Below are 57,671 nucleotides of genomic sequence, written 5' to 3' on the forward strand. Positions count from 1 at the left end.
ATCGACGGAGAGATCGTGGCAGGCGCGGGACTGCAGGGCTTCAGCGCGTTGCAGGATGCGATCAAGGTTGGCGGACCCTTTGGCTATGTCGCCTTCGATCTGCTATCCCTGAACGGTCAGGATCTGCGCAAGCAACCCCTGACCACGCGCCGAAAAAGACTGGAGTCTCTGTTCAGGACCGTGCCGCGGATGGGCGCGTTAGACCTGTCGCCGGTCATCGAAGGCGATCCGAAGGACGCCTTCGCGATGGTCTGCGCGACCCATGGCGAAGGGCTGATCGCAAAACGGCGCGACAGTCCCTATCGCGGCAGGCGCGGCACCGACTGGCTGAAGATCAAATGTCGCAAACGGGCGGAGTTCGTCGTTGTCGGCTGGATGAAAAGTGATGCGGCGGGACGTCCGTTCGCTTCGCTTGCAATGGCCGCGCGAGAAGCCGGCAACCTGCGGTATGTTGGGAAGGTCGGGACGGGTTTCGATGAAGATACCATGACCGAACTGGCCGGCCTGCTGCGCCCGCTGACGCGCCGGAGCGCCCCGGTTGCCGCACCGAAATCCGAGGTTTCCGGCGTCAACTGGGTCTCGCCGGAACTTGTGGCCGAGGTCGAGTACGCGGAACTTACCGCACAAGGCCGCCTGCGCCACGCCACCTATCTGGGCCTGCGCGAGGACAAGCCCGCCCGTGAGGTCCGCATCGAACGAGAGGTTTCCATGAACGATCACGAAACCGTCGCCGGGATCTCGGTCAGCAGCCCTGACCGCATCATCTTCGACAAGCCCCGCCTGACCAAGGCCGATCTTGCCCGATATTACGAAAAGATCGCACCGGCGATGCTGAGCGAGGCGGCCGACCGGCCGCTGTCCCTGCTGCGCCTGCCCGAGGGTATGGAGGGCGAACGGTTCTTTCAGAAACACCCTGGCAAGGGATTTCCCAAGGCGCTGAAGATCGTCGAGATCACCGAAAAGGACGGCGATTCCGAACCCTATGCCTATGTCACCGACGCCTCGGGGCTTGTCGGCGCGGTTCAGATGGGCACGGTCGAGTTCCACATCTGGGGCGCACGGCGCGACCGGCTGGACAGGCCTGATCGGCTGGTCTTCGATCTGGACCCGGATGAGGGGCTCGGCTTCGCCAAGGTGAAAGCCGCGGCCATCGACCTGCGCGAAACCCTCGGCGATCTGGGTCTTGAAAGCTGGGCGATGCTATCCGGCGGCAAGGGGATTCACCTGGTCGTTCCGCTGCGTCGCACCATTGGCTGGGACACTGCCAAGCTGTTCTGCCGCGGTATCGCCACGCTGATGACGCAGCGCGAGCCGAAGCGCTTTACCGCCAGCATGTCCAAATCCCGTCGCGAGGGCCGCATCTTCATCGACTGGCTTCGGAACGAACGCGGCTCGACCGCGATCGCGCCGTTCTCGATCCGGGCGAGGCCGGGCGCACCAGTGGCCATGCCCATCGGGTGGGACGAACTGCCCGGCATCCGAAAAGCCTCGGCCTTCTCGGTGGAAGAGTCGCTGGATCGGCGTTGGAACGGCGTGACCCGCCCGAAGCCGCAGACGATCAGCCGGCCCGTCATCGAGGAACTGGATCAAGCGATGAAGAGGTCAGCGTAAGGGCGATCCCTTGGCTGAAACCTCCAACATGGATATTCAAGCCAAGCCAGCGCGTTTGCCAGCGTAGTGAAGATTTCTTTCTGCGCGTCCGCAGAACCTTTGCAGATTTGCTTTTCTGGCTTTTCGTGATCGAAAGGCTTCTTCCCTTGATGCGGAGCGGTCCTGCGACCGAGGCCCCAATCATTTGCCGGCGCTGTTCCACGTAGATCCGTAGCCAGCACTTAGAACGACATTTGTTCGGCGGGCAGTGGCTGCAGCTTTCTTCCGGCCGCAAATCCGACATGTTCGGGTTGATCTTTTTTATCGGGCGGCAAATCACATTGTCCTGATCGACGATATTGCATAACCAGCGTCCATGCTGGCATGGATCGAGACGCATAGCTCTGCTCTGCAAGTTGTCGTGGGCCTGACGACCGCGCTTGTCTGGGTGATTTATCTGCACATCCTCGTTTCGGGTTTGCGGCGACAGCGCCGCTCCGAGATCCTGATTACCCTTGGCGGCAAACGGGACATGTCAGGACGGGTCATGGTCAGCAATCTCGGCTTCGAACCGATCTATATCCTCGACATCCTGCTGAGATTGAGTGCCGATCATCGGGAAGAGACGGTTTCGGTCGCAGAGCGTGGCAAGCAGGACGAGCGTGGCCAGGATCCCTCGGACAAGTCCACTCTGCAGACGCCCCTGAAGACTGGCGACATGATCGATATCGGAGAAATCGCGACATTGCTGGATCGTGCGCGCGCGGGGTCCTCAGGCTCGCCTGTCGAGGTCACTCTGTCGCGCATCGACATCACCGTCGTCGCCGTCACGGCGGCCACGTCCAGCATTGTCGCGGCCCAACGCAGCTTTGATGTTGAGCAACGCGGAGACGGTCCGGACAGATTGCGTCCGCACTCTCTCTACGCCCGACAGATCCGAAGCCGTCGTGAGCGTCGCAGGATTGAACAGGACATGCAGCGCAGTCTGTAGCGAGGGATGGGCCGATCATCAGCATGGCGGTCGCCTCCAAACTCGTGAAACCATCGTTGCGACCTAGCGGTTAGGTCCTCGCAGCAAAGCAAGGATGGCAAGGAGGTCGAGATGAACAGAGCGCGGGCGGGTCTGCTGATCGCGGTTCTGATCCTCGCAGCCTGCAGGTTTCCCACAGATCCCGATCAGACCGCGCAATCGGTCGAGGGCGGCACGTTGAAGGTCGGTGCGCTGACGCCCTTGGAGAAGACGGATCGAACAGCAGTCGAACACATCGCCGACGCGTTCGATGCCGACCTCCGGATCATCGAAAATGACCCGCACAGGCTTTTTGCGATGCTCGAGGAAGGTACGGTGCAGATTGTCGCGGGCAATATCCCTGATGACACGCCGTTCAAATACTCCGTCGCATTGACCGATCCCATAGGAGAGCTGAGGCTGAGCGGCGACACGAAGCAGCGCGTGCTGGCGGTCAAGCAGGGCGAGAATGCGTTCCTCATCCGCGTGAACCGGGCGCTGGCGAGGTTTGCCCCATGAATGAACTGCCTGACGAAATCCAGAGAAAGCTCGCGAAGGCCGCGCGACTGGAATGGTGGAGCCTTGGGTTCCTGATCAGCATCATCGTCGTCATGTATCTGGTCATGGGGTCGAGCCAGGCGATGAAGACGGCGTGGATCGAAGATACCCTTAGTCTGATACCTCCGGCTCTCTTCCTCATAACACGTCGGCTGGAAACGAAGGCACCGACCCGCCACTACCCCTATGGCTTTCATCGGGTTGGATCACTGGGCTTCTTTCTGTCCGCAACGGCGCTCAGCACGATGGGCGCATTCCTGATCTACAGCTCAGCCACGGCGCTGTTGCTTCGCGAACCCCCCACCATCGGCAACACGCAGATATTCGGCCATGATCTTTGGCTGGGATGGCTGATGATCGTCGCGCTTGCCTATTCGGTGGTCCCGCCTGTCATCCTCGGCCGCAAGAAATTGCCTCTTGCGCGCCAGACCATGGATAAAGTGCTGCATACCGACGCCCAGATGAATGCCGCGGATTGGAAGACCGGGTTGGCCGGAATTGCCGGAATCGTGGGAATCGGAATGGGCTGGTGGTGGGCCGACGCCGCCGCAGCCGGGTTCATCGCCGTCGACATCCTGCGCGACGGATTGCGTGCGATGCGAATCTCCGTCTCGGAGTTGCTGGACGGCGCACCGCGACAATTGGATAGCCCCGACATTCACCCGCTGGTGGACAGAATTGGCCGGAACCTGGAACAACTGGGCTGGGGGTCTGGCGTCAAGGTCCGCGAAACGGGCCGTTATGTCCGCGCCAGTCTCGAGCCAGAGACCGGTCGGGCCATTTCGGTCGATGAGGCTCTCAAGATCGGTGCGGAGAACGATGCCTGGCGGCTGATTGTTGTCAATCGGACAGTCAGGATGAACTCCAGCGCAGGTAGCGATGGGAAAGATCCCCCGCCAGGAGGACCTGATCAGCGAAAATGATCAAGGAGACGCGCGGATGGGCCGGAGAACCAGCGGCGGAACGTGGTCCAATCGTGTGAGCCGCCTCAGATCGGGAAAGTCACGCGGCTGATCAAGCAGGAACCGGCACCCTGCTTCATCAACACGGTCTGGCTGAGTGTAGTCACGTGAGAGCTTTTCGCCCCTGCGTATGTGAGTTGACCTGAACGCGACGCCGTCGGTGGCGAATAAAAGTCCCTTCAAGAGCGCCGGGATCTCGGCACGGGTGCGCGCGGCGCGCTTGCGCGGACTTTCCTCCAGGATGGCGTGGATCCGATCCCATGTCGCGCGGTCTTTGATGGCGTCTTGTTCGACGAGGTAGTGCAACCCGCAACGTGTCGTCTTGCCGCAAGGTCATCGCGTGTGCGACGGCCTCGGCGAACAGGAGCATGAACGTGCCTCGGGTGAAACAGGTTCGTGATCACAAATACAAGGCTGCAAGCCCCAAAGGGGTTCGGCAGGTTTCGGCTAACTTGACCCTGCTCACGAAATTGCGAAAATGCTCGACCGGGCGCCGGAAATCATGTTGCTGTTGCAAGAACCTGCTTCGACGTGAAAGCAGGGCTGACATACAGAATGATCGAGGTGACACCATGAGCAGAACCGCAATTCGGGCCTTGCTGGCCGTTGTTCTTGTCGCAGGTTGCACCGCCGGAACTGGCGGGCGCGTTGTCGTCAAGGGGGCCGGTCCGGACGACCTGCTGAAATTGCGATCAGGTCCCGGACTTGAACACAGGGTGATCGTGGGTCTGCCGGACGGCACCGTACTGAACCGCAGCGACTGCCGGACCGACGCTGGGGAAACCTGGTGCAGGGTCTCTTTGGCCGCGCAGCCCGGGGTAACCGGATATGTCTCGGCTGACTATCTGGCAGTTTTCTAGAACACGACAACGCAGCCACAGCGATCGCCAACGGCGCAGGTTGCACGCCCGACCGCGCGCTTGATCCGACGTCGCGCCACTTCCAAGGCATGGGCGACCCGGTTCTGCGTTTGGGCAGCGTCGGCAGGGCCTGCGTCATTGCGTTGTGAAAGGGCGGTTGTTCGCCCTTTCGCAGCCCGGCACCACCGCTGCGCCAACCGGATCACGGATCTGAGGTCGGCGGGGGCTTGGGTCCAACGACCTACTCGGCCTCCTGAAAGGCGCGGATGCCGTCTCCGGCCTGAGCGATGTTCAGAACACCGTCCAGATGACCGCGGGTGCCCTCGATCTCGACCATCTCGGCCGGCGTTCCGTCGGATTTGATGATGGCCCCTGTCTCTCGCACCGCGTTTCCCGGAAAGACCAGATCCTCGTCTAAGTGAATCAACATCACCGGCACATCTATATCCAGCAGCCCTTGATAAAGTCCTTCCTGGGGGTGGCCCGCGACGACAGCTGATTGGCCCTGGCCAGATATAGGAAATGGTTGTCATCCGAGGTCTTCGCCCTCGCCGCACCGGCGGCATTCAGTGTGTCGACGACGGCAAACTCGTTCGCGAAATCCGTGGCCGGATCACGGTCGGCCTGCGCCCAGTCGCGACCGAAGTTCGGTTCGACCGTTCTGCGGACTAAGCATGCAGGGTGACGATCTTCAGCGCCTGGGTCAAGCCTGCCTCGGGCGCATCCCCGTCATGATAGTCACCGCCGTTCCAGTTCGGGTCCAGGCGGAAGGGCGAGGCCCGGACGTCCAGCCATGCGATCAGGTCGGCATCCGCCCACCCCGAAGATATGACCGGGATCACGCGCGTCTGCCGATCGGGATAGCTTGCAGCCCATTCATAGCTTTGCAAACCGCCCATCAAGGCCCCCATGACCGCGTGCCATGTCTCGACACCCAACTGATCCATCGGGCCCTTTTGCGTGTCGACAAAGTCCCCGATGGTCAGGATCGGAAAATCCATGCCTCACGGCTTTCCGGTGTCAGGGTTCGTGCTGGCCGGTCCCGTCGTGATGACATTGGGGTCGTGGGCCGCCAGATTGAAGGGGCTGACCACCTATACCACAAGCCGTTTGTCTGTATCGATGGGTTTCCCCGAACCGATGATCGCATCCCAGTATCCCGGTGCCGCGTCGTCGCCCGCGTATCTGCCGGCGGCATGGCTGTTGCCGCTGAAGACATGCGGGATCAGGATAGCGTCGTCCCGGTCGTCATTCAGGGTCCCGTATGTTTCATAACCCAGTCGCATCTGCCCGATCACCTCGCCGCCGCGCGTGGTGAAATCGGTCAAGGTGAATTCCTGTTTCTCGACCAGCAGCTCATGGGCAGCCGCGGGACTCGCGCAGCGCGCGGCGATAAGGATGGCGTGACGCATCTTGTTTGCCCCTCGTTCATGAAGGGGTATCGAACATTGCAGCGCGCGCGATCTCCGGCAAGGAAGCCCTCTTCCACAGGCAGGCACGGCATGGCAGCGTGGTGGTGGAAACGGATGGAGGGAACATGCTGCCACGTCGCACGGATTTTCCACAGGATTTCGTCTTCGGCGCCGCAACCGCCGCCTATCAGATCGAAGGTTCCCGGTTCGGGGGTGCGGGTCCGTCGCACTGGGACAGCTTCGCCGCGACGCCGGGAAACATCGAGGACCACAGCAGCGGCGCGACCGCCTGCGATCACTATCACCTTTGGCAAACCGATCTGGATCTGGTCCGCGACGCTGGCTTCGACGCCTATCGCTTTTCGACCTCATGGGCGCGGATCATGCCGGACGGACGGCATCTCAATCCCGAAGGGCTGGATTTCTACGACCGTCTCGTGGACGGCATGCTGGCGCGTGGGCTGCAGCCGTTCCTGACGCTTTATCACTGGGATCTGCCCGCCGCGCTGGCCGACCAGGGCGGCTGGCGGAACCGCGATATCGCGTCGTGGTTTGCGGATTATGCGCGCGCCGTTCACGAGCGGCTTGGTGATCGTGTCGCCAGCACCGCAACCCTGAACGAACCGTGGTGCATCGCATGGCTGTCGCATTTCCTGGGCCATCACGCGCCCGGCCTGCGCGACATCCGCGCAGCCAGCCGCGCAATGCATCATGTGCTGCTGGCCCACGGTACCGCGATGCAGGCTTTGCGCGCCGAGGGCGCGGGCAATCTGGGAATCGTCCTGAACTTCGAGACCGCCCATCCGGTCGATGACAGCCCCAAGGCTGAAGATGCCGCAGCGATACAGGATGCGATCTACAATCAGTGGTTCATTCGCGCCCTCTGCGGTCAGGGTTATCCAAAGGCCGCGCTGAAGGGGATCGAACCGTATCTGCCGGATGGCTGGCAACAGGACATGGACCTGATCGCCACACCGTTGGACTGGCTGGGCGTCAATTACTACACGCGCAAGCTGCACGGCCCGGCGCCTGGGCTTTGGCCGGGCAATGAAGCGGCCGACGGTCCGCTGCCCAAGACCCAGATGGGCTGGGAAATCCGCCCCGAGGGCCTGTCCGAGTTCCTGATCCGGCTGTCGCGCGATCATGTCGTAAATCTGCCGATCCACGTTACCGAAAACGGCATGGCGCTGGCGGCGGGCGCCGACATCACCGAAGACGCAGCCCGGATCGACTTTATCGCCGGGCATCTGCGGGCGGCACGCGCGGCGCTGGACGCAGGGGTCAATCTGCGCAGCTTCTTCTATTGGTCGCTGTTGGACAACTACGAATGGGCCTTTGGCTATGGGCCGCGCTTTGGCCTTGTTCATGTGGATTACGACACGATGAAGCGGACGCCGAAGGCAAGCTGGCACGCAATCCGGGCCATGCTGACAGCCTGATCGGCACAGGCCGATCAGCCGCGCCGCGCGGCGGCCAGGATCAGGTCCGACGCCTTTTCGGCGATCATCGTGACGGGCGCATGGGTGTTGCCCGAGATGATCGACGGCATGATCCCGGCATCCGCGATGCGCAATCCGTCGATCCCGTTGACGCGCAGTTGCGGATCGACCACCGCGCCCGCGTCCTGTCCCATGCGCGTTGTGCCGACAGGGTGGAAGATGGTGGTGCCGACATCGCCCGCAGCATGGGCAAGCTCCGCGTCCGATTGCAGATCTGCGCCGGGCTTCATTTCTTGCGGGTTGAACGACGCCATCCGGCGCGTCTGCATCAGCCGCCGCGCGTGGCGCAGGCTTTCGACGGCCACCCGTCGATCTCCTTCTGTCGAAAGATAGCACGGCGCGATGGCAGGCGCGGCACCCGGATCGGATGAGGTGACGTGACTGTGCCCGGTGCTTTCGGGGCGCAGATTGCACACCGAGATGGTCAGTGCCGGAAAATCATGCAGCGGGTCACCGAATTTTTCCAGCGACAAAGGCTGGACATGATATTCGATATTCGCCGTTTCGAACGCGTCGGAAGATTTCGCGAAGATCCCCAACTGGCTGGGCGCCATCGACATCGGACCCGACCGGCGCAGCGCATATTCCAGCGCAATTCCGGCCTTGCCCCAGATGGTTCTGGCCCTGTCGTTCAGCGTCCGCGCCCCGCTGATGCGGAAGACGGTGCGCAGTTGCAGGTGATCCTGCAGGTTTTCACCGACGCCCGGCACATCCAGGACGGTCGGGATCCCCAGATCGGCAAGGCGCTGCGCCTGACCGATCCCGCTGAGTTCAAGGATCGCGGGCGAATTGATCGCACCGGCAGCCAGCACAATCTCCGAGCCGGTACGCGCGTGCCAGCTTTGTCCGCCTTGCGAGAAGATCACGCCGGTCGCACGCCGTCCCTCGAATGTCAGTCGGCTGACCTGGGCGTTGGTCTGGATACGCAGATTGGCACGGCGTCTGGCCGGATCGAGAAATGCCTTGCGCGCGTTCCAGCGCCAGCCTGCGCGTTGGGTGACCGGAAAATAACCCACGCCTTCGTTGTCACCGCAGTTGAAGTCGGTGCAGGCGGGCAGGCCCAGTTCCTGCGCGGCCTCGGCCACGGCGTCAAGGATCGGCCAGCTCAGCCGCTGTCGTTCAACTCTCAACTCGCCCTGGTCGCCGTGCAGATCGCTGCCGGGTTCGTAGTGCCGTTCCGATTTGCGGAAATAGGGCAACACATCGTGCCAGCCCCATCCTGCATTGCCCATCTGTCGCCAGCGGTCGTAATCCGCCGCCTGCCCGCGCATGTAGATCATGCCGTTGATCGAGGAACAGCCGCCCAGCACCCGCCCGCGCGGATAGTTCAGACGACGCCCGTTCAGGCCGGGCTCGGGCTGGGTCTGGTAACACCAGTCCAGCGTCGGATCGCCCATGGCATAAAGATAGCCGACGGGAACATGCACCCACAGCCGATTGTCGCTGCCGCCGGCTTCCAGCAGCAGGACCCGATTCTTCGGATCGGCCGACAGCCGGTTGGCCAACACGCACCCGGCCGACCCCGCGCCGACAATGATGTAATCATACTCGCCGAAATCGTGCATCCTGCCCCCGAAATCCTGATGGAAAGCTATGGCAGGATGCGGCGGGGCACCAGTGGCGCGCCCCGCTTTTCCGTCATGTCATTCCGCCGCGGCCAGCAGAGAGGCGTTGCCCCCCGATGCCGTCGTGTCGATGCAGAGGTGGCGTTCAAGGATCGCATAGGACGCCAGCTCGGCCGAACAGACCAGCGGGACGATTATTCCGTCGCGCGCGGCCAGCGCCTGCCGATAGTGGCGGGCCTGTTCCTCGGGGCCGTCAAACGCGACCACGGCCATGCCGGACAGCGATTTCAACGCATTGGCGTCCAGATGCCCGCCCACCACGACCGCCGCGCATCCCTGCGACGCGGCAATGGCTGCCTGTTCCTCCGCATTCGGACCAAGACACAGGACGGTGCCGCGGGAATGGGTGGTCAGGCGGTTCGATTCCCCGGTCGGTCCGGGCAGGACGACCGTCTCGCGCGGCGTCGCGGTATCGGTCAGCGCGCCGTCCAGATCTTTCTGGATCCGAACGGGGTCGGCCTCGTCGCCGGCCACGGACGGCTTGCGCGAGATCTGGGCCGCGCGGAAACGCGGGACATAATGCGGCCCGCCGGCCTTGGGTCCGGTCCCCGACAACCCTTCGCCGCCGAAAGGCTGGCTGCCGACGATGGCGCCGATCTGGTTGCGGTTCACATACAGGTTGCCGACATTCAGACGGCTGTCGACATGCTGCACCCGGTCGTCGATCCGCGTGTGCAGCCCGAAGGTCAACCCATAGCCCGAGGCATTGACTGCCCCCAGAACCCGATCCAGGTCGCTTGCGTCGAACCGCGCGACATGCAGAACAGGACCGAAGATTTCCTTTTCGATGTCTTCGACCCCGTTCACACGGATGGTTACAGGCGCGACATAGTGACCGCGTCCCGGCGTCTTCAGCCGGTGCAGGATGCGCCCATCGCTGCGTGCCTTGGCAATGTGATCCTCGATCCCCTGCTTGGCCGCGGACGAAATCACCGGGCCGACATCTGTTTCCAGATGCCACGGATCGCCCATCCGCAATTCATCCATCGCCCCATGCAGCATTTCCAGAATCTTGTCCTCGACATCCTGCTGAACATAGAGGACGCGCAGCGCCGAGCAACGCTGCCCCGCCGACTGGAACGAACTGGCCAGGATGTCGCGCACGGCCTGTTCGGGCAGCGCCGTCGAATCGACGATCATTGCGTTCAGCCCGCCGGTCTCTGCGATCAGCGGCGCATCCGGCGACAGGTTTTCGGCCATCGCCCGGTTGATTGCCTGCGCCGTCGGCAGCGATCCGGTAAAACACACGCCAGACACGCGTGCATCGCTGGACAGTGCGGTGCCGACCACACGCCCCTCGCCCGGCAGCAATTGCAAGGCGTGACGCGGCACCCCTGCGTCGTGCAGCAGTTGCGTGGCCCGCCACGCGATCAGGCTGGTGGTTTCGGCCGGCTTTGCCAGTACGCCGTTGCCCGCAGCCAGAGCCGCGGCGATCTGGCCGGTAAAGATCGCCAAGGGAAAGTTCCAGGGTGAAATGCAGGTAAACACCCCGCGCGGCGCGTCTGCGGTGGCGAAATTCGCGTAATACCGCAGGAAATCCACCGCCTCGCGCAGTTCGGCCACGGCGTCGAACATCGACTTGCCCGCTTCGCGACCGATCAGGGCGAACAATTCGCCATAATGTTCCTCGTAAAGATCGGCGGCGCGGCGCAACACCTCGGCCCGGCGCTCGGGCGCGTCCTGCCAGGGTCCGGCGGCGTCCAGCGCAGCGTCGATATCCTGCGGCGAGGCATAACCCACCTGCCCCACCCGATCGTTCGGGCGCGCAGGGTTTACCTGGTCGATCGTCTCGCGGTCCGCGCCGTCACGGTCCGCAGCCAACAGCGGGCCGCCCTGCCACCGGTGGTCCGCCCATGGCGCACGCGCCTGTTCGATCTGCGCCAGCTCCAGCGGATCGCGCAGATCGAAACCTTTCGAGTTCGCGCGGTCGGGTGCGAACAGCTTTTCCGGGCGAACCACGCCGCGGGCCGGGGTGCCGGCCACAGCCAGCCATTCGGCAAAGGGATCCGGCGCCACATCCTCGGGGCGGATATCCTCATCGACGATGCGGTTCACGAAGCTGGAATTCGCGCCGTTCTCCAACAGGCGGCGAACCAGATAGGCCAGCAGATCCTCGTGCGCGCCGACCGGCGCATAGATGCGGCAGCGGGTCTTGTGGCGCGTCTTGACGATGTCGTGCAGCGCCTCGCCCATGCCATGCAGACGCTGAAATTCGAAGTTCCGGTCATCGCCCGCCAATTCCAGGATCGCGGCGACGGAATGGGCGTTATGGGTGGCGAATTGCGGATAGATGCGCGGGCTGTCCAGCAGTTTCCGCGCACAGCAGATCCAGGCCACGTCGGTCGCGGGCTTGTGGGTCCAGACCGGGAAGCCGGGCAGCCCCTCGACCTGATAACGCTTGACCTCGGTATCCCAATAGGCGCCCTTTACCAGCCGGACCATAAGCTTGCGGTCCAGTCGCTCGGCCAATGCATCAAGCCAGTCGATGGTCGCGCTGGCGCGCTTGCCATAGGCTTGGACGACAACGCCGAAGCCGTCCCATCCGGCCAGGGAAGGATCGGACAGAACCGCCTGAATGACGTCAAGCGAGATGTCCAGCCGGTCCGCTTCTTCTGCGTCGATATTCAGCCCCATCCCGGCATCTTTCGCCATCCGGCACAGGCGCAGCGCCACCGGCACCAGCTCGGCCATCACGCGGTCCCGCTGGGTTTCCTCGTATCGCGGATGCAGCGCCGACAACTTGATCGAGATGCCGGGATTGTCGCGGATATCGCCCTTGTTCGCCTCGCTGGCCAGTGCCTTGATCGCGCCCTCATAAGCGGCCTGATAGGCGCGGGCGTCCTTTTCGGTCCGCGCTGCCTCGCCAAGCATGTCGTAGCTGTAGGTATATCCCTGCTCGACCCGTTCGCGACCCCGCTTGATGGCGGATTTCACCGTCTCGCCCAGTACGAATTGCTGACCCATCTCGCGCATCGCGCGGTGAACGGCGGTGCGGATCACGGGCTCGCCCAGGCGGCGGATCGCATTGCGCAGATGGCCTGCGATCCCCGGCGACTGATCGTCGCGCAGCACCCTGCCCGTCAGCATCAGCGCCCAGGTCGAGGCGTTGACCAGCGACGAGGACGACTTGCCCATGTGCTGCCCCCATTCGGACGGCGCGATCTTGTCCTCGATCAGTTCGTCCATGGTCTCGGCGTCGGGCACGCGCAGCAGGGCCTCGGCCAGACACATCAGCGCCACGCCCTCTTCGGTCGAAAGACCGTATTCGGCCAGAAACACTTCCATCATGCCCGGTTTGCGGTCGGACCTGATCGCGCGGACCAGATCGGCGGCACTGGCAGCGATGCGGATGCGGGCAGATTCATCGGGGGCAAGGTCGCGCATCAATCCGGCGATCAGCTGTTCTTCGTCGCCCAGATGCAATTCGCGGATCGTCTGACGGATGTGGTCAAGTTGGATCATGTCGCCTTCCTCTCAGTACCCTGCCCGCGCAGCACCGCGAATCGCCGGGCGGTTGCGCGCAATTTCCCCACGGTCTATCTGCTGGCAGGAAAGATCAACAGAGGCAGCCATGATCATAATAGCAGCGCTTCTTCTTGGCGCAGTCCTTGGCTGGCGTCGCGCGGGGCAACTGGGCGGCGACATCCGCGACCGGTTGCAATACGCTGCAGGCTTCGCGATGGCCCTTGGTGTCGTGGGCGTCCTGATCACCGTCATCATAGACCGGATGATCTGATGTTCGTGCCGTTCCTCGACGCGCTTCGGCGAAACGGGGTGCCGGTTTCGCTGCGGGAATGGCTGGACCTGATGGCCGGCATGCGCGTCGGTCTAACCGGATGGACGGTCGACGGTTTCTATCACTTCGCCCGTCTGGTTCTGGTGAAGGACGAACGTCATCTGGACCGCTTCGACCGCGCCTTTTCTGAAAGCTTCGCAGGACTTGAAACGATCCCGGTCGAGGCGCTGGTCCATGAACAGGCCATCCCGAGGGAATGGTTGAAAAAATTGGCCGAAAAGCTGCTCAGCGATGACGAGCGCGCGCAGATCGAGGGCAGCGGCAGTTTCGAGAAGCTGATGGAGAAGCTGCGCGAACGTCTGGCCGAACAGCAGGGTCGTCATCAGGGCGGCAACAAGTGGATCGGCACGGCGGGAACCTCGCCCTTCGGGGCCTATGGATACAATCCCGAGGGCGTGCGGATCGGGCAAGACACAAGCCGCCACCGCCGCGCCGTCAAGGTCTGGGACAAACGAGAGTTTCGCGATTTCGACGACAGCGTGGAATTGGGCACCCGCAATATCAAGGTTGCGTTGAAGCGATTGCGGCAATGGGCGCGACACGGCGCCGAGGACGAATTGGACCTGCCCGCAACCATCCGTTCGACCGCCGAACACGGCTATATCGACGTGAAGACCCGGCCGGAACGTCACAACGCCGTCAAGGTGGTGCTGTTTCTGGATGTGGGCGGCAGCATGGACGATCACACGCGGCTGGTGAACGAACTGTTCAGCGCGGCGCGCGCCGAGTTCAAGCACTTGCAGTTCTTCTATTTCCACAACTGTCTCTATGATGGCGTGTGGACCGACAACCGCCGCAGATGGGCCGAGCAGACCCCGACATGGGAGGTGCTGCACCGCTTTGGCAGCGATTACAAATGCATCTTCGTGGGCGACGCCTCGATGTCGCCCTATGAAATCGTCGCACCGGGTGGTGCTAACGAACATTGGAACTCCGAAACCGGCGAGACCTGGCTGCGCCGCGCGTGCCGGACCTGGCCCGACCATGTCTGGCTGAACCCGGTCCCGCAAAAACACTGGCGCCATACGCAATCGATCGCCATGATCGGACAGATCTTTGAGAACCGGATGATGCCTTTGACGCTGGACGGGCTGACCCAGGCGATGAGAATACTGAGATGAAAGCCGAATTGCTGGCCCTGTTGCCGCAATGGGGACCGTGGATCGTCGCGGTCTCGGCCTTCCTGTCTTGCATGATGATCCCGGTTCCGACCTCGTTCCTGCTGCTGACGGCGGGGGCGTTGACGGGCACCGGCCATATGCAACTGCCAGAGTTGGTGATCGCCGCCGCCGTGGGAGGCACGCTGGGGGACACGACGGCATTCCTGCTTGCGCGGCGGATCGAGCCGCGGCTGCGCCGGATCGGGCGCCGTACGGCGCAAGCCATGGACCGGGCGCGCGGGCTGCTGGAACGGCGCGGCACGCTGGCGGTATTCCTGTCGCGCTGGCTTGTGACGCCATTGGGACCGCCGATGAACTATGTCGCCGGTGCATCCGGCATTGCGCTGCCGCGTTTCGTCGCCGCATCGGTGGCCGGCGAAACGTTGTGGGCAGTCCTGCATCTGCTGGCCGGCCATGTGCTTGGACGGCAGGTTCACCGGACCGAATCGGCGGCGTTGAAGGCAGTGGCAATCGGAGCGGCGCTGGCGGCGCTGTTCTGGCTGATCCGGCGCGCGTGGCACCGAAGGGCCACGTCCTGCTAATATCGCCCACAGGACGCGAAAGCATGATTGATCCCCACGCGCCGCCGCCCCACATATGACGACATGCTGAAACTGACGCCGATCCTGCTGCTTATCGCCTATCTTGCCGTCATGTGGTTCTTTTCCGCATGGCGCCTGAAGCAGGAACTGAACGAGAAATCGACGCCACTGAACCATCCACGCCTGTCGCCGATGCTGAAACGTCTGGGCGAGGCGATGGACCTGCCGCCGGTCAAGGCGCACATCTACGAGGTAGAGCCGGTCAACGGTCTTGCCGCACCCGACGGGCGGATCTTCCTGACGCGTGGCTTCATCCGCAAGCTGGACGCCTGCGAGGTCACCCCCGAAGAACTTGCCAGCGTCATCGCGCATGAACTTGGCCATGTGGCCCATGGCCACGCCCGGCGCCGGATGATAGATTTCGCGGGTCAGAATGCCATCCGGCTGGCCCTGGCCGGCATTCTGGGCCGGTTCCTGCCGGGATTCGGAACGTGGATCGCGGGCATGGTCGCCAGCGCGGTTGCCGCCCGCCTGTCGCGCCAGGACGAATTCGAGGCGGACCGGTTCGCCAGCGCCCTGATGACCCGCGCGGGATTCGGGACCGAGCCTCAGAAATCCCTGTTTCGCAAGCTGGACGCCCTGTCCGGAAATCGCAGCGCAGGCGCGCCCGCATGGCTTCTGTCGCATCCGCCGACCGCGCGCCGGATCGCCGCCATCGAGGCGCACGAGCAGCGCTGGTCCGACCGCTGATCGACGACTTGCCGACGCATGGATTTTTCCTAGACTGCTGCGCGTCAATGAGGAATTCGATGACGCGCCCTTTTCGCCGACAGATCCTGTACATCCCCGGCTTCGATCCCATCCCGCCCCGTCGCTATCGCGAGCTCTATCGGCGCGAGGCGGCGCGTCAGGCGCGCATCTCGGGCTACAGGATCCAGATGACCTCGCGGCCGCGAACCGTCGGATTCGGCTGGCGAAGCCATGGCGCCTTCGCGGACGGCACCGGCGACGCGGTGTTCGAGGTGCTGGTCTGGGACGATCTGGTTCAGAATTCGATGCAGCGCGGCATCGCGGGCACCTATCTTCAGTTGGTCACGACGGCCTGGGCCTATATCGGGTCGGGGGCGCTGTTCAGGCTGATGCGCCTGCGGCGCGGGCCGGTTCTGGCGGCCCTGTATCCGATCGCGGTGTTATTGGTTCAGGCGATCATTGCCCTGCTGGCCGCATCGGCTGCGGCATGGCTGGGGTCTGGTGTTGCAGGCTGGTGGCTGGGCCTGCCGGTCGGATTGGCCGTGATGTGCGCGGTCCTGGCCGGGTTCCGGCGGATCGATAACAGGATCTTTGCCTATTACCTGATGCATGACTATGCGTTCACCGCCCGCCATCGCGGCGCCTATCCGGACGCGCTGGAAACCCGGCTGAACCAATTCGCCGACCGATTGGCCAAGGCGCTGGCCGAGGACGTGGACGAGGTGCTGGTGGTCGGGCATTCCTCGGGCGCCTATCTGGCCATATCGCTGCTGGCCGACGTGATCCGCGCGGGGCGGCTGCGACCAGACGGTCCCGCCCTGTCCCTGCTGACGCTGGGGCACGTGGTTCCGATGGCCTCGTTCCTGCCGCGCGCAGACAGGCTGCGCGCCGATCTGGCGTTTCTGTCCGAACGTCCCGAGATCTTCTGGCTGGATGTCAGCGCGCCCGGCGATGCCTGTTGTTTCGGACTGTGCGATCCGGTCGCGGTGACCGGCGTCGCCGGACCGGCGCAGCGGTGGCCGCTGGTAATGTCGGCCGCGTTCACCCAGACGCTTTCACCCGAAGCCCAAAAGAAACTGAAATGGCGCTGGTTCCGGCTGCATTTTCAGTATCTGTGCGCCTTCGACCGGCCCGGCGATTATGATTACTTCGCCATCACCAGCGGTCCCCTGTCGCTGGCGCAGCGATTTGCACACCGGTCGCATTCCCCCGGTCGCATCACGCGGCCTGCGGGACGGGGCGTCGCGCGATGATCCCGCCGAAACCTCGTTCAAGCGACGTGCGCGGTTCCGTTTGGCGCCTGGCGCGCGCGTTTCGGCGCGACCTTCTGTCGGCCCTGCCCGCCCGTCTCTACCGGGCATGGATGGCGGAATTCCGAAGCCCGCTGATCCACAGCTTCGTGTGTAACGACCCTGCCCTGGTCCGGCTGATCCTGCAGGATCGCCCGGCCGATTTCCCGAAATCCGACCGATTGCGCGAAGGGTTGGCGCCCCTGCTTGGCAATTCGGTCTTCGTGACGAACGGCGCCGAATGGGCGCATCAGCGCCGAATCATCGACCCTGCCTTCGAAGGTGGTCGGCTGCGCGAACTGTTTCCGGCCATCTGGGATGCCACCGATGCGGCCATCGCACGGCTGCAACCCGGCGAGATCGACATCGAACCGGAAACCAGCCACGCTGCCGCCGATGTCATCTTCCGAGCGCTGTTCTCGCTGCCGATCGAACATCGGATCGCGGCGCGCGTGTTCCATGCGTTTCGTGCCCATCAAGAGGCTCAGCCGATCGTCAACCTTGCCGCCCTGATGCCGCTGCCGGCGTGGGTGCCGCGCTGGCATTCGCGTCGGACGCGCGCCACGGCGGCGCAGATTCGCGGACTGATCGCGGATCTGGTGGACAGCCGCATTCAGGCCATCGCGGGCGGAACCGCGCCCGACGATCTGGCCACCAAGATCATGACGACACCCGATCCCGAAACCGGGCACTGCTTTGACGGCGCCGAGATGGTGGATCAGGTCGCGATCTTCTTTCTGGCGGGCCACGAAACCGGTGCCTCGGCGCTGGCCTGGGCGCTGTGGCTGCTGGCCGCCAACCCCGACTGGCAGGATCGCGTGGCCGCCGAGGGTCGCGCCCTGACCCCGGACTTTTCCACCGTCAGCACGTTGAAGGCAACGCGCGCCGTTTTCCGCGAGACGCTGCGCTTGTACCCGCCGGTGCCGATGATGGTGCGCGAGGCAGCGCAGCCCGAGTGTTTTCGGGACCGTGCCGTGCCGCGCGGCGCACAGCTTGTCCTGTCACCATGGCATCTGCATCGCCACGAAAGACTGTGGCGCAATCCCGACATGTTCGACCCCGCCCGCTGGAACACAGAAGACGGTAAGGCCAGCGCGCGGGACGCCTATGTCCCCTTCTCGTCGGGGCAGCGTGTCTGCCCGGGTGCGGGTCTGGCGATGCTGGAAGGTGTGGTCATGCTGGCGCGCATCTCTGCGGCATTCCGCCTGTCGCCGGGCCAACAGGCACCAGTTCCTGTCGCGCGCTTGACCGTGCGCGGGCGCGACGGCATCCTGATCCGGCTGCAACCCCGAGAGACGCCATGACCCGTGCCACCGTCAACAGGATCTGCGCTGACCTGCCGGGCGCCGAGGTCAGCGACCCGTGGGGCGGCGGACATGATTGCTGGAAGATCGGCGGCAAGATCTTCGCGCTGATCGGCGCCATGAACGAGGCCGTCGCGGTCAAGACCGACGGGATCGAAACGGCAGAAATGCTGATTGAAGCAGGCCCCGCACGGCGAGCCGCCTATTTTCACCGCAGTTGGGTCGAAATACCGATGGACTGCCCCGAAGACGAGCTGCGCCATAGGATTCTGGTCAGTTACGACAACATTCGCAAAAGCTTGCCGCGGAAAGTTCAGGCAAGCCTGAAACCGCGGCCATCCTGAACGTGATCCCGCGGTTTTCTGGCGGGCGTCAGCGGAACAGCACCAGCGATCCGGGTGACCATGCCAGGCGCGTGCGGGTTCCGACATCCTGCACATCACGTCCAAAGACGTTGCGCATCGAGATCCGGACGGGGCGCGGGCTGCCATCAAGTCGCGCCGATCCGTCCAGTCGCAGATCGTAATACGTCATGTCGCCGTAATACACGACCTCGTCGATGGTCGCTGCGGTTTCCCGCGCCTGGTTGTGGGACTGACCCGGACCGATCAGGGTCATCGTCTCGGGACGGAACCCGACCATTACGCCGTCATCATCCGGGTTCGCGCGGCTGACCTGCCGGGCGGGCAGATCGACCTCGCCCAGCCCTGCCACCTCGACCCGGAAGCCGCCGTCCGGCAAGTCGTTCAGGATTCGCGCTGGCAGAAAGTTCATGACGCCGATAAAATCGGCGACCCGCCGGTTCGCGGGCCGGGCATACAGCGCCTCGGGCCCGTCCAGCTGCGCGATCTCGCCCTCGAACATCACGGCGATGCGGTCGGACATGACCAGCGCTTCTTCCTGGTCATGGGTGACCAGAACGAAGGTGATGCCGACCTGACGCTGCAGCTTGATCAACTCGACCTGCATCTGCTCGCGCATCTTGCGATCCAGCGCGGATAACGGTTCGTCCAGCAGCAGCACCTTGGGCTTCAGGATCAGCGCACGGGCCAGCGCGACCCGCTGACGCTGGCCGCCCGACAGCGCATGCGCCGCGCGCCCCCCATAGCCCTTGAGGCCGACCATCCCCAGCGCCTCTTCGACAAGTTTCGCCTTCTCGTCCTTCCCGCGCGGATCGCGGCGCAGGCCGAATGCCACATTCTCGGCCACCGTCAGATGCGGAAAGATCGCATAGGACTGAAACACCATATTGGTAGGCCGCTTGTTCGCGGGCACGTCCTCCATGCGGTTGCTGTCGATCAACACCGCACCTGACGAGATATCCTCGAACCCGGCGATCACGCGCAGCAGCGTGGTCTTGCCGCAGCCCGACGGCCCCAGAAGCGAAAAGAACTCACCCGCACGGATGGTCAGGTCGATGCCCCGCAGCGCGTGGTAGTCGCCATAGTATTTTTGCACCGCCTGACATTCGATCATGGCCTTGGGGTCGTCGCTCACAGAAAGCCTCCGGTGTCCTTGCCGCCGATCTTCGCGATGCCGCGGCGACGGAAATACTCGCCGGCCGCCAGAAGGACGATCGACAACGCGACCAGCACCGTACCCAGCGCCATGATCGTCGGGATCTGCTTGGGAAAACGAAGTTGGCTGAAGATATAGGTGGGCAGCGTGGGTTCGTTGCCCGACAGGAAAAACGCGATGATGAATTCATCAAGGCTGATCGTGAACGAGATCAGCAGAGACGAAATGATCCCCGGCATGACCAGCGGCAGGGTGACCAGCCGGAACGCACCCCATTTCGTTTCGCCCAGATCATAGGCCGCCTCTTCCAGCGACTTGTCGAGGGTTGAAAACGCGGTGGACAGGATTGCGATCCCATAGGGCATGCAGATCAGCGTATGGCCGACGATGACCGTCAGGATTGACAGGTTGACCCCCACGCCCAAAAGCACCACCAGCAGCGACATCGCCACAATGATCTCGGGCAGGACCATCGGCACCATGATCAGCCCCATGATGCCGCCCTTTCCCGGAAATTCGAACCTGGTCGAGGCGCGGGCGGCGAAGATGCCAAGGCAGGTCGCCAGAATCGCCGAGGACACCGCGATGGTCAGCGAATTGGCCAGCGCCCTGCGCAGCGTGGCGTTTTCCCACATCTGCGTAAACCAGCCAGTGGTGAAGCCCTGAAGGGGAAAGGCGATGATCGTGCCCGAGTTGAACGCGAAGATCGGCAACAGCGCGATCGGCGCATAGAGAAACAGCAGATACAGGATCGTATAGATCCGCAGACCGCTGCCGTCGAACGCTCCGGGTCTCATTGACGCACCTTCAGGAAACGACGGTTCACGAACAGGAAGACCACGCTGACCGCCGCCACGATAAGCATGGCCGTCACCGCCAGCGCCGATCCCAGCGGCCTGTTGTCCAGCGCCAGCATCTGCACCTGGATGAGGTTGGCGATCATCGGGATCTTGCCACCGCCGATCACCTCGGGCGTCACATAGTCGCCGATGGTCGGAATGAAGACGATCAGGGTCGCCGCGATCACCCCTGGCATCGCCAGCGGAAGGGTGACCCGCCAGAACGTCATCAACCGGCTTTCGCCAAGGTCACGCCCGGCCTCGAGCAACGAACGATCGATCTTCTCCAGTGCGACGAAGATCGGCAGAATCGCGAAGGGCGCATAGGCATGGGCCAGTGTCAGAACCATCGCGTTCACATTATAGAGGATGAAAGTCAGCGGCTCGTCGATGATCCCGAGGCCGGTCAGCGAAGAGTTGATGACGCCGTTATATCCCAGGATTACCTTCCACAGAAACACCCGGATCAGATAGCTGGTCCAGAACGGTATGGTGATCAGGAACAGCCACATCGACTTGCGTTCCGGGCGGACCATGAAGCTGACATAATACGCCACCGGAAACGCCAGAACGACCGTCACCAGCGTCACCAGCCCCGACACGAACAGCGATCGCAGCATCACCGTTCGCACGATGGGATCGGTGAAGACCTGCGTATAGTTGGCCCAGGTGAACTCTCGGATCACCTCGAGATAGCCGTCCTTCAGGAAGCTGTAGCTGAGGATCGTCAGGACCGGCGCGGCCAGCACCAGCAGGGCATAAAGAAACGGCGGCGCAATCAGGGTCAGCCCCTGCTTCGCCTCCGCATCCAAACCGCGTCTTGCCATGTCTGCTTCCCTGTCGGCCCGAGGTTCCGGCGGGCTATTTTCTCAATTCCTTCCACAGCGAACGCGCGATGAAAAGAGAAAAGTCGCCTGCGCGTCTATCGCCACCAGCGCCCGCTGAGGGCCAGGCGCGCCAGCGACGCGCGGCGCTGAAAGGGCGAGATCTCGGGCGTTTCGACAAAGCAGTCGATATTCCCGCGCAGTACTTCGATCAGAAAACGCGGCACGCGGGGGCCGGGATACAGCGCGGCGGCTGCGGATCCGGGCACTGCGCGGCGTCCGCGGGCGGCACGGCGCAGCGATTCCCGTGCGATCTCGGTCAATCGCCGCACGTCCTCGGCACGCGCCCCGTCCAGGCCCAAGCCAAGCTTCTGCAGTCGCGGCAGCGCGCGCAGCCACGCGGCCAGCCCGGCCCCAAGCGCGTGATCGGCCACCACGCCGCGGGCCGCGGCGGGGGCGCCCAAACGATGTGCGGCCAACCACATCAACGCCCCGGCGGTCGCATCGACATAGGCAACGACCGCCTCGGTGCTGGCCAGTGGCTCGCGCGCGCAATCGCGCCGCCGTGCCTCGGCCAGCGGCAGCAGCTCACCCGCAGCCTCGGCCCACGCCTCCCAAAGCGGGGTCAGCACATCGTGCAAGGGCGGCGCGGTGCCGCGCCCCATCTCGGCCAGACGGTCGGCCCACCACTGCAACCGCATCTCGGCCAGCATCGGCTCGGCCGACTGGAACGGCGCGCGGGCGATCTCAAGATTCAGCGCATACAGTGTGACAAGCGCCGGACGGCGTTCGGGTGCCGCGACCAGCACCGCGCCGAAGCGGTCGGGATCCTGCTGCCGCAGGATCTCGGTGCAGGCCTCAAGCGTCACGCGCCCACCACGCGGGCCAGTTCGGCCAGCCGCGCGGCATCATAGCCGGGCGACAGGGACCATTCGGCGCCGCCCGCGGTATCCTTGACCTCGACACCGGCAGCCTTGAAGCCATCGCGGATCGCGTCCGCCCGGCCGAAGTCGCGCTGCTTGCGGGCCTCTGCCCGCGCGGCCAGCAACGCCTCGATCAGCGCCGCCGCGTCGTCACCCGCTTCGGCCCAGGCGCCCATCTCAGGCAGCAACAGTCCCATCATCTGCGCCGATGCAAGGAACAGCGGCAGATCGCCCTGCCCGGCAAGCTCATGCAACGCCGCGATCGCGCCCGCAGTGTTCAGGTCGTCGGCAAGCGCGGCGATGACGGCGGGCGCCGGGCTCGGGGCGGGTTCGATGCCCGCCACGAGACCACGCCACCGCCGAAGCACCGCTTCGGCCTCGGCCGCCTTGGTTTCGGTCCAGTCCATCGGCTTGCGGTAATGCGTGGACAGCATCACGAAACGGATCACCTCGCCGGGAACGCCGCCGCCCTCGCTGTCGGGGCGGTCCAGCAGATCGCGGACAGTGAAGAAATTACCCAGCGACTTGGACATTTTCTTGCCCTCGACCTGCAGCATCTCGTTGTGCAGCCAGAAACGCGCGAAATCCGCGTCGGGATGCGCGCAGCAGCTTTGCGCGACCTCGTTCTCGTGATGGGGAAACTGAAGGTCGATACCGCCGCCGTGGATATCGAAGGACGGCCCCAGCAGCGCCGCAGCCATGGCGGAGCATTCGATATGCCAGCCGGGCCGCCCATGGCCCCAGGGGCTGTCCCATCCGGGCTGCCCCGCGTCCGACGGCTTCCACAGCACGAAATCCATAGGATCGCGCTTGAAGGGCGCGACCTCGACCCGTGCGCCCGCGATCATGTCATCGACCGAGCGACCCGAAAGACGGCCATATTCCGCGAACGACCGCACGTCGAACAGCACATGACCTTCCGCCGCATAGGCGTGGCGGCTGGCGATCAGCTGTTCGATCATGGCGATCATCTGCGCGATATAATCGGTCGCGCGCGGCTCGTGGTCGGGGCGTTCGGCACCTAGGGCGTCCATGTCGGCATGGTACCAGCCGATGGTCTCCTCGGTGATCTCGCGGATCGTCCGGCCCGTCGCTGCCGCCCTGGCGTTGATCTTGTCATCCACATCGGTGAAATTGCGCACATAGGTCACATGACGTGCGCCATAGACATGCCGCAACAGCCGGACCAGAATGTCGAACACCAGCACTGGCCGCGCATTGCCCAGATGCGCGCGGTCATAGACGGTCGGGCCGCACAGATACAGCCGGACATTACGGGGATCCAGCGGCGCGAACGCCTCTTTCTTGCGTGTGCGGGTATTCGTCAGCCGGATGTCGACCATCTTTGCGCCTCGTCTGCCAGAGCGCGGTTTCTAGCGCATCGGATCGAAGCTTTCCACCCATTCGATCTGGCGCGGCAGGCTGTGGCGATGCAGGTCATAGCCTTCAAGAATGGTCTGGCGGGCGGCTTGCCGCAGGCGTTCGGCCTCGGGGTCGCCCTGCAATCCACGGATCAGCGCGTCCGACAACGCCGGCACGTCGAAGAATGGCACCAGCCTTCCGTTCTGGCCGTCCTTGATCAGTTCCCGCACCGGTGCCGTGTCCGACGCCACAACATAGCCGCCTGCCGCCAACGCCTCGGTCAGTGACCAGGACAGAACGAACGGATAGGTCAGATAGCAATGGACCCGCGCAAGCTGGATCAACGCCAGATAGTCCGGATAGCGCAGCCGGCCCACGAAATGCACCCGGTCCGGATCCAGCCGGTCGCCCAACTCGGCCAGCATCACATCCTTCCAGCTTTTCGCGTTGCGCGGCAGCCCGCCATAGCTGGCTCCGTCGCCGCCGACCAGCACCACCTGCGCCTCGGGGCGCGCGGCCAGCACCTGCGGCAGTGCACGCATGAAAATGTGAAAGCCGCGATAGGGTTCCAGCGACCGTGACACGAAGCTGATCACCTCGTCGCCCGCGTCCAGACGCTGCCCATCCGGCAGTTCCAGCCACGCATTCGAATCGGGTTTCACGCGCGACGTGTCGATTCCGTCGTGGATGACGGTGATCTTCTTGCGCAGTTCGGGTGGGAAACTGTCGGCCTGATAGGCGGTGGGCGCGATCGCCGCATCCGCCTGCACGATCCCCTGGATCAGGTGGGCCGAGCGCGCGACGGTCATGAAACGGCCCTCGTCGCTGTCCGGGTGAATCTCGGGATCGAAGCCGACATCATGGCCGCGCGTGCGGTACATAAGTTCGGCATAGACCAGCAGCCGCGCGTCGGGCCAGATCTCTCGCAGAAACAGCGTCTCGCCCCAGCCGGTGTGTCCGATGATCAGGTCAGGGGTGAACCCGTGCCGGTCGCGCAGCGCACGCGCACCCCGCGCCGCCAGCAAGCCACGCTCGGCATGGTTTGAATAGCTGCGCCCCAGCACGCCGTTGGTCTGGACGGGCTCGGGCGCCTTGTAGCGGACCGTCTTCACCGGCCCGGTGCGTTCGTTCTTTTCATCGGTCAGTGCCAGAACCTCATGACCGCGTTTGGCCAGCGCGGGCGCCAGATGCGGAAACTGACCGGGAAAGTTCTGGTGGACGAACAGGATTTTCATGAACGATCCGCAAAGGCTGCCTTCAGAAGGGTCCGAGTATAGTCGCTTTGGGGATCATCGAATATCCGCGCCGCATCGCCCTGTTCGACAACCTCGCCCGCGCGCATCACCATGATCTGGTGCGACATCGCGCGCACCACCCGCAGATCGTGGCTGATGAACAGGAAGGCCAACCCGTATTTCCGCTGCAAACCGCGTAGAAGCTGGACGATCTGAACCTGAACCGTCATGTCCAGCGCGCTGGTGGGCTCATCCAGGACCACCACCTTGGGACGCAGGATCATGGCGCGGGCGATCGCGATTCGCTGACGCTGGCCGCCGCTGAATTCATGCGGATAGCGGTGCATGGTTTCGGGACGCAGTCCGACCTCTGCCATGATCTCGGCGACCAGCTTGCGCCGATCGCTGGTCTTGTCGATGCCGTGGACGCCCAACCCCTCGGCGATGATCTGTTCCACCGTCATGCGCGGAGACAGGCTGCCATAAGGGTCCTGGAACACGATCTGCATGTCGCGGCGAAGCCTGCGCAACTGCTTGCCGTTCCAGCCCGCGATGTCCTGCCCCATGAACAGAATCGGCCCATCGCTTTCGATCAGCCGCATGATCGCCAGTGCCAGCGTGGTCTTGCCCGACCCTGATTCGCCCACGATCCCCAGCGTCTCACCCGCCCGCACGCTGAGCGTCGCCCCGTTTACCGCCTTTACATGGCCAATGGTCCGGCGCAGCAGCCCGCGCTGGATCGGAAACCAGACCTTCAGATCATCGGTCGTGACCATCGTTTCGGCGTCCACGGGAACCGGATCGGCAACGCCGGTCGGCTCGGCCGCCAGAAGTTTGCGGGTGTAGTCGTGCTGGGGATCGGAAAAGATCGCCTCGACCGGGCCCTGTTCGACAATCTCGCCATCCTTCATCACGCAGACCCGGTCCGCGATGCGACGCACGATGCCCAGATCGTGGCTGATGAACAGCATCGACAGATCTTCGGCCTGTTTCAGTTCGGCCAGCAGATCAAGGATCTGCGCCTGAATCGTCACGTCCAGCGCGGTGGTCGGTTCGTCCGCGATCAGCAGGTCGGGCCCGTTGGCCAGCGCCATCGCGATCATCACGCGCTGGCGCTGGCCGCCCGACAGCTGGTGCGGATAATCGGCAAGCCGGGTTTCGGGGTCGCGGATTCCCACACGGGTCAGCAACTCGACGATCCGCGCCCGCGCCTTCGCCCCGGTCAGCCCCTGATGCAGCGCAAGACTTTCCGAAAGCTGCTTTTCAAGCGTGTGCAGCGGATTCAGCGAGGTCATCGGCTCTTGAAAGATAAAGCTGATATCGTTGCCGCGAATGTCGCGCAGGACGCGGTCCGGCGCGCCGATCATCTCGCGGCCCTCATACTGGACGGAGCCTTCGACCAGTGCCGATTCGCCCAGAAGCCGCACGGTGGACAGCGCCGTGACCGATTTGCCCGACCCGGATTCGCCCACCAATGCCACCGTCTCGCCCTTGCCGATGTGAAAGCTGACGCCTTTCACGGCGGGAATGATCTGACCTTCCTGCGCAAAGCTGATCCGCAGATCGCGCACCGCCAGCACCGCATCCGAAGGCGGCGCGGGAACGACGCGGCCCCGCTCGTCGCCCGGCATGCCCCGCGAGGGCGCGTTATCCTCGGCCACCGCCGCGGCACTGGCGATGCCCGGGCGTGTCGGGTGCAGTTCTGCCTCGTCGTCGCGCGCGGTCATTTGCCCAGGCTCATTTGAAGGTCTTTCGGGGGTCGAAGGCATCGCGCACGCCTTCGAAGATGAAGACCAGCAGCGACAGCATGATGGCAAAGGTGAAGAACGCGGTGAACGCCAGCCACGGCGCCTGCAGGTTCTGCTTGGCCTGCAAGGCAAGTTCCCCCAGAGAGGGCGCCGAAGCCGGCAGCCCGTAGCCAAGATAATCCAGCGCCGCCAGCCCGCTGATCGTGCCGGTCACGACAAAGGGCAGCATGGTCAGCGTGGCGACCATTGCGTTGGGCAGGATGTGGCGGAACATGATCGTCCGGTCACCGACACCCAGCGCGCGGGCCGCCCGGACATATTCGAAGTTGCGCGCCCGCAGGAATTCCGCCCGCACCACGCCGACCAGTGCCGGCCAGCCGAACAGGATCGTCACGAAAACCAGCAACCAGAAACTTCGGCCCAGAATCGCGAACAGGATGATGATGACGTAAAGGCCGGGAGTCGAGGCCCAGATTTCCAGCAGGCGCTGGAACACCAGATCGGTGCGGCCGCCGAAATATCCCTGGATCGCGCCTGCCGCGATGCCGATGGTCGATGCGATCACGGTCACGATCAGCGTGAAAAGGATCGAGATCCGAAACCCGTAGATCACGCGGGCCAGAACGTCGCGCGCGGTGTCATCCGTGCCCAGCCAATGGGTACCGTCCGGCGGGCTGGGCGCGGTGCCGACATTGTTGATCGTCTTGTAGTGAAAGGGGATCGGCGGCCAGATCATCCAGCCTTGTTCATCCTTGGGCACATCGCTGCTGCCGGACTTGACCGCCGCGATCAGGCTGTCGGGTTCGTCCCAGCATTCCTGCCGGCCACCGGTGACGATCAGGCATTGCACGGCCTCGTCGCGATAAATCGCTTCGGTCCCGAAATCGCCTCCGAAGGCCGTTTCGGGATAGAACTGATAGGCCGGAAAGAACAACTCTCCGCGATAGCTGACGACGACGGGTTTGTCGTTTGCCACGACCTCGGCCAGCATCGCGACCACGAACAGGACGCTGAAGATCACCAGCGACCAGAAGGCCCGGCCATTGCGACGAAAGCTGCGCCAACGGCGGCGGTTCAGTTCCGACATCGCCATCAGCCGGCCCTCGATTCAAAGTCGATGCGCGGATCGACAAAGACATACATCATGTCCGACAGGATGCCGACGATCAGGCTCATCAGGCCGAAGACGTACAGCGTGCCGAAGATCACCGGATAGTCGCGCTGGACTGCGGCCTCGAACCCCAGTCGGCCAAGCCCATCCAGCGAAAAGATCGTCTCGATCAGGATGCTTGCGCCGAAGAACACGCCCAGGAACATCGCCGGAAAACCCGCGATCACGATCAGCATCGCGTTGCGGAAGACATGGCCGTAAAGCACGCGCCCTTCGGTCAGACCCTTGGCGCGGGCGGTGATGACATATTGCTTGTTGATCTCGTCCAGAAAGCTGTTCTTGGTCAGCAGGGTCAGCGTCGCAAAGCTGGAAATCGTCGAGGCGACGACCGGCAGGGTCGCGTGCCAGGCGTAGTCCTTGATCTGGCCCCAGGTGGACAGATCGGCGAAATTGTCGCTGGTCAGGCCGCGAAGCGGGAAGATCCGCCAGAAACTGCCACCCGCGAACAGCACCATCAGCAGCACCGCGAACAAAAAGGCCGGGATCGCATAACCCATGATGATCACGCCCGAGGTCCAGGTATCAAAGCGGCTGCCATCCTTCACCGCCTTGCGGATTCCCAGCGGGATCGAGATCAGATAGGCAAGCAGTGTGGACCAAAGCCCCAGCGTGATCGACACCGGCATCTTCTCGATCACCAGGTCGATGACGCTGATCGACCGGAACCAGCTGGTGCCGAAATCGAAGCGCATATAGTTCCACAACATATTCAGAAACCGTTCGACCGGTGGTTTGTCGAAGCCGAATTCCTTTTCAAGCTGGGCGATGAATTCCGGCGGCAGGCCGCGGGCGCCTTCGTACTGGCCTTCGGTCGCACCGGTATCACCCCCGCTGCCACCGCCCGAGATGTTGCGGAACACGTCCCCCTCGCCCTGCACCTGCGCGGCGATCTGTTCGATCGGACCGCCGGGGACGAATTGCGTCAACGTGAAATTTATCAGCATGATGCCGATCAGCGTGGGGATGATCAGCAACAGCCGCCGCAGGATATAGGCACCCATCCGCCTGTCCTTCTGCCCGCCCCTTGGGTCAATGCGGGCCTTTGCGGCCCTGTTCGATCGTCAAGCCTTTTCGGCAATCCGCCGCAGGAAATCAAGCGCCGGTTGCTACCGGATCGCGCCCCGGCTGCGAAGTTCCGCGGCCTTGTCGGAATCGGCCCACCAGAAATCCAGAACGCCCAACGCATAGGGGGGCATGTCTTCCGGGTGACGATACATGTCGTAATAGGCCAGCGTGTAATCGGCCTTGAACCATTGCGGCACCCAGAATCGCAGGCTGCGCAACGCCCGGTCCAGCGCGTGGATGGCCGTGACGTTTGCCTCCTTGTCCTCGACCGTCTGGCCATATTCCATCAAGGCATCGATGGCCGGGTTGGCCAATCCCATCGGATTGAATACATCGCCCACATTGTCTGATCCGAAGACCTGATCGGTGCCCCCGCCGATCGCATAGGATTGGCCCAGATTGTCTTCGACGATATCGAAGTTCTTCGCTCTGATCCGCTGCTCCATCTCGGCATTGTCCACGCGTTGATTGACGGCGTCGATGCCGACCGCGCGAAGGTTCTGCACGAACGGGTTGATGATGCGGTCATTTCCCACATCGTCGTTCAGGAACTCGACGCGCAAGGTCTGACCCTGCGCATTGCGGCGCAGCGGGTCGCTGCCATTCGTCGTCCACCCCGCCTCATCCAGAAGCTGCGCGGCGCGGCGCATGTTGCGCCGGTCCAGCTGACGATCGCCGGACGTCGCCTGAACCACGGCGTCGTCGGTCAGGATACCCTCGGGCAGGTCCTCGGCAAGCGGCGTCAGCAACTCAAGCTCGGCCGCGGATGGTACCCCCTCTGCCTTGAATTCGCTGTTGTCCCAGAAGGAATTCACCCGCGTCTCCAGACCGTAGAGCAGCGTCTGATTGGTCCATTCGAAATTGAACATCAGCTCGATCGCCTCGCGCACGCGAATGTCCTGAAACTTCTCGCGCCGCAGGTTGAACACCCAGGCCTTGCCGTTCGCGATGGTTCCGTCGGCCAGCGTTTCGCGCAGCACGGCGCCGTTCTCGACAGCCGGGAAGTTGTATCGCGTCGCCCAATGCAGCGATGAGGTTTCGTTGCGGAACGTATATTCGCCGGCCTTGAACGCCTCGAACGCGGCATCGAAATCGCCGAACATCTCATAGCGGATGCGGTCGAAATTGTGACGCCCCTGATTGATCGGCAGATCGTTGCCCCAGTAATCCGGATCGCGCCGAACCACCATGCTGCGCCCCATGTCGGCACGGTCGAACATGTATGGGCCGGACCCGATGAACGGGGTGTCGCTGCTTTGTTCAAGGTCGCGTTCGTTGTCCAGAAAGTCCTTGCGCGAGAAGACGATCTGATACCCCATCTGCGAAATCACGTCGCGCCGCGGATAGTCTTCGGTGAAGGTGAACTTGATGCGATGATCGTCCAGCACCTCGGCCTTGGCGACCATCTGCTGCATGGCCGTGCGGAATGAGGACAGGCCCTTGTCGCGCAGCGTCTCGAACGAAAACAGCACGTCATGCGCGGTCAGCGGAGTTCCGTCCGAAAAATGCGCCTCGGGCCGCAGGTTGAAGATCACCCAATCCTTGCTTTCGGGATATTCGATGGTCTCGCACAGCAAGCAGTAGTCCACGCCCAACTCGTCGGCCGGACTTTCCATCAGCCGTTCCAGCTGGATCACCGAAAGGCCGATGGCGCGGCCCCGGAAGGTGAACGGGTTGTAGCTGTCAAAGCCTCCGACCGCCGCGAAAGAGATCTCTCCGCCCTTCGGCGCCTGCGGGTTCACATAGCGGAAATGGTCGAAATCGGCGGGCAGCTCGGGTTCGCCAAACAGGGCGATGGCATGGGTCTTGATGATTTTCTCGCCATCGGCCTCGTCGGTCCCCGCGGTCTCTTGCGCCAGCGCGGGCGCGGTAGCCGCGGCAAGGGACAGGGCAAGGGTCAGGGCAAGATGGCGCATCGGCAGACTCCGGCGTGAAAACATGTCGGCACACGCTAGGCCAGCGCGATGCGGCGGATCAAGCCGCGTTTTCGTGAACCACGCGCGACCACCCAAACAGGAAAGGCGCGGCTTTCACCGCGCCTTGGCCGTCCCCGTTGCCCCGGGCTTACTGCTGGGACTGAAGATAGGCGATCAGGTCGGCCCGATCCTCGGGCTTCTTCAGACCGGCAAAGGACATCTTGGTTCCCGGGACGTCGGACTTGGGGTTGGTCAGGAATTCCTGCAGCGCCTCGGGCGTCCATTCGGGCGCTTCGTCGGCATGGGCCACCATCGCGTCGGAATAGGCGAATCCGCCGATCGAGGCAACCGGACGGCCGACAACGCCGTTCAGATGCGGGCCGACGCCATCGGAACCGTCAAGCTTGTGGCAGGCCTTGCACTTGCCGAATCCCTTTTCGCCAGCGGCAGGATCGGCAGCTTCCATCAGCGCGGCGAAGTCGATCTGTTCTTCCGCCTCGGCCTCTCCGCCGTCGCCGCTGTCCTCGACCGGGATCGAATAGGCTTGCGCATGTTCTTCGTCTTCGCCGCCGTGACCGGCGGACCCGACATGATACAGGCCGCTGGCCGCCCAGTTGGCCAGCATCAGAAACAGCAGCGCCCCGATCAGCGCGCCGGCGGCCTTGGTCACGGTCATGGTGTTGAACATCGCGGCGATCCCCGTCTGGTAAGCTCGTCAATTCGCCCGGTATCTATCCGCTTTCGCTTTCCGGGATCAAGGTATAGTTACCCTGCGGACAGTCAAATTTCGGACAGAAGCGACCCATGACGACCAACCGCATCGCATTTCAGGGCGAACCCGGTGCCTATAGTCACGAAGCCTGCCGCACGGCCCGCCCCCTGATGGAGGCCCTGCCCTGCCGGACATTCGAGGACGTGATCGAGGCAGTGCGCGCGGGCGATGCGGATCTGGCGATGCTGCCTGTCGAGAACTCGACCTACGGCCGCGTGGCAGACATCCATCACCTGTTGCCGGAATCCGGGCTGCACATCATCGACGAGGCCTTCGTGCGGGTTCATATCAGCCTGCTTGCGGTGCCGGGCACCCGGCTGGAACAGGTCCGCGAGGCCATGAGCCACACCGTCCTTCTGGGACAATGCCGCGGGTTCATGCGCCAGCATGGCATCCACGCGATCACCGGAGCCGACACCGCCGGATCGGCCAAGGAGGTCGCTGCGCGCGGCAATCCCGCCCTGGCAGCGCTTGCTGCACCGCTGGCCGGTGAAATCTACGGGCTGGACCGCTTGGCCGACCGGATCGAGGATCGCCAGAACAACACCACCCGATTTCTGATCATGGCGCGCGAGGCGGATCTGTCGCGGCGCGGCGACCAGATGCTGACCAGCTTCGTGTTCCGCGTCCGCAACATTCCGGCGGCGCTTTACAAGGCAATGGGCGGTTTCGCCACCAACGGCGTCAACATGACCAAGCTGGAAAGCTATATGGTGGACGGTGTCTTCACAGCGACGCAGTTCTACGCCGATATCGAGGGTCATCCCGAAGATCCCGCCGTTGCCCGTGCGCTGGAAGAACTGGGCTATTTCACATCGATGCTGAATGTCCTGGGCGTCTATCCGGCAGATCCGCTGCGCGAAACCCAGCGCAACGGCGGCTGATCCCGAACAGCGACCCCGACGGCGCGCCTGCGCTTATGCTGCTTGCTGCAGATCCGAAATGAACTCTGCGATGCGGCGATCAAACTTGCGGTCAAGCTGCGGTTTGGCAAGTTTCGCCGTCTGCAGCATCAGCCGTGCCTTCATGTTGCGCGGACGGATCTCGGTTTCGAAGATCAGACGTGACCGTGTTCGGCTAAGGGCGATCACGGTCACGTCAATGGTGATATCCAGCGCGTCGGACATTCCCGCCATCGAGAGCCGCTCGGGGCGGTCGTGGCGCGTCACGTCAAGCCGCAGGTTCCGAGGCCGGCCACGCCAGTCGAAGCCGATCTGCCAGCCCATGCCGGTGCCCGGCTCTTGTGCAGGATCGATGCGGGTGACCTTGGCACCGCGACCGATCAACATCCTTTCGATCCGACCGAAATCGCCGATCGCATCGAAAAGTTCGTCCGCCGTACAATCGGCGTCGTGACGCGTGGAAAATTTCATCACAAACAATCCGTTGGCAACATTGCCGCAAACCCGACCATGGGCAACCCAAGCGCGCTCATAGTCCAAAGACGGTGTACTGTTCAACCAGGTCGTCAACATTGCCGGAACTCACTCTTTATACATCTGGACCATGTCAGAAAAACCCCCAGCTGAAATCCTGTTCTTTTGGTCAATTTGTTCGGAACACGATTCAAGATCGAGTAAATTAATCAGTTCAATCAAGGGTTGAGAAGATTCCGGCGCCGCCCTAAGGTCATGCCGCAGACGCCTTGACGGCGTTTCACGAACGCCCCGCGCCGATGGAGAAACGGGATGCCGGACGGCACAGGCGATACGACAGGACACGGATCATCGGCAGATCAAGAACTTGACACCATGGTCACGCTGCGCCTGCTTGCGACCACCGACATGCATATGCATGTGCTGCCCTATGACTACCTTGCCGATCGTCCCTGCGACCGCGGTGGCCTGGCACGCACCGCATCGCTGATCGCAAGGCTCCGGGCCGAGGTTCCGAACTGCCTGCTGTTGGATAACGGTGATTTCCTGCAGGGCACGCCGATCGGCGATATCGCCGCAGATGCGTTTGGTTCGATCTTCAGACGGGTGCATCCCGCCATCGCCGCGATGAATGGCATGGGCTATGATGCCGCCGCCTTGGGAAACCACGACTTCAGCTTCGGCCTGCCGTTTCTGCGAATGGTGACAGGGCAGGCGAATTTTCCGTTCCTGGCCGCGAATCTGCGTCTTCGGCATGGTCAGGACTTTCCCGGTCACGTGATGCTGCGCCGAAGCGTCAAGGACTGGCATGGGCGCGATCACGCGCTGTCGATCGGCGTGGTCGGGTTCCTGCCCCCTCAGACACCGGAATGGGACAGCGACCTCTCAGACCAGATGCATTGCGAGGATATCCTTGAGGCCGCGCGGCGCGTCGTTCCCCTGATCCGCGCAGAGGGCGCCGACATCGTGGTGGCGCTGGCACATTGTGGCATCGGGACGATCTCGCCCGTCCGTGGCAGCGACCATGCCGCCGCCGCGCTTGCAGCACTGCCAGGCATCGACGCGGTCATCGCCGGACACACGCATGAGGTGTTTCCAGGCCCGGACATAGCCGCCGCACCGGGGGTCGATCCGGTCGCAGGACTTCTGGCCGGAAAGCCGGCGGTGATGGCGGGTTTCGGCGGCTCGCATCTGGGTGTGATCGACCTGCATCTGAGACCCGAACCCAAGGGCGGGTGGCGGATCGCAGCCGCGCGCAGCCGGGCCGACCCGGTGCATCCGTCCCTGCCGACCGCCGAATCCGTTGCCCGGCCCGCGATAAAGGCCCATCACGAAACACTTCGCCGCCTGCGCCGGCGGGTCGGGCGCAGCGCCACGCCGCTGCACAGTTTTTTCGCGTTGATCGGCGACGATCCGGGATTGCGGCTTGTCAACATGGCGCAGCGCTGGCACGTGCGGCAACGCCTGCGCGGGACGGAATGGGACGGCTTGCCGGTCCTCTCCGCCTCGGCGCCGTTCCGCGCCGGTGGGCGCGGCGGTCCCGGTTTCTACACCGACGTGCCCCCCGGAAGGCTGAGCCTTCGCAACCTTGCCGATCTGTATGTTTTCCCCAACCGGATCTGCGCCATTGGCCTTGGCGGTGCACAGCTTGCCGACTGGCTTGAACGTTCGGCCAGCATGTTCCGGCGCGTCGAACCCGGCGCGACCGACGCCACGCTGATCGACCCCGGTTTCCCAAGCTACAATTTCGATGTGGTGGATGGGGTCACCTGGCAGATCGACCTGTCCCGGCCAGCGCGGTTCGCGCCCGATGGCCGTCTGGCCGATCCCGACGCACGCCGCGTTCACGATCTGCGCTGGCGGGGTTTCAGGGTCACCGCCGAGGATCGTTTCGTGCTGGCGACGAACTCCTATCGGCTGGCAAGTTGCGGTCTTTACAGCCCGCTGGTGTCCGGCAACGAGATCGCCCTGAAGGACGGAGGGCTGACCCGCGACATCCTGCGACACTATGTCCGCCGCCGCCGCCATCTGTCCATCGACACATCGCCGCATTGGCGCTTTGCGCCGATGCCGCAGAGCTCGGTCCTGTTCGAGACAGGTCCTGCCGGGTTGCGCTTCCTTCCGGATGTGCAGGCACGCCGTGGCGTCCGGATCGAACATGTCGGCACCGCGCCCAACGGCTTTGCGCAGTTGCGGATGTTCCTGTAATCGATGTCGGCGCAGGGGTTGCATCGCCTGCGCCGCTTGACTATCTGTCGCCGCGAGAGGTTGGCGCGGGCAAGCGCCTCGCCAACCCGGTCAGGTCCGGAAGGAAGCAGCCGCAACGAGCCCCGCTTGGGTCGCTGTCCAGCCTCTCACCCAGTCTTCCCAGATCATTCTGTCCTGATCCGCTCTGCCCGGATCGCGGTCGCGCGATGCTGCGGCTTACAGCACCACGATCCGTGTGGCCGGGATCAGGTCATGGTCGCGATGGGCGGCGATCAGAATGGCGGCCTGCGGCAGCCATTCGCGGATCCCGCGCATCATCGCGGCGGCGGTCGGTGCATCCAACCCTTCCGTCGGCTCGTCCAGAAGCAAGATGTCTGGGTGGCGGATCAATGTGCGAGCCAGCGCCAGGCGGCGGCTCTGACCTCCGGACAGGCCGGCACCACCCTCACCCAGGCGGGTATCCAGCGGCAGATCCAGCGCGCAGGCGGCCAGCACATCGCGCATCGGGCCATCATCGGCATCGGGGCTGGCCAGCTTCAGCGTGTCGCGAACGGTGCCCGCGATCAACGCCGGTCGCTGCGTTAGATAGCCGACCCGACCGCCCGCACGAACCCTGCCCGACACTGCCGGAACGAGGCCCGCGACGGTATTCAGGACAGCCGTTTTTCCACGTCCGCTTGGACCGGTCAACGCAACGGTCTCACCTGGCAGAATGGTCAGATCCAGATTCGCAACCACCGGTTGTCGTCCCGGCAACGGGGCGACAGAAAGCCCGCACAGCTGCAGTCCCGGTGCAGTTTCGGAGGCAGAAATTTGGATCGTGGGGGGCGTTTCCAACGCTGCGACGACCCGACCCGCAGCGTCGCGCATGCGCCCCAGTTCGGCTGCGCCGCGTTGCAGTGCGGCAGTCAGTTCCGCCATCGCAAGCGTGGCCAGAACCGCAAGCGCCGCCTGAGCCGGTCCGATCCGACCGTCCAGCACATGCTGCCCGGCCAGGATCAGAGTCCCGGACAGGGCCACGGCAGCCATAACCTGCAACATCGCCGCCGCGCGCCATTCGGCGCGGGATTGCTGCAGCGCGTCGCGACGCGCCGCGCGGTCCTGGTCCAGCAAGGCCTGGCGGGATTCAAGCAGCCTGCCGGCCACCACCAGTTGCGCGCGTCCACGCAGATGGGCGATCACGCCAGCCCTCAGGGCCTGCTGCCGCATTTCGGCCCGCGACCCTGGTATGAACGCCGCGCGGCCAGCCAGAACCAAGACGCCGCCGCCGCCAAGCACCGTCACCCCGACCGCCCACAGTGCCACGACGGGCGCGACCAGATACCACAGCCCAATCAGCGTCGCGATCGAGGCGATCAGACCCGCCAGCGCGGGAAATATCAGCCGGATCGCCAGCCCGTCCAGCGCATCGATATCGGCCGTCAGCCGGTTCAGCGCGCCGCCTGCGCGCAGCCGCGACAAAGTCGCGAAATCGGCAGCGGAAACGCCTGCCAGCAACCGGACCCGCAGGCTTGCCAGCGCCTTAAGCGTGGCATCATGGGTCAGCAGACGTTCGCCATAGCGGGCGGCCGTCCGCGCAATGGCCAAAAATCGCACCCCGGCGGAGGGGCGAAAAACGTCGAACACGGTGCCCAGCCCGGCAAGTCCGGCAACCCCCGCCGCAACAATGAACCATCCCGACAGTGCCAGAAGCCCGATCCCGAACAGCGAAACCACCACCGTCAACGCCAATCCGCGACGCATCGCCGCGCCGCGATCGCGCCAGATCAGGCGCAGGATATGCCAAAGAGACCTCATGGTCCGACCTCGATCCGGCGAGGAAGGGCCGCGATCAGGCGCGGATCGTGGGTGGCGGCGATCAGCGTCGCACCGCGACGATGCAGGCCCAGCAACCCCTCAATCACCTCGGCCGCGGTCTGCTCATCCAGATCGGCTGTCGGCTCGTCCGCCAGAATTACCGCCGGCTGGCGCAGCGCGGCGCGCGCGATGGTCAGCCGCCGCGCCTCGCCCCCCGACACACCTGCGCCTTCCTCGCCCAGTCGCGTCTGCAATCCGTCCGGCAATCGCGCGACCACCGCCGAGGCGCGCGCAAGCTGGATGGCGGCGGCAATTTCCTTGTCGCTTGCCTCGGGCGCCAGATTCTCGCGCAGCGTTGCATCCAGAAAATGAATCTTCTGCGGGATCAGCGCCAGCCCGGCGCGCCATGCGTCGGCCGTCTTGTCATCCAGAACCGCGCCGCCGATCCGCACCGCTCCGCCCGACGGGATCAGCCCGGCCAATGCCAACAGGAGGCTGGACTTGCCGCCCCCCGAAACGCCGGTCAGCGCCACCGCCTCGCCCGGCGCGATATCCAGATCCGGCATATCCCTGCCCCGCAGCACCATGCCGCGCACGGCGATTGGGCCGACGCGCGCCGCGTCCGGACGGCCCTGTCCGATGATCTGTGGATCGGCAGCCGCCTGATCGGCCAGCAGATCCCGCGCGACCGACTGAGCCGCGACCCGGTCATGCCAGGCGGCCGCTATGTCGCGCAAAGGCTGAAAGAACGCCGGTGCCATCAGCAGCAGAAAGATCCCCTCGCCGATGGTAATGGCGTCACCCCATGTGCCAAAGCCAAGCTGCCCCAGCAGCGAAAAGCCGACAAACACCGCCATCATTGCCACACCAAGCGCGGCGAACAATTCCAGCACCGCGCTGGACAGGAACGCGATCCGCAACACCTCGAGCGTGCGGCGGCGAAGGTGATCGGCGCGGCGTTCGAAATCCGCCAGCATCGTGTCGCGCGCGTCCAGCAGACGAATGTCGATCAGCGCCGCAAGCCTGTCGATCAGCATCGCGTTAAGGCCGGCGATCTCATCCATCTGGCGGGCGGATGCATCACGCGCGGCCAGTCCGATCAGCGCCATGAAGATCGGGATCAACGGACCGCTGATCGCAAGGATCAACCCTGCCGCCCACGACACGGCGAAGCTGATCAAAAGGATCAGCAGAGGAACGGCCGCGACGCGCGCCTGTGCGGGATGCCAGCGCAGAAGATATGGCCGCAGCATCGCCAGCTTGTCCACGATCAGCGCGGCGGTGGCGGCGGAAGACGGTGCCGAAGCCTCGGGCGCGCGGCGGTCCGCACGCGTCAGACAATCGAGGCGCGCGGCCCCGATGACCGCGTCCGCGGCAGCCTCGGACTGTGCCGCGCCGAACAGTGCCAACCCCGCGCGCGCAAGGCCCAGCCCGGCGACGCCAAGACCCATCAATGTCAGCGGCAGCGGCTGCCCGGTGGCCAGTCCGGCCAGACCCCATGCCAGCAACGCCGCCTGCAGCACCCACAATGTCTCGGCCACCACCGCGGCAATCGCCGCCCGCTTCAGGCGTTGGCGCTGAGGCGCTGTCAGCGCCGAGAGACGTGCGGCGATTTCGGCATGCGTCGGGACCATGACCCCTGTGTTGCCCCGTCCATCGGGCGCGTCAATGCGCCGCCGCGTCGCGGACACCCGGCGCGCCCCCCTTGCAGACCGACGGCGTCAGGGCTTCGACCGCGTCCCATTGCGACAGGAAGACCTGCCCGGTCAGGTGATCCAGCAGGTGGCTGCGCCGCAGCCGGTCCATCACCGGCCCCTTCACCTCGGACAAATGCAGCTGAACACCCATGTCGCGCAGACGCTCGTTCAGCGCCTCCAGCGTTTCCAGGGCGGACAGATCAACCGCGTTTACAGCCGGAAACATCAGCACCACGTTCCGGATCTCCGTATCCCCAGTGACGCGATCCAGCACCTTGTCCTCGAGATAGCGCGCATTGGCAAAATACAGGCTTTCATCGACGCGCATCGTCAGCAGCGCGGGATCGGTATGCACGTCATGGCGACGGATGTTGCGGAAATGCTGAGTTCCGGGGACCAGGCCGACCTCGGCGATATGCGGCCGCGAGGTGTGATAGAGATGCAGCAGGATCGAAAGAATGACGCCCGCCGACACGCCGGTTTCCACGCCGAATATCAGGGTCAGCAGGATCGTTCCCGCCACGGCGGAAAAATCGGCGCGGCTATAGGCCCAAGCGTGGCGCAGAATGCCGAAATCCACCAGCGACAGCACCGCCACGATGATGGTCGCGGCCAGCGTGGCGTTCGGCAGGTAATAGACCAGCGGCGTCAGGGCGATCGCGGCGATGGCCAGACCAAGCGCGGTAAAGGCACCTGCCGCGGGCGTTTCGGCCCCTGCATCGAAGTTCACGACCGAACGCGCGAACCCGCCCGTCACCGGATAGCCTCCGGTGAATCCCGCGCCGATATTGGCCATCCCAAGGCCGATCAGTTCCTGATCCGGATTGATGCGCTGACGTCTTTTGGCCGCCAGTGTCTGGGCGACGCTGATCGATTCCACGAAACCGATGATCGAGATCAGGATCGCCGGCACCACCAGCTGGCGCAGCAGTTCGGGCGACAGATCCGGCATGGTCAGCGGCGGCAGGCTTTGCGGCACGCTGCCGACGATGCTGACGCCACGCCCGTCCAGCCCAAGCACCCAGACCGCCAGCGTCGTGACGACAACCGCAGCAACCGGCCCCGCGCGCGTGGCGATGGTCGCCATGCCGTCCGACAGCCCGGCCCTTCTCAGCGCCGGTTTCAGCCCCTTTCGGACCCAGAACAGGAATCCCGTCGCAGCCACCCCGATCACCAGGGTGATCAGGTTCGTCTGCCCCAGATTCTCGATAAGCGAGGCGATCATTTCGGGCAGGTTGTCCCCGGACGCCTTCACCCCGAGGATATGTTTCAACTGGCTGGTCGCGATCAGGATGCCCGATGCGGTGATGAACCCTGCGATGACGGGATGGGACAGGAAATTGGCAATGAACCCCAGCCGGAACAACCCCAGCGCCAACAGGAAAAGCCCCGACAGCAACGCCAGCGTCAGGGCGGCAGCGGCATAACCTGCCGTGCCGCTTTGCGCGATCTGGCCGACCGCCGCAGCCGTCATCAGTGACACGACCGCCACCGGTCCGACCGCCAGGGCCCGCGAGGTTCCGAAGATCGCATACAGGATGATCGGCAGGATCGACGCATAGATCCCGGCCTCGGGCGGCAGCCCCGCCAGCATCGCATAGGCCAGCGATTGCGGAATCAGCATGATCGTGACGATCACCGCCGCGATCAGGTCGTTCTGCAACGCACCGCGATCATACTGCCGACCCCAGTCCAGGATCGGCAGAAAGCGGGCCATTCGTTTCATCTTGGTCCCTTTCGTCTGGAACGCCTGCCCTAGGCGTCCACGGCCAGCTTTTCGGGCTTGGCCATCCATTCATGGCCCTTCAGCATTCCGCGCCAATAGATCGGCGGCAGGATGCGTTCCTTCAGAAGCCACGCTGTCCGGGTCGGCCTTGTGCCGTCCACCAGCCACTTCGGGAATGATGGCAGCAGCTTGCCGCCATAGCCGAATTCGGCCAGCACGATCTTGCCGCGCTCGACCGTCAGCGGGCAGGATCCATAGCCGTCATATTGCGCCGTTGCCGAACGCCCGGCGATGTCGGCCGCGATATTTTCGGCGACGACCGGCGCCTGCTTGCGCGCCGCCGCCGCCGTCTTGGCGTTCGGCGCGTTCATCACATCACCCAGCGACCAGATATTGTCCCATTGCTTGTGACGCAGCGTGGCCTGATCGACATCCACCCAGCCAGCCTGATCAGCCAACGCCGAGACGCGGATGAAATCGGGCGCCGTCTGTGGGGGGCAGACATGGATCATGTCGAAATCCATCTCTACGGTGCTGGGTTCTGTGTCCGGGGCCTTCACCTCGAACGTGGCGCGCCTGCCCGGACCGTCGATCGCGATCAGGTTGTGAAAGAAGTCCAGCGACGCGTCGTATTTCCGGACATACTCCATCAGTGCCGGGACATATTCCTTGACCCCGAACAGCACGCCTCCGGCATTGCAGAAATGCACGTCGATATCCTTCAGCGCGCCTGCCCTGTGCCAGGCGTCGCAGGACAGATACATGGCCTTCTGCGGCGCGCCTGCGCATTTGATCGGCATCGGCGGCTGCGTGAAAATCGCCCGTCCCCGCCGGGTTTTCTGCACCAGCTCCCATGTGTAGGGAGCCAGATCATAGCGATAGTTCGAAGTGACGCCGTTGCGACCCAGCGTCTCGACCAGACCCTCGACCTTGTGCCAGTCCAGTTTCAATCCCGGACAGACGACCAGCCTGCGGTATTTCACGACCCGGCACCCATCCAGCAGCACGGCGCTGTCCTTGGGCTCGAACGCCGCGACGGCGGCCTTGATCCAGCGCACCCCCTTGGGGATAAGCCCGCCCATCACCTTGGCGGTTTCCTGAGGTTGGAAGACCCCGCCACCGACCATGGTCCAGCCCGGCTGATAGTAATGCACGTCGGCCGGTTCGATGATCGCGATGGATTGGTCCTTCACCCGCCCCAAGAGGCTGGCAGCGACCGCGATACCCGCAGCGCCGCCGCCCACGATGACGATGTCGAAACTGGCGTCGCCGGTGTCGGTCGGCGTGCGGCCGCCATTGACGATGCGCCGCACGACGCCGCCGATGTCGTGGCCTGCGCCCTTTGCAGCGGCAAGAAGATCGGCCGGCTGCCGGCGGCCGGCCTGTGAAAGCGCCCACAGCGTCGCGCTGCGCATCCCGCTGCGGCAATAGGCCAGCACCGGACCGGGCATTTCGTCCAGCGCAGATCCGAATTCCACCGCAGATTCGTCGCTGACCTTGCCCGACACGACCGGCAGATAGCGCGCCTCGATTCCTGCGGCACGCGCTGCCTGCTCGATCTCTTCGAAGCCCGGCTGATCACCGGATTCGCCATCGGGCCGGTTGCAGATGATCGCCCTTATGCCTTGCGCCTTCAGCGCGGGAATATCGGACACGGAGATCTGGGGGGCGACATAGACGCCCCCGTCGAGTTGGCGAAGTTGCATTGCGCGTTCCTTTTCTCCCTGTTGGTCTCAGAGACCGTTGACGGGCACTTTCAGCATCGGCCTGCCATCCTTGTCCTTCGGCACTTCCCCCGCACGCATGTTGACCTGCAGGGACGGGATGATCAGCTTGGGCATGTCCAGGGTCGCATCCCGTTCGGTGCGGAACTTGACGAATTCCTCTTTCGTCTTGCCGCCGCCGACATGGATGTTGTTGGCCTTTTCCTCGCCTACAGTGGTTTCCCACTGGATGTCGCGCCCGTTCGGACCATAGTCGTGGCACATGAACAGCCGCATCTCGTCGGGCAGCGACAGAACCTTCTGAATGCTGTCATACAGAACACCGGCGTCACCACCGGGAAAATCCGCCCGCGCCGATCCGCCATCGGGCATGAACAGCGTGTCGCCCACGAAGGCCGCGTCCCCGATCACATGGGTCATGCAGGCAGGCGTGTGACCCGGCGTGTGCATGGCAAATGCCTTCATGCCGCCGATCATGTAGGTATCGCCGTCCTTGAACAGCGCGTCGAACTGGCTGCCGTCGCGCTGGAATTCGGTTCCCTCGTTGAAGATCTTGCCGAATGTGTCCTGCACGATCAGGATATTCTCGCCGATACCGACCTTGCCGCCCAGACGATCCTGAATATAGGGCGCGGCGGACAGGTGGTCGGCATGGACATGGGTCTCGATGATCCATTCCAGCGTCAGTCCACGCTTTTTCACCTCGGCGATCAGCGCATCGGCGTGTTCATATGTGATCCGCCCGGCGGCATAGTCGATATCCATCACGGAATCGACGATCGCGCAGGCATCCGAAGCCGGATCCTTGACGATGTAACTGATCGTGTTGGTGGCCGGATCGAAATGCGCACTGACATCCGGGTGAACGGACATATCTGCCGAATAGTCGGTCATTGCGGGCCTCTCTTTCTTGCTCGGGCGCATTGCGCCTGAATGCACGTTTCCGGGATCGCAGCATGGCGCCCCGTCTCCACCCGATATTCATATTCAATGTTCAATATGTCAAGATCAGACTGACCGAGACAGGGTGTCGCAGCGCGGACGCGCCAAGATGGGCGCTTGACGCAGGCAAGGACGCGCGGCAAGCAGTCGCCATGATAGACTTGCGCCCAGTCGTCCATCCGATCGGAAAGATCGTCGTCGCTCTGGGCGCGGGAATGGCCTTGCCGATGGCGGTGGACTGGTGGCACGGAAACCCGCACTGGGCCGTTTTCCTGCAAACCGGAGTCCTGACCATCGTGGTCGGACTGCTGATGACGGTCGCCACGCGCGGGCGGCACGAATCGCTGAATATTCAGCAAGCCTTCCTGATTACGTCGGGTCTGTGGTTGGTGCTGCCCGTGTTCGGCGCCCTGCCCTTCATCCTGGGCGAACCGCAGGCATCCATTCCGGACGCGTATTTCGAGGCGATGTCCGGGGTTACGACAACCGGCACCACCGCGTTCCCTGACCTCGACAGCCTGCCCATGGGAACGCATCTGTGGCGGGCGATCCTGCAATGGTCCGGCGGTCTGGGAATCGTCGTCGTCGCGATGGTGTTCCTGCCGGTGATGAAGGTCGGTGGCATGCAATTCTTCCGGTCGGAAGGCTTCGACACGCTTGGCAAGGTGCTGCCGCGCGCAGGCGAAATCGCGGGCGAGATGACGCGCATCTATGTCCTGCTGACCGCCGCCTGCATCCTGACCTATATCGTTCTGGGCATGTCGGGATTCGACGCCGTCGTGCATGCGCTGACGACATGTTCCACCGGGGGATTCTCGAATTACGACGCCAGCTTCGGGGCCTATCTGGGTGCCCCGGAATGGGCGGCATCTGTGTTCATGGTCCTGGCCTCGATCCCGTTCATCCGCATGGTCCAGGCGATGCGCGGGAATTTCGTGCCGATCTGGCAGGACACGCAGGTCCGGGCCTATCTGCGCTGGATCTTCTATGCCTGCGCGATCATCGTCGTCTATCGGCTGCTTTACATGCATCAGGACATGCATCCGGTCGAAGTGGTGCGCGAGACGGTTTTCAACACCATCTCGACCTTCTCGGGCACCGGCTTCGCCTCGACCGACATGCTGGCCTGGGGGCATCTACCCTTCGCGCTGCTGATCGTCTGCGGGCTGATCGGCGGCTGCACGGGATCGACCGGGTGTTCGGTCAAGGTGTTCCGCTATCTGGTCCTGTTCCAGGCGGTGCGGGCGCAGGTGCGCCGGATGCATTCGCCGCACCGCGTCTATCCGCTGCGCTACGAGGGGCGGCCGCTGGACAAGGACGTGGTCGATTCGGTGATGGCGTTCTTCACGCTGTTCATGCTGTCCTTCGGGCTCTTGATCGTCGGCCTGTCGCTGACCGGCCTTCACCCCAAGACGGCCCTGACCGCGGCTTGGACAGCCATCGCAAATATCGGCCCCGCCTGGGGACCCGAGTTGACCGCGAACGGCTCGGTCGCCGAGTTCCCGACCTCGGCCAAGTGGATGATGATCTTCGGCATGTATCTGGGCAGGCTTGAACTGGTCTCGGTCCTGGTCCTGTTGCTGCCGCGTTTCTGGCGCAGCTAAAGCCGCTTTTCGAAGAAGACATCGGGATAGGGATCGTCATTGAACCGCGCGATCTGGGTCCAGCCGCTGTGTCGATACATCGCGACCGCCTCGGGCAGTCGGCTATTCGTGTCCAGAAGCAGACGGGTGACGCCCTGCGCGCGCGCCGCCGTCTCGATCGCCGCCATCAGGCGCCGCGCCAATCCAAGGCCGCGCGCGACTGGCGCGACCCAGACGCGCTTGACCTCGGCCGTGTCACCGCCATGCCCCTTCAGCCCGGCACATCCGACCGGCAGATCGTCGGACCACGCGATCAGGAACAGACCGCGCGGTGGCATCATGTCGCCCGCCTCGGGGTCGCAGGACAGGGACACGTCGAAGCCCTGATCGAAGCGGCGCGCAAGCTCTTCATAATATCGGCCAAGACAATGCAGGGCCGCGGGGGCGCGCGGATCCTCGGGCTTCAGCTCGATCCGGTCGCGCCCCAGCGCGGTCGCCACCAGATCCATCGCCTCAAGCAGGGTATCCGCGCGCTTGTGTCGTTCCAGCACGCAGCGCGCCTGTTCGTCGGACAACGCCTCGTAGGCCTTGAATTCGGCCTGCCCTGCGGATGTCAGGGTGACCACGCGCCGTCGCGCATCCTGTGGATCGGCACTTAGTTTTATCAGCCCTTCGGATTCCAGGCTGCGCAGCAGCCTGCTCATCAACCCGGTATCAAGCCCCAGATAGTCGCGGATCTCGGCGACCTCGCGCCGCCCCTTGCCGGCTGCGTTCAGCACCCGCGCCGCGCCAAGCGGACGGCCCCGCCCAAGGAACGACGCGTCCAGCGCCCCGACTTCCGTTGTGACGGCACGGCTGAATCGGCGAAAACGCCGGATCGGATCATCATGCATCGAAAGCCCCGAACAAATTTAGCTGACTTTAGTCAGCTAAATTTCCCCGGTGGATCGCCGATGTCAATCCACGGTCTGGGTCGGTGTCGCGGGTGCGGTCGCCGCAGCGTCGTTCGCCGCCGGCGCAACGCGGCTGAAACTGTCCGACAGCTCGGCCGCGATGCGCATCTGATCTTCTGCTTCGTTGGCGGGCCAGATCACGACGAAACCCTCGGCGCGGCCGTCGCGGACCCAGCCTTCTGCCAGACTGCGATGGTTTTCGTTGGCGCCTTCCAGCAGGATATGACCCCGTTCGATGGTGCGTTCGGGTTGCGGCACCCAGCCAAGCGCCGTCACCAGCCCTGACAGGTCCAGCAGCTCTTGCTGACCGCCGGGCTGGCTGAACAGGATCAGCGCCGCGCCCGAGCCGTCCTTCGGCCCATAGATCGACAAAGCCCGCTCTGCCCGGTCGAACTGCAGCTTGTCCATCGGCGCGTTGACCGAAAGTCCGGTCGCCTCATCCCGCAACGTGGTGAGACCCATCTCGCGCCGCCAGTCCTCGCGACGCTCGATCAACTTCTGCATCGCCGTGCCCTCGTCGGGCGAGACCCGCAATGCCGCCACCTCGCGTGCGATCGCCTCGCGGGTCACCGGCCCTGACTTGCCGTCGATCGCGCCATCATACCGGCCCGCCCAACGAAGGGCCCGCTGCACCTGATCCAGCGGCGGCATGGTGGCGGGCTGATCCGGCGCAGCCGGCAGATCGGGTGTCTCTCCCGGTTCGATCGCCGTGCCCATCTCGGCTGCATCCGAGGCAAAGGCGTCGCGCGGCAGATCGCCGCTGGCCTTGAACGCCCCAAGCCAACCCTGTGCCGCGGCAGGCTCCAACGGGCCAAGCGCGACCGAAAACCAGCCGCCCGGCAACGACCACAGCCCGGCATCGGGGAATTTCTCGCGCCATGTCCGCAACGCGGCCTCGGCATCGGTCCGTGATTGCAGCGATTGCAGGCGGATATAGCTGCCGGGCGGCGCAACATCGGCCTGGACGGTTACCTCTTCCGGGGACGCCGTTTCGGGCTCGGAATCGTCCTGCGCCGCACCATCGGTCGTCTCTTCGGCGTCGCTTTCGGATACGGCGTCTTCACCCTCGCCTTCGAACGGCGTCAGCGCGACCGATCCGCCCGGTACAGCCACGAAGCTGTCTTGCGGGATCTGCCGCGACGCCTTGAGTGCCGCCAGACGTGCCTCGGCCTCGTCCGGGCTCAGCGGTCCAAGACCGATCGCGACCCATCCGCGCGGCAGCGGAAACGTCACGACGTCATCGAACTGCGCGCCCCATGTCGCCGCCGCCTGTGCGGCCGCATCGCCGCCGCGCTTGGCTTCGATCCGGATCACCGCGTCCTGCGCGAACCCCGCGACCGGCAGGACCACCGCCAGCACCATGACACCCAAACGCCGCATTCCGCACTCCTTCCCGGCCCTGTCCGCCGGTCCTGCCCAGTGGGCCTTTATTGACCCTGTCCGATGCCGCGCCTAGAAGGCGCGAAAGCTTTGCCTGATCTACGCAAAAGGATGGCCCGATGACCAGCCCCAACCGACCCCGCAGCTTTCAGGAGATCATCCTGCGCCTGCAGACCTACTGGGCGGGTCAGGGCTGCGCGGTGCTGCAACCCTATGACATGGAAGTGGGCGCCGGCACGTTCCATCCGGCCACGACCCTGCGCGCGCTTGGCGGAAAAAGCTGGGCTGCGGCCTATGTCCAGCCGTCGCGCCGGCCCACCGATGGCCGCTACGGCGACAATCCCAACCGTCTGCAGCACTACTATCAGTATCAGGTCATCATCAAACCCAGTCCCGCGAACCTGCAAGAGCTGTATCTGGGCAGCCTGCGCGCCATCGGTCTGGACCCGATGGTTCACGACGTGCGCTTTGTCGAGGATGATTGGGAAAGCCCGACGCTTGGCGCCTGGGGCCTGGGATGGGAAGTCTGGTGCGACGGGATGGAAGTCAGCCAGTTCACCTATTTCCAGCAGGTCGGCGGCCACGATTGCAAACCGGTCTCGGGCGAGCTGACCTACGGGCTTGAACGACTGGCAATGTATGTGCTGGGGGCCGAACATGTGATGGACATGCCCTTCAACGACCCCGACGCGGCCATTCCGCTCAGCTATGGTGACATCTTTCGCCAGACCGAACAGGAATATTCGCGCTGGAACTTCGATCAGGCCGACACCGACACGCTGTTTCAGCATTTCAAGGATGCCGAGGCCGAGTGCGCCCGCATCATCGCCGCCGCCGACACCGACAGCGCCGGCCGGCGCATCCCGATGGCGCATCCGGCCTATGATCAGTGCATCAAGGCCAGCCACATCTTCAACCTGCTGGACGCGCGCGGGGTCATCAGCGTGACCGAGCGGCAGGCCTATATCGGCCGCGTCCGTGCGCTGGCGAAATCCTGTGCGGACCTGTTCCTGACCACCGATGCCGCTGGGGCGACAGCGTGAACTGGGGCAAGATCGCCACGATCGCGCTGGTGCTGGCCTCCGTCGGGGCGGGGGCCGGGGTCTGGTATGCGCAGGAATACGGCTTCTATGACCGGATCGAGGATGGCACCCCGGAATCGGTCGTGCTGATCCAGACATCGGACGGGCCGGTCCGGCTGGACATGATCGGCTTCGACGGGATCGACGCCGACAGCTCGCCCATCCGCTGGCGCGCCTGTTTCCGCATCGAGGGCGAATGGCCCGACGACGCGGTGCCCTTCGACGGTGCCACCCCCCTGAACGGCCCGAACTGGTTCGATTGCTATGACGCCGCGCAGATCGGCGCCGACCTGGAGCGCGGCGCCGCACGCGCCGTCCTCAGCCAGTCCGAGATCCGGCCCGATGTGGACCGCGTTCTTGCGGTTTATCCCGACGGCCGCGCCTATGGCTGGCACCAATTCAACGACAAGACCCCGGAACGCGGAGTGATGGACTGATGCCCGATTTGCTGATCGAACTCTTCAGCGAGGAAATCCCCGCCCGCATGCAGGCCCGCGCCGCCGACGACCTGAAGCGGCTGATCACCGATGGGTTGGTCGAGGCCGGGCTGACCTATGCCAGCGCGGGCGCGTTCAGCACCCCGCGCCGGCTGACGCTGGCGGTCGAGGGGCTGACGGCAGGCAGCCCCACCACGCGCGAGGAACGCAAGGGTCCGCGCACCGACGCGCCCGAAAAGGCGCTGGAAGGGTTTCTGCGGTCCACCGGGCTGAGCCGCGATCAGCTTGAGGTCCGCGACGACAAGAAGGGCCAGGTCTGGTTCGCCACCATCGAAAAACCCGGCCGCCCCGCCGCCGAAATCGTGGCAGAGATTCTGGACGGCACGATCCGCAACTTCCCCTGGCCCAAATCCATGCGCTGGGGCACGGGCGTCCTGCGCTGGGTCCGCCCGCTGCATTCGATCCTGTGCATCCTCAGCGACGAATCCGGCGCGACCGTCGTGCCACTGACGGTCGAGGGCATCACCGCAGGCGACAGCACCCGCGGGCATCGCTTCATGGCGCCGGATGCCTTCACCGTCACCGGCTTCGACGATTACGCCGCCAAGCTGCGCCGCGCCCGCGTCATGCTGGACCCCGCGGAACGGCGCGAGGCGATCCGCAGCCAGGCCGACAACCTAGCCTTCGCGCGGGGCTGGGAAATCGTCGCGGATGACGGGTTGGTGTCCGAGGTCGCGGGCCTTGTCGAATGGCCGGTGCCGCTGATGGGCGTGATCGAGGACCGCTTTCTGGACCTGCCGCCCGAGGTGCTGCAGACCTCGATGAAGGAGCACCAGAAATTCTTCTCGGCCCGCAACCCGAAGACCGGCCGGATCGAAGGCTTTGTCACCGTCGCCAACATCGAAACACAGGATGATGGCGCGACGATCCTGGCCGGCAACCAGCGTGTGCTGGCCGCCCGCCTGTCGGATGCCGCCTTCTTCTGGGAAAACGACCTGCGCGAGGCAAAATCGGGCATGCAGGCCTGGGCCGAGGGCCTGAAATCGGTGACCTTCCACAACAAGCTGGGCAGCCAGGCCGACCGCATCGCCCGCATCGCCGCGCTTTCCCGCGAGATCGCGCCATTGGTCGGTGCCGATCCCGATCAGGCCGAACAGGGCGCGAAGCTGGCCAAGCTGGACCTGCGCAGCGCCATGGTCGGCGAGTTTCCGGAACTGCAGGGGATCATGGGCCGCTACTATGCGCTGGCTGCGGGCGAGCCGGAGGCAGTGGCGGACGCCGCAAGCGACCATTACTCGCCGCTTGGGCCTTCGGACACGGTGCCGACCGCGCCGGTCTCGGTCGCTGTCGCCCTGGCGGACAAGATCGACACGCTGACCGGGTTCTGGGCGATTGACGAGAAGCCGACAGGATCGAAGGATCCCTATGCGCTGCGTCGTTCGGCGTTGGGGGTTATTCGGCTGATTACTGCGAATATAGCATCCTTGTCGCTTAGGCGCACAATTAGCAATTCGTTGTCTGCAACGTGGTACGAGCCACGTCTAGCCTTCGACATAGGCGTCAGCAGCGTAACGCCGTTGGCCGCCGCGAAAGACTGGACACAACTCGTCACAATTGACGACGGCAACGACGAAATTCACTATTCGATGAATTTTCCGGACTTTAAACGGGCGCTTCTGGAGAATCGCGTGACCGAAATGGGGCAAATCTGGTTCGAGAACCAGTTAAACGATCCGCTTCAGGACGATGAACGTAAGGTTTCCGGAGATGGTCGACTGGAAAAGACTACAGAAGACCTCCTTGCCTTCCTCCACGACCGCCTGAAGGTCCATCTCCGCGACCAGGGCATCCGCCACGACATTATCGACGCCGTCCTCGCCCAGCCCGGCAATGACGATCTGGTGCAGGTCGTCAATCGCGCCACCGCGCTGAACGACATGCTGGCGACCGAGGATGGAAAGAACCTGACCCAGGGCCTCAAGCGCGCCAGCAATATCCTGTCGCAGGCCGAGGAAAAGGACGGCGTCGAATACAGCTTTGGTGCGGATGCGAAATTCGCGGAAACCGACGAGGAACGCGCGCTGTTCGCCGCGCTGGACACCGCCGAACCGGCGATCAGGAAAGCCATGGCCGCTGAGGATTTCCCTGCCGCGATGGCCGCCATCGCCGGTCTGCGCGCGCCTATCGACGCCTTCTTCGATGCGGTTCAGGTCAACAGCGACAATCAGATCCTGCGCCGCAACCGCCTGAACCTGCTGTCGCGGATCCGCGATGCCGGCCGCCAGATTGCGGATTTCGGTCGGATTCAGGACTGACGGGCTGAAAAACACCCCGTCGGGCACGCGGAAGACAAACCCCGCGCCGTCAGGCGCTGATCGTGTCGCGCCGCCTTTTGGCGGCGCGTCCATATGGTTGATCAGGCGCCTTGGTAGATCTCGACCAGCTTGGCCAGCATGTCCAGCGCATCCTCGCGCGACCGCTGGAAGCTGTTGCGCCCGATGATCGATCCGTTGCCACCGCCGTCGCGGATCGCCCGCGCGTCGTCATAGACTGCGTCCGCACCCTTGGCCGCCCCGCCCGAGAACACCACGATCCGGCGCCCGCCGAAGCTTGCGTCCATGCAGTGCCGCACGCGGGCGGCCTGGGACGCGATGTCGATGGCCTTGTCCTCGTAGACCTTCTTGGCCTCGGGCAGCATCAGGTGGTCTGTGGACAGCTTGATCTTGATGATATGGGCGCCGATCAGCGCCGCGATCTGGGCCGCATAGGCCGCGATGTCGATGGCGGTTTCGCCGTCCTTGGTGATCGCCTCGCCGCGCGGATAGGACCAGATCACCGTCGCCACGCCCTTGGCGGCGGCCTCGCGGCGCATCTCGACGATCTCTTCGAACATGTCCAGCGCCATGTCCGACCCCGGATAGATGGTAAAGCCGATCGCCGCGCAGCCAAGTCGCAGCGCGTCATCGACGCTGGCAGTGATCGCCTGGTTCTTGCCCGCCGTATTCGACATCAGGCTGTTGGCGCTGTTCACCTTGAGGATCGTCGGGATCTGGCCGGCAAAGCTGTCGGCACCGGCCTCGATCATCCCCAGCGGCGCGGCATAGGCGTTCAGCCCCGCGTCGATCGCCAGCTGATAGTGGTAATGCGGATCATAGCCTGCAGGGTTAGGGGCAAAGCTGCGCGCCGGGCCATGCTCGAACCCCTGATCGACGGGCAGGATGATCATCTTGCCGGTTCCGGCCAGCTTGCCGGTCATCAGCATCCGCGCAAGCTGCGCCTTCACCCCCGGCGTCTCGCCCTCGTAATTGGCCAGAATCCGCCGCACCGTATCGGTCATCTGCATGGATAACATCTCCTCTGTGTTGGCGTTTCCATAGCATGCACATGGCCGGTGACAACGCTGTTGACGCTAACAAAACCCCCGCATCTTCCACCGCTTTCGGAATCCGCGCACCGCCCTGATCCGCGTCCGGCGATTCATAAAACCTTAACCATTAATGGATCGTCTTAAGCGGGTTTATATGCCTAGCTGAATATGAGGGCTTATTTCGAAAGGAGATATGATGATTAGCAATTCGTCCCTCGGGCATTTCCAACTGCCGTTGTTCGGCCTTCAGGCGAACGCTTCGGCGACCGATATCGGCGCCGATCAGCGCAGCGTATTCCTGCGACCGATCACCGCTGTCGGGGCAACCACCGAACTGCCCGCAGCCGAGGTCGTCCAGCCCGGCGAAAAGAAGACGGCACCGATGGCTTTCGACAAGTGGATGGACACGGTGCTAATCTACCGGAACGCCGCGCTGCGCAACGAGGCCCGTCAGGCCGAGGCTGATGGCGCGCCCCCGGTGTCGCCCCAGGATGGTCTCGGCGGCGATCAGGCCACGATCGAACCGCCCACCACCGAAAAGAGCACAGCGGCCGCAGACGGCGAAGACGCGCCTTCGCAGGACGACGTGTCATCGGATCCGCAGCCAAGCGGCAATGGGGGATTGTTGAAGCTGTTGCTTGGCTGATCCGAGGCACGGACATGAACAAGGGGCGGATAGCGCCGCCCCTTTCTTGTGATCGCTCTGACCGCGCGCGGCAGCGAACCGGCTCGCGGCGGTCAGTCGTGCAGGGCCGCGACGCCGGGAAGTTCCTTTCCTTCCATCCATTCAAGAAAGGCACCGCCTGCTGTCGAGATGAACGTGAAATCAGCCGCCGCGCCCGCCTTGTTCAGCGCCGCAACGGTGTCACCGCCGCCAGCGACCGAAATCAGCCCGTGTTCGCGGGTCAGGCGCGCGGCCTCTTGCGCGGCGGCGTTGGTCGCGCGATCGAAGGGTTCGATCTCGAACGCCCCCAGCGGCCCGTTCCAGATCAGGGTCTTGCAGACTTCCATGGCACCTTTCAGCGCCTCGACCGTGTCAGGTCCGGCGTCCAGGATCATCGCATCGGCTGGACACCGATCGACCGGCAGCACCTCGTTTGCGGCGCCTGCCTTGAATTCCCGTGCCACCACGATGTCCAGCGGCAGGTGGACCGCACATCCGCCAGCCTCGGCCTTCTCCATGATCGCCCGTGCGGTGTCCGCCATGTCGCGTTCGGCCAGCGATTTGCCGACCTCGACGCCCTTGGCCACCAGGAAGGTGTTGGCCATGCCGCCGCCGATCACCAGATGATCGACCTTCGCGACCAGGTTCATCAGCAGGTCCAGCTTTGTCGAAACCTTGGCTCCGCCGACAACGGCCATGACCGGACGCTGCGGCGTTCCCAGCGCGGCGTCCAGCGCCTTCAGTTCGGCCTCCATCAAACGCCCCGCCCCCGAAGGCAGCAGCCGTGCCAGACCTTCGGTCGAGGCATGGGCGCGATGCGCAGCCGAAAACGCATCGTTGACATAGGCGCCCCCCAGCGCGGCCATCGAGGCGGCGAATGTCGGATCGTTCTGTTCCTCGCCCGCGTGGAAGCGGGTATTTTCCAGCAATGCGACATCGCCCTGCTGCAACCCGGCAACCGCACGCTTGGCCGGTCCGCCGATGCAGTCATCGGCGAAAACCACTTCCTGCCCCAGCGCCTGTTCCAGCGCAGGCACGATCTGCTTCAGGCTCATGCTGTCGACGCGCTTGCCCTTGGGGCGGTCGAAATGCGCCAGAAGCACCGGAATACCGCCCTTTTTCTGAATATCCTTGACGGTGGGCACGATCTTTTCGATCCGGGTTGCGTCGGTGACGCGGCCATCCTCGACCGGCACGTTCACGTCCACGCGTGTCAGGACGACCTTCCCGTCCAGATCCATGTCGTCGATTGTCTTGAACTGGGCCATGTCGCGTCCTCTTCCGGCTGTTGGGCGTCGCCTCGCGCTTGTCCCGCATGGCGCACGCGGCGTCAACTGCCGCCGCTTCCTGACGCGGGCGTGATCCCGCCGTGACGCGGTTGCGCGTTGCCCTTGGCCGCAAGAGACCCTAGACCTTGGCCAAAACGTGGCAAAGGAGGGCCGCATGGCCGAGATCAAGGATCCCGAGAATACCATCATCATCGAACTGAAGGACGGCCCCGTCGTGGTCGAACTGCTGTCCGACGTCGCGCCGAAGCATGCCGAGCGGATGAAGCAGCTTGCCCGCGCAGGCAAATACGACAATGTCGCCTTTCACCGGGTCATCGACGGCTTCATGGCGCAGACCGGCGATGTCGAACACGCCAACATGGAAAAGGACTACAATCCGGGCCGCGCCGGCACCGGCGGGTCCGATCTGCCCGATCTGCCGGCCGAATTCTCGAAGCTGCCGCATGATCGCGGCACGCTGGGTGCGGCGCGATCGCAGAACCCCAACAGCGCCAACAGCCAGTTCTTCATCAACTTCAAGGACAACCATTTCCTGAACGGCCAGTACACGGTCTATGGCCGCGTCCTTGAAGGTATGGAGCATGTGGACAAGATCATGCGCGGCGAGCCGCCCGCGAATCCGGACCGGATGATTTCGGTCAAGGTCGCCGCCGATGCGTAATCTGGCCCTGATCCCCGCATTCCTGGCGCTGGGTACCGGCGCGGCATTCGCCCAGGTTGCAGCGCCGCAGCACGAGGACGGCCCCGGCCCGAACATGGTCATCCAGATCGCCGACGCCGAAGGCAACGACAAGGGCACCATCACGCTGGACCTGTTGGCCGACAAGGCCCCGCAGCATGTCGAACGCCTTGTCGAACTGGCCGAGGCCGGCGCCTATGACGGCGTGGTGTTCCACCGTGTCATCGACGGGTTCATGGCGCAGACGGGCGACGTTCAGCACGGCAAGCAGGGCGGCGATACGTCGATGGCCGGCACCGGCGGATCCGACATGCCGGACCTGCCGGCCGAGTTCAGTGATGTGTCATTCCAGGCCGGCACCGTCGGCATGGCCCGCTCGCAGGACCCCAACAGTGCCAACAGCCAGTTCTTCATCGACCTGGCCCCGGCCACGTTCCTTGACGGGCAGTATACCGTCGTCGGTCAGCTGATCGACGGCTGGGATGTGCTGACCGCGATCAAGAAGGGCGATTCCGCACAGAACGGCGCGGTCACGGCACCCGACTATATGGCGAAGGTCACCATCGCCGAATAAACCGCTGCTTCGGCTGCGAAAAAGACAAGTCGAAGGGGCCCCTTGCGGGGCCTTTTCGCACTTGCGGCGTGACGGTGAGCGCGCCTATCCTGCGCCACCATGGATATCAGCAACCCCAGCGACGTTACAGAAATCACCCCATCGGCGCGAATCGACACCTCGCGTCATGGCTGGCGCGCGAAATGTCTGCAAAGGTTGATACGGATGGACCTGCCGGTCCCGCGCAGCCACGCGATTTCGGGCGATGGCGTGCAGGCGATCGCGGCCGGCCAGGCGGTTCCCATCGACGCGTTCAAGGGTTTGTTTGACAGCCGCGACGGTCTGGTCGGTGTGCGGCCCTCGGCGGTGACACCGGAATGGGGCGGCCCGGGAACGGTTCTGAATGTCGGGATCAACGACAGGATTCATGCCCGTCTTGCGGCACGGATCGGCCCGGAGAACGCCGATGCCATCTATCTGAATTTCGTGCAAAGCTATGCGATCCACATCGCCCGGCTTGACCCCGACATGTTCGCGCAGGAGGGCAAGGGCGCCTTGGCGGACGCCTTGCGCTGCTATTGCGACGAAATGGACGAGGAGTTCCCGCAAGACCCCTATCTGCAACTGGCAGGCGTCCTGAGATCCATGGCGCGCGCATGGGAGGGCCCGACCGCGCGGCTTCTGCGGCAGGCCAAGGGCGCGCCGGCGGATGCGCCGCTGGGACTGGTCGTGCAGGAAATGGCGCTGGCAATGGGGCCCGGACTGTCGGGTTCGGGCAGCATCCAGTTCATCGATTCGGTGACGGGGACACCGCGTGTCACCGGGCGGTTCCGCGGTCAGCACCATGGTGGCGCAGTCGGTCGCGACGCCGAGACGCTGTATCTGACGCGCGATCAGCGCGGCCCCTCGCTGGAGGAGGTCGCACCTGGCATCTTCGCCGATCTGGTCCGTTTCGGGGTCGCTGCGCGCGAACGCCTGCGCGAGGAAATGCAGATCGAGTTCGTCGTGACCGAAGGGCGCATTTCGATCATCGACGCAGTTCGCGTCCAACGCAGTTCCCGTGCCAGTGTGCGAATCGCCGTGGCATTGGCCCGCGACGGGGTGATCCCCGAAGACGAGGCGGTGATGCGTGTCGAACCCCGCGCCCTGACCGACCTGCTGCACCATCAGGTCGACCCTCGGGCACCGCGGGATCTGATCACGCGCGGCATCAATGCCAGTCCGGGTGCGGCGACAGGGCGGATCGTCTTCAATGCGGCGACGGCCCAGGCCTCGGCATCGCGGGGTGAACCCTGCGTGCTGGTTCGGCGCGAAACCGTTCCCGAGGATATTCGCGGCATGCACGCGTCAGTCGCCGTGCTGACCGAACGTGGCGGCACCACCAGCCACGCGGCGGTGATCGCCCGCGGGCTTGGCCTACCCTGCATCGTCGGCGCATCAGGGCTGGTGATAGACAGCCGCCGCCGGACCATGCAGGCGGGTGGGCGGACATTCCGCGAGGGCGAGGAAATCACCATCGACGGCACATCCGGCGAGGTGCTGGCGGGGGCCGCGACCTTGCTTGAACCGGCGCTGGACGATGCGTTCACGCAATTGCTGGAATGGGCGGACGCGGCCGGCGGCATCGGCGTGCGCGCCAATGCCGACACCCCCGAGGACGCACGCACCGCCCGCAATTTCAGTGCGCAGGGCATCGGTCTGTGCCGCACCGAGCACATGTTCTTCGACGCCGACCGCCTGCCCGCCATGCGAGAGATGATCTTTGCGGACACGCCCGAAGACCGGCGTCTTTCGCTGGAACGTATCCTGCCGATGCAGCGCAAGGACTTTACCGCGCTGTTCGAGATCATGGCGGGCCTGCCTGTCACGATCCGGCTGTTCGACCCGCCACTGCACGAGTTTCTGCCCCATGATCGCGAGGGGCTGCGCGAACTGGCGGAATCGCTGGACCTGCCCCTGTCGGATGTGACGCGGCGCGTGGATGCCTTGTCCGAGTTCAACCCGATGCTGGGCATGCGCGGTGTCCGACTGGGGATCACCGTGCCCGAGATCTATGACATGCAGGCCCGGGCGATCTTCGAGGCCACGGTCGAAGCCAGCCGCAAGGGCGATCCGGTCGTGCCCGAGATCATGATCCCGCTGGTCAGCGCCATGCGCGAGGTCGAACTGGTCAAGAACCGCGTCGATGCGGTGGCAGCGGCCGTGCGGAACGAACGGCACAGCAGCTTCACCTATCGCCTGGGGGTGATGGTCGAAACCCCGCGCGCGGCGCTGCGCGCAGGCGACATCGCCGCGCATTCGGCGTTCCTGTCCTTCGGCACGAATGACCTGACGCAGATGACCTACGGTCTGTCCCGCGATGACGCAGGACGCTTCATGGGCACCTATGTCGGACAGGGCGTATATGCCGAAGACCCGTTCCACGTCCTTGACCGCGACGGTGTGGGCGAGTTGCTGTTGACGGGCGCGCAGCGCGCGCGCCAGC

At 64.1% G+C, this 57,671-nt stretch carries 49 protein-coding genes, 1 other RNA gene and 1 pseudogene (2 of these 51 cut by a window edge); 24 read left to right on the forward strand and 27 right to left on the reverse strand.

Annotated elements, in window-relative coordinates; all coding sequences use genetic code 11:
• From ligD to MU516_RS05230, 4 genes are all read left to right on the forward strand, one after another.
• Window positions 1–1,611 carry the 3' portion of a DNA ligase D gene (ligD, locus tag MU516_RS05215; protein ID WP_260276167.1) on the forward strand. It extends 816 nt beyond the left edge of the window, so 1,611 of the gene's 2,427 nt are visible here — the last part of the coding sequence; the start codon falls outside the window, past its left edge; the stop codon is at window positions 1,609–1,611.
• A 355-nt stretch (window positions 1,612–1,966) separates the two neighbouring features.
• The gene (locus MU516_RS05220; protein WP_260276168.1) at window positions 1,967–2,581 is read left to right on the forward strand and encodes a hypothetical protein; all 615 of its coding nucleotides are present in this window, start codon (window positions 1,967–1,969) and stop codon (window positions 2,579–2,581) included.
• Window positions 2,582–2,692: 111 nt separating this feature from the next.
• A complete protein-coding gene (locus MU516_RS05225; protein WP_260276169.1) occupies window positions 2,693–3,118 on the forward strand; it encodes an amino acid kinase family protein in 426 nt (141 codons plus the stop codon).
• Complete coding sequence (locus tag MU516_RS05230; RefSeq protein ID WP_260276170.1) at window positions 3,115–4,080, forward strand: cation efflux transmembrane domain-containing protein; 966 nt, start codon at window positions 3,115–3,117, stop codon at window positions 4,078–4,080. The genes MU516_RS05225 and MU516_RS05230 overlap by 4 nt, the downstream gene beginning before the upstream one ends.
• 80 nt (window positions 4,081–4,160) lie before the next feature.
• Here MU516_RS05230 and MU516_RS05235 read toward each other — a convergent pair.
• Window positions 4,161–4,413 (reverse strand): annotated as a pseudogene (locus tag MU516_RS05235) (recombinase family protein); the annotation flags it as partial.
• A 278-nt stretch (window positions 4,414–4,691) separates the two neighbouring features.
• Here MU516_RS05235 and MU516_RS05240 point away from each other — a divergent pair.
• Window positions 4,692–4,979, forward strand: a complete 288-nt coding sequence (locus tag MU516_RS05240) for an SH3 domain-containing protein (protein WP_260276171.1) — start codon at window positions 4,692–4,694, stop codon at window positions 4,977–4,979.
• Between the two features lie 241 nt (window positions 4,980–5,220).
• Here MU516_RS05240 and MU516_RS05245 read toward each other — a convergent pair whose 3' ends face one another.
• The 3 genes from MU516_RS05245 to MU516_RS05255 form a co-directional block, all read right to left on the reverse strand.
• Entirely contained in the window at window positions 5,221–5,409 is a 189-nt protein-coding gene (locus MU516_RS05245) for a hypothetical protein (protein WP_260276172.1), read from the reverse strand.
• Between the two features lie 238 nt (window positions 5,410–5,647).
• Window positions 5,648–5,980, reverse strand: coding sequence for an alpha/beta hydrolase family protein (locus MU516_RS05250; protein ID WP_260276173.1), 333 nt, complete (start codon window positions 5,978–5,980; stop codon window positions 5,648–5,650).
• Window positions 5,981–6,073: 93 nt separating this feature from the next.
• Window positions 6,074–6,391 (reverse strand): alpha/beta hydrolase family protein, encoded by a 318-nt coding sequence (locus MU516_RS05255; RefSeq protein ID WP_260276174.1) that lies wholly within the window; start codon window positions 6,389–6,391, stop codon window positions 6,074–6,076.
• Window positions 6,392–6,516: 125 nt separating this feature from the next.
• Here MU516_RS05255 and MU516_RS05260 point away from each other — a divergent pair, with 125 nt between their 5' ends.
• Window positions 6,517–7,830, forward strand: coding sequence for a GH1 family beta-glucosidase (locus MU516_RS05260; protein ID WP_260276175.1), 1,314 nt, complete (start codon window positions 6,517–6,519; stop codon window positions 7,828–7,830).
• A 14-nt stretch (window positions 7,831–7,844) separates the two neighbouring features.
• Here MU516_RS05260 and MU516_RS05265 read toward each other — a convergent pair whose 3' ends face one another.
• Complete coding sequence (locus MU516_RS05265) at window positions 7,845–9,455, reverse strand: GMC family oxidoreductase (protein WP_260276176.1); 1,611 nt, start codon at window positions 9,453–9,455, stop codon at window positions 7,845–7,847.
• Window positions 9,456–9,533: 78 nt separating this feature from the next.
• Window positions 9,534–12,977, reverse strand: a complete 3,444-nt coding sequence (gene putA / locus MU516_RS05270) for a bifunctional proline dehydrogenase/L-glutamate gamma-semialdehyde dehydrogenase PutA (RefSeq protein ID WP_260276177.1) — start codon at window positions 12,975–12,977, stop codon at window positions 9,534–9,536.
• A 109-nt stretch (window positions 12,978–13,086) separates the two neighbouring features.
• On the opposite strand from putA, the gene MU516_RS05275 reads away from it, so the two are divergent.
• The 7 genes from MU516_RS05275 to MU516_RS05305 all read left to right on the forward strand — a co-directional run bounded on the left by MU516_RS05275 (window position 13,087) and on the right by MU516_RS05305 (window position 18,700).
• Window positions 13,087–13,251: a hypothetical protein gene (locus tag MU516_RS05275; protein WP_260276178.1), complete on the forward strand. Its 165-nt coding sequence runs from the start codon at window positions 13,087–13,089 to the stop codon at window positions 13,249–13,251.
• Window positions 13,251–14,432, forward strand: a complete 1,182-nt coding sequence (locus MU516_RS05280) for a vWA domain-containing protein (protein ID WP_260276179.1) — start codon at window positions 13,251–13,253, stop codon at window positions 14,430–14,432. The genes MU516_RS05275 and MU516_RS05280 overlap by 1 nt, the downstream gene beginning before the upstream one ends.
• A complete protein-coding gene (locus MU516_RS05285) occupies window positions 14,429–15,013 on the forward strand; it encodes a DedA family protein (protein WP_260276180.1) in 585 nt (194 codons plus the stop codon). The genes MU516_RS05280 and MU516_RS05285 overlap by 4 nt, the downstream gene beginning before the upstream one ends.
• A 63-nt stretch (window positions 15,014–15,076) precedes the next feature.
• The gene (locus MU516_RS05290; RefSeq protein ID WP_260276260.1) at window positions 15,077–15,763 is read left to right on the forward strand and encodes a M48 family metallopeptidase; all 687 of its coding nucleotides are present in this window, start codon (window positions 15,077–15,079) and stop codon (window positions 15,761–15,763) included.
• A 59-nt stretch (window positions 15,764–15,822) separates the two neighbouring features.
• The gene (locus MU516_RS05295) at window positions 15,823–17,016 is read left to right on the forward strand and encodes an alpha/beta hydrolase family protein (RefSeq protein WP_260276181.1); all 1,194 of its coding nucleotides are present in this window, start codon (window positions 15,823–15,825) and stop codon (window positions 17,014–17,016) included.
• Entirely contained in the window at window positions 17,013–18,356 is a 1,344-nt protein-coding gene (locus MU516_RS05300) for a cytochrome P450 (RefSeq protein ID WP_260276182.1), read from the forward strand. Before MU516_RS05295 ends, MU516_RS05300 begins: the two co-directional genes overlap by 4 nt.
• Window positions 18,353–18,700, forward strand: a complete 348-nt coding sequence (locus tag MU516_RS05305) for an MmcQ/YjbR family DNA-binding protein (RefSeq protein ID WP_260276183.1) — start codon at window positions 18,353–18,355, stop codon at window positions 18,698–18,700. Before MU516_RS05300 ends, MU516_RS05305 begins: the two co-directional genes overlap by 4 nt.
• A gap of 28 nt (window positions 18,701–18,728) precedes the next feature.
• Here the strand turns inward: MU516_RS05305 and MU516_RS05310 are convergent, their stop codons facing one another.
• The 11 genes from MU516_RS05310 to MU516_RS05360 form a co-directional block, all read right to left on the reverse strand.
• On the reverse strand, window positions 18,729–19,832 hold the full coding sequence (locus MU516_RS05310) for an ABC transporter ATP-binding protein (protein ID WP_260276261.1): 1,104 nt from the start codon (window positions 19,830–19,832) through the stop codon (window positions 18,729–18,731).
• A 17-nt stretch (window positions 19,833–19,849) separates the two neighbouring features.
• The gene (locus tag MU516_RS05315; RefSeq protein WP_260276184.1) at window positions 19,850–20,671 is read right to left on the reverse strand and encodes an ABC transporter permease; all 822 of its coding nucleotides are present in this window, start codon (window positions 20,669–20,671) and stop codon (window positions 19,850–19,852) included.
• On the reverse strand, window positions 20,668–21,540 hold the full coding sequence (locus MU516_RS05320) for an ABC transporter permease (RefSeq protein ID WP_260276185.1): 873 nt from the start codon (window positions 21,538–21,540) through the stop codon (window positions 20,668–20,670). The genes MU516_RS05315 and MU516_RS05320 overlap by 4 nt, the downstream gene beginning before the upstream one ends.
• 95 nt (window positions 21,541–21,635) lie before the next feature.
• Window positions 21,636–22,406, reverse strand: coding sequence for a squalene/phytoene synthase family protein (locus MU516_RS05325; RefSeq protein ID WP_260276186.1), 771 nt, complete (start codon window positions 22,404–22,406; stop codon window positions 21,636–21,638).
• Entirely contained in the window at window positions 22,403–23,803 is a 1,401-nt protein-coding gene (gene cysS, locus MU516_RS05330; protein WP_260276187.1) for a cysteine--tRNA ligase, read from the reverse strand. Before cysS ends, MU516_RS05325 begins: the two co-directional genes overlap by 4 nt.
• Before the next feature lie 30 nt (window positions 23,804–23,833).
• On the reverse strand, window positions 23,834–25,057 hold the full coding sequence (locus MU516_RS05335) for a glycosyltransferase (protein ID WP_260276188.1): 1,224 nt from the start codon (window positions 25,055–25,057) through the stop codon (window positions 23,834–23,836).
• The gene (locus MU516_RS05340; RefSeq protein ID WP_260276262.1) at window positions 25,054–26,688 is read right to left on the reverse strand and encodes an ABC transporter ATP-binding protein; all 1,635 of its coding nucleotides are present in this window, start codon (window positions 26,686–26,688) and stop codon (window positions 25,054–25,056) included. The genes MU516_RS05335 and MU516_RS05340 overlap by 4 nt, the downstream gene beginning before the upstream one ends.
• A 106-nt stretch (window positions 26,689–26,794) precedes the next feature.
• Window positions 26,795–27,898 (reverse strand): ABC transporter permease, encoded by a 1,104-nt coding sequence (locus MU516_RS05345; protein ID WP_260276189.1) that lies wholly within the window; start codon window positions 27,896–27,898, stop codon window positions 26,795–26,797.
• Window positions 27,898–28,977: a microcin C ABC transporter permease YejB gene (locus tag MU516_RS05350; RefSeq protein ID WP_209055250.1), complete on the reverse strand. Its 1,080-nt coding sequence runs from the start codon at window positions 28,975–28,977 to the stop codon at window positions 27,898–27,900. Before MU516_RS05350 ends, MU516_RS05345 begins: the two co-directional genes overlap by 1 nt.
• Window positions 28,978–29,082: 105 nt before the next feature.
• On the reverse strand, window positions 29,083–30,957 hold the full coding sequence (locus MU516_RS05355; RefSeq protein ID WP_260276190.1) for an extracellular solute-binding protein: 1,875 nt from the start codon (window positions 30,955–30,957) through the stop codon (window positions 29,083–29,085).
• Window positions 30,958–31,105: 148 nt separating this feature from the next.
• Complete coding sequence (locus tag MU516_RS05360) at window positions 31,106–31,645, reverse strand: c-type cytochrome (protein WP_209055252.1); 540 nt, start codon at window positions 31,643–31,645, stop codon at window positions 31,106–31,108.
• 116 nt (window positions 31,646–31,761) lie between these two features.
• Between MU516_RS05360 and MU516_RS05365 the strand changes: the two genes are divergently transcribed.
• On the forward strand, window positions 31,762–32,613 hold the full coding sequence (locus tag MU516_RS05365) for a prephenate dehydratase (RefSeq protein ID WP_260276191.1): 852 nt from the start codon (window positions 31,762–31,764) through the stop codon (window positions 32,611–32,613).
• A gap of 33 nt (window positions 32,614–32,646) precedes the next feature.
• On the opposite strand, the gene MU516_RS05370 is transcribed toward MU516_RS05365, so the two are convergent.
• Entirely contained in the window at window positions 32,647–33,102 is a 456-nt protein-coding gene (locus MU516_RS05370) for an SRPBCC family protein (RefSeq protein WP_209055254.1), read from the reverse strand.
• Between the two features lie 315 nt (window positions 33,103–33,417).
• Here MU516_RS05370 and MU516_RS05375 point away from each other — a divergent pair, with 315 nt between their 5' ends.
• Both MU516_RS05375 and ffs read left to right on the forward strand, forming a co-directional pair.
• Complete coding sequence (locus MU516_RS05375; RefSeq protein WP_260276192.1) at window positions 33,418–35,313, forward strand: bifunctional 2',3'-cyclic-nucleotide 2'-phosphodiesterase/3'-nucleotidase; 1,896 nt, start codon at window positions 33,418–33,420, stop codon at window positions 35,311–35,313.
• A 54-nt stretch (window positions 35,314–35,367) separates the two neighbouring features.
• An RNA gene (ffs, locus tag MU516_RS05380) (signal recognition particle sRNA small type) lies at window positions 35,368–35,464 on the forward strand.
• A 65-nt stretch (window positions 35,465–35,529) separates the two neighbouring features.
• Here ffs and MU516_RS05385 read toward each other — a convergent pair.
• The 5 genes from MU516_RS05385 to MU516_RS05405 are packed head-to-tail and all read right to left on the reverse strand — an operon-like array spanning window position 35,530 to window position 43,151.
• Window positions 35,530–37,110, reverse strand: a complete 1,581-nt coding sequence (locus MU516_RS05385; protein ID WP_260276193.1) for an amino acid ABC transporter ATP-binding/permease protein — start codon at window positions 37,108–37,110, stop codon at window positions 35,530–35,532.
• Window positions 37,107–38,744 carry an ABC transporter ATP-binding protein/permease gene (locus MU516_RS05390; protein ID WP_260276194.1) on the reverse strand — a complete coding sequence of 546 codons (1,638 nt, stop codon included), beginning with the start codon at window positions 38,742–38,744 and terminating at the stop codon, window positions 37,107–37,109. Before MU516_RS05390 ends, MU516_RS05385 begins: the two co-directional genes overlap by 4 nt.
• 31 nt (window positions 38,745–38,775) lie before the next feature.
• Entirely contained in the window at window positions 38,776–40,533 is a 1,758-nt protein-coding gene (locus MU516_RS05395; RefSeq protein WP_260276195.1) for a SulP family inorganic anion transporter, read from the reverse strand.
• A gap of 29 nt (window positions 40,534–40,562) precedes the next feature.
• A complete protein-coding gene (locus tag MU516_RS05400) occupies window positions 40,563–42,239 on the reverse strand; it encodes a bifunctional protein tyrosine phosphatase family protein/NAD(P)/FAD-dependent oxidoreductase (protein WP_260276196.1) in 1,677 nt (558 codons plus the stop codon).
• A gap of 27 nt (window positions 42,240–42,266) precedes the next feature.
• Entirely contained in the window at window positions 42,267–43,151 is an 885-nt protein-coding gene (locus tag MU516_RS05405; RefSeq protein WP_260276197.1) for an MBL fold metallo-hydrolase, read from the reverse strand.
• Between the two features lie 200 nt (window positions 43,152–43,351).
• Between MU516_RS05405 and MU516_RS05410 the strand changes: the two genes are divergently transcribed.
• Window positions 43,352–44,803, forward strand: a complete 1,452-nt coding sequence (locus MU516_RS05410; RefSeq protein WP_260276198.1) for a TrkH family potassium uptake protein — start codon at window positions 43,352–43,354, stop codon at window positions 44,801–44,803.
• Here MU516_RS05410 and MU516_RS05415 read toward each other — a convergent pair.
• Together MU516_RS05415 and MU516_RS05420 are read right to left on the reverse strand one after the other, a co-directional pair.
• On the reverse strand, window positions 44,800–45,675 hold the full coding sequence (locus tag MU516_RS05415; protein ID WP_260276199.1) for a bifunctional helix-turn-helix transcriptional regulator/GNAT family N-acetyltransferase: 876 nt from the start codon (window positions 45,673–45,675) through the stop codon (window positions 44,800–44,802). The genes MU516_RS05410 and MU516_RS05415 overlap by 4 nt on opposite strands.
• Window positions 45,676–45,738: 63 nt before the next feature.
• A complete protein-coding gene (locus MU516_RS05420; protein ID WP_260276200.1) occupies window positions 45,739–47,115 on the reverse strand; it encodes a peptidoglycan-binding domain-containing protein in 1,377 nt (458 codons plus the stop codon).
• Between the two features lie 119 nt (window positions 47,116–47,234).
• Between MU516_RS05420 and MU516_RS05425 the strand changes: the two genes are divergently transcribed.
• The 3 genes from MU516_RS05425 to glyS are packed head-to-tail and all read left to right on the forward strand — an operon-like array spanning window position 47,235 to window position 50,949.
• On the forward strand, window positions 47,235–48,158 hold the full coding sequence (locus MU516_RS05425; RefSeq protein WP_260276201.1) for a glycine--tRNA ligase subunit alpha: 924 nt from the start codon (window positions 47,235–47,237) through the stop codon (window positions 48,156–48,158).
• Window positions 48,155–48,634: a DUF6446 family protein gene (locus MU516_RS05430; protein ID WP_260276202.1), complete on the forward strand. Its 480-nt coding sequence runs from the start codon at window positions 48,155–48,157 to the stop codon at window positions 48,632–48,634. The genes MU516_RS05425 and MU516_RS05430 overlap by 4 nt, the downstream gene beginning before the upstream one ends.
• Window positions 48,634–50,949 carry a glycine--tRNA ligase subunit beta gene (glyS, locus tag MU516_RS05435; RefSeq protein WP_260276203.1) on the forward strand — a complete coding sequence of 772 codons (2,316 nt, stop codon included), beginning with the start codon at window positions 48,634–48,636 and terminating at the stop codon, window positions 50,947–50,949. Before MU516_RS05430 ends, glyS begins: the two co-directional genes overlap by 1 nt.
• Before the next feature lie 101 nt (window positions 50,950–51,050).
• Here glyS and MU516_RS05440 read toward each other — a convergent pair whose 3' ends face one another.
• A complete protein-coding gene (locus MU516_RS05440; protein WP_260276204.1) occupies window positions 51,051–51,977 on the reverse strand; it encodes a class I fructose-bisphosphate aldolase in 927 nt (308 codons plus the stop codon).
• Window positions 51,978–52,197: 220 nt separating this feature from the next.
• Between MU516_RS05440 and MU516_RS05445 the strand changes: the two genes are divergently transcribed.
• A complete protein-coding gene (locus MU516_RS05445; protein ID WP_260276205.1) occupies window positions 52,198–52,647 on the forward strand; it encodes a hypothetical protein in 450 nt (149 codons plus the stop codon).
• Between the two features lie 92 nt (window positions 52,648–52,739).
• Here MU516_RS05445 and MU516_RS05450 read toward each other — a convergent pair whose 3' ends face one another.
• Complete coding sequence (locus tag MU516_RS05450) at window positions 52,740–53,933, reverse strand: phosphoglycerate kinase (protein WP_260276206.1); 1,194 nt, start codon at window positions 53,931–53,933, stop codon at window positions 52,740–52,742.
• A 175-nt stretch (window positions 53,934–54,108) separates the two neighbouring features.
• Here MU516_RS05450 and MU516_RS05455 point away from each other — a divergent pair, with 175 nt between their 5' ends.
• From MU516_RS05455 to MU516_RS05465, 3 genes are all read left to right on the forward strand, one after another.
• Window positions 54,109–54,615 carry a peptidylprolyl isomerase gene (locus tag MU516_RS05455; RefSeq protein ID WP_260276207.1) on the forward strand — a complete coding sequence of 169 codons (507 nt, stop codon included), beginning with the start codon at window positions 54,109–54,111 and terminating at the stop codon, window positions 54,613–54,615.
• Window positions 54,608–55,207, forward strand: coding sequence for a peptidylprolyl isomerase (locus MU516_RS05460; RefSeq protein ID WP_425606809.1), 600 nt, complete (start codon window positions 54,608–54,610; stop codon window positions 55,205–55,207). Before MU516_RS05455 ends, MU516_RS05460 begins: the two co-directional genes overlap by 8 nt.
• 99 nt (window positions 55,208–55,306) lie before the next feature.
• Window positions 55,307–57,671: the 5' portion of a pyruvate, phosphate dikinase gene (locus tag MU516_RS05465; protein WP_260276208.1), read on the forward strand. 173 nt of this gene lie beyond the right edge of the window; 2,365 of the gene's 2,538 nt are visible here — the first part of the coding sequence; the start codon lies at window positions 55,307–55,309; its stop codon lies beyond the right edge, outside the window.

This window comes from Paracoccus maritimus, from assembly GCF_025195095.1.
GTDB lineage: Bacteria > Pseudomonadota > Alphaproteobacteria > Rhodobacterales > Rhodobacteraceae > Paracoccus > Paracoccus maritimus.

Bases quoted from the DNA above. Each gene is read 5' to 3' on its own strand.
- MU516_RS05220 (WP_260276168.1), top strand. From the start codon at position 1,967: ATGCTGGCATGGATCGAGACGCATAGCTCTGCTCTGCAAGTTGTCGTG.
- MU516_RS05225 (WP_260276169.1), top strand. From the start codon at position 2,693: ATGAACAGAGCGCGGGCGGGTCTGCTGATCGCGGTTCTGATCCTCGCA.
- MU516_RS05230 (WP_260276170.1), top strand. From the start codon at position 3,115: ATGAATGAACTGCCTGACGAAATCCAGAGAAAGCTCGCGAAGGCCGCG.
- MU516_RS05240 (WP_260276171.1), top strand. From the start codon at position 4,692: ATGAGCAGAACCGCAATTCGGGCCTTGCTGGCCGTTGTTCTTGTCGCA.
- MU516_RS05245 (WP_260276172.1), bottom strand. From the start codon at position 5,409: ATGTTGATTCACTTAGACGAGGATCTGGTCTTTCCGGGAAACGCGGTG.
- MU516_RS05250 (WP_260276173.1), bottom strand. From the start codon at position 5,980: ATGGATTTTCCGATCCTGACCATCGGGGACTTTGTCGACACGCAAAAG.
- MU516_RS05255 (WP_260276174.1), bottom strand. From the start codon at position 6,391: ATGCGTCACGCCATCCTTATCGCCGCGCGCTGCGCGAGTCCCGCGGCT.
- MU516_RS05260 (WP_260276175.1), top strand. From the start codon at position 6,517: ATGCTGCCACGTCGCACGGATTTTCCACAGGATTTCGTCTTCGGCGCC.
- MU516_RS05265 (WP_260276176.1), bottom strand. From the start codon at position 9,455: ATGCACGATTTCGGCGAGTATGATTACATCATTGTCGGCGCGGGGTCG.
- putA (WP_260276177.1), bottom strand. From the start codon at position 12,977: ATGATCCAACTTGACCACATCCGTCAGACGATCCGCGAATTGCATCTG.
- MU516_RS05275 (WP_260276178.1), top strand. From the start codon at position 13,087: ATGATCATAATAGCAGCGCTTCTTCTTGGCGCAGTCCTTGGCTGGCGT.
- MU516_RS05280 (WP_260276179.1), top strand. From the start codon at position 13,251: ATGTTCGTGCCGTTCCTCGACGCGCTTCGGCGAAACGGGGTGCCGGTT.
- MU516_RS05285 (WP_260276180.1), top strand. From the start codon at position 14,429: ATGAAAGCCGAATTGCTGGCCCTGTTGCCGCAATGGGGACCGTGGATC.
- MU516_RS05290 (WP_260276260.1), top strand. From the start codon at position 15,077: ATGCTGAAACTGACGCCGATCCTGCTGCTTATCGCCTATCTTGCCGTC.
- MU516_RS05295 (WP_260276181.1), top strand. From the start codon at position 15,823: ATGACGCGCCCTTTTCGCCGACAGATCCTGTACATCCCCGGCTTCGAT.
- MU516_RS05300 (WP_260276182.1), top strand. From the start codon at position 17,013: ATGATCCCGCCGAAACCTCGTTCAAGCGACGTGCGCGGTTCCGTTTGG.
- MU516_RS05305 (WP_260276183.1), top strand. From the start codon at position 18,353: ATGACCCGTGCCACCGTCAACAGGATCTGCGCTGACCTGCCGGGCGCC.
- MU516_RS05310 (WP_260276261.1), bottom strand. From the start codon at position 19,832: ATGATCGAATGTCAGGCGGTGCAAAAATACTATGGCGACTACCACGCG.
- MU516_RS05315 (WP_260276184.1), bottom strand. From the start codon at position 20,671: ATGAGACCCGGAGCGTTCGACGGCAGCGGTCTGCGGATCTATACGATC.
- MU516_RS05320 (WP_260276185.1), bottom strand. From the start codon at position 21,540: ATGGCAAGACGCGGTTTGGATGCGGAGGCGAAGCAGGGGCTGACCCTG.
- cysS (WP_260276187.1), bottom strand. From the start codon at position 23,803: ATGGTCGACATCCGGCTGACGAATACCCGCACACGCAAGAAAGAGGCG.
- MU516_RS05335 (WP_260276188.1), bottom strand. From the start codon at position 25,057: ATGAAAATCCTGTTCGTCCACCAGAACTTTCCCGGTCAGTTTCCGCAT.
- MU516_RS05340 (WP_260276262.1), bottom strand. From the start codon at position 26,688: ATGCCGGGCGACGAGCGGGGCCGCGTCGTTCCCGCGCCGCCTTCGGAT.
- MU516_RS05345 (WP_260276189.1), bottom strand. From the start codon at position 27,898: ATGGCGATGTCGGAACTGAACCGCCGCCGTTGGCGCAGCTTTCGTCGC.
- MU516_RS05350 (WP_209055250.1), bottom strand. From the start codon at position 28,977: ATGGGTGCCTATATCCTGCGGCGGCTGTTGCTGATCATCCCCACGCTG.
- MU516_RS05355 (WP_260276190.1), bottom strand. From the start codon at position 30,957: ATGCGCCATCTTGCCCTGACCCTTGCCCTGTCCCTTGCCGCGGCTACC.
- MU516_RS05360 (WP_209055252.1), bottom strand. From the start codon at position 31,645: ATGTTCAACACCATGACCGTGACCAAGGCCGCCGGCGCGCTGATCGGG.
- MU516_RS05365 (WP_260276191.1), top strand. From the start codon at position 31,762: ATGACGACCAACCGCATCGCATTTCAGGGCGAACCCGGTGCCTATAGT.
- MU516_RS05370 (WP_209055254.1), bottom strand. From the start codon at position 33,102: ATGAAATTTTCCACGCGTCACGACGCCGATTGTACGGCGGACGAACTT.
- MU516_RS05375 (WP_260276192.1), top strand. From the start codon at position 33,418: ATGCCGGACGGCACAGGCGATACGACAGGACACGGATCATCGGCAGAT.
- MU516_RS05385 (WP_260276193.1), bottom strand. From the start codon at position 37,110: ATGAGGTCTCTTTGGCATATCCTGCGCCTGATCTGGCGCGATCGCGGC.
- MU516_RS05390 (WP_260276194.1), bottom strand. From the start codon at position 38,744: ATGGTCCCGACGCATGCCGAAATCGCCGCACGTCTCTCGGCGCTGACA.
- MU516_RS05395 (WP_260276195.1), bottom strand. From the start codon at position 40,533: ATGAAACGAATGGCCCGCTTTCTGCCGATCCTGGACTGGGGTCGGCAG.
- MU516_RS05400 (WP_260276196.1), bottom strand. From the start codon at position 42,239: ATGCAACTTCGCCAACTCGACGGGGGCGTCTATGTCGCCCCCCAGATC.
- MU516_RS05405 (WP_260276197.1), bottom strand. From the start codon at position 43,151: ATGACCGACTATTCGGCAGATATGTCCGTTCACCCGGATGTCAGTGCG.
- MU516_RS05410 (WP_260276198.1), top strand. From the start codon at position 43,352: ATGATAGACTTGCGCCCAGTCGTCCATCCGATCGGAAAGATCGTCGTC.
- MU516_RS05415 (WP_260276199.1), bottom strand. From the start codon at position 45,675: ATGCATGATGATCCGATCCGGCGTTTTCGCCGATTCAGCCGTGCCGTC.
- MU516_RS05420 (WP_260276200.1), bottom strand. From the start codon at position 47,115: ATGCGGCGTTTGGGTGTCATGGTGCTGGCGGTGGTCCTGCCGGTCGCG.
- MU516_RS05425 (WP_260276201.1), top strand. From the start codon at position 47,235: ATGACCAGCCCCAACCGACCCCGCAGCTTTCAGGAGATCATCCTGCGC.
- glyS (WP_260276203.1), top strand. From the start codon at position 48,634: ATGCCCGATTTGCTGATCGAACTCTTCAGCGAGGAAATCCCCGCCCGC.
- MU516_RS05440 (WP_260276204.1), bottom strand. From the start codon at position 51,977: ATGCAGATGACCGATACGGTGCGGCGGATTCTGGCCAATTACGAGGGC.
- MU516_RS05445 (WP_260276205.1), top strand. From the start codon at position 52,198: ATGATTAGCAATTCGTCCCTCGGGCATTTCCAACTGCCGTTGTTCGGC.
- MU516_RS05450 (WP_260276206.1), bottom strand. From the start codon at position 53,933: ATGGCCCAGTTCAAGACAATCGACGACATGGATCTGGACGGGAAGGTC.
- MU516_RS05455 (WP_260276207.1), top strand. From the start codon at position 54,109: ATGGCCGAGATCAAGGATCCCGAGAATACCATCATCATCGAACTGAAG.
- MU516_RS05460 (WP_425606809.1), top strand. From the start codon at position 54,608: ATGCGTAATCTGGCCCTGATCCCCGCATTCCTGGCGCTGGGTACCGGC.